Origin of the sequence: Litorisediminicola beolgyonensis, assembly GCF_042679605.1 — a bacterium.
GTDB lineage: Bacteria > Pseudomonadota > Alphaproteobacteria > Rhodobacterales > Rhodobacteraceae > Litorisediminicola > Litorisediminicola beolgyonensis.
On the sequence record NZ_JBHTMU010000007.1, the window covers coordinates 54,677 to 108,832 of the forward strand.

The following is a 54,156-nucleotide window of genomic DNA, read 5'->3' on the forward strand; positions in this document are numbered from 1 at the left end:
CCGGGCTCAAGGATGCCGGTCTGAAGGGCACGGGCGAATTTCAGATAGGCGCGGCTGACAGCCACTTCGGCCCGGCCCCGCTCGGTGAGGGTCTGCGCCGCGCGTAGCTCCGCCAGAAGCGCGTCGATCTCACCCTGCCAGGAGGGCAGCCCGTGGGCCGTCGTCTGGGCCATCGCGGCCAGAAGCGCGCTCCGACGCTCGAGGCTGGCGGCATCGGCGCCGGCCCAGAGCGGCTCGAACCCGCGGTCGCGGTAGAAGCTTGCGAGGCTCTCGTCGCCCATCGTCGCCTCTGCGACGGTCTGCTGAAGAAGGCTGATCTGCGCGTCGGCGCGCGGCGTCGCGGCAACGAGCGCCAGACCGAAGCAGGCAAGACAGGTGACGCGACGAAGCAGCGCGAACCGGGGCGGGGTCATGGTCATGGCATTACTTTCGAAAGCGTCGCACAGCAGCCTGTGCAGTGTACCCGATGCGGTGAGGGGCATGTAAACTCACAAAGCGGAGAAGCCCATCAAGGCCCTGCGACATGATGCACGGCCGCATCGCCTGCGCGAAAACCGATCTTTCGGCTGGTTTCCCCGCGATTTGAGCGAAATCCCGCTTATTTCCCGGCATCAAGGGAACCCTACCCCATCGTGACCTTTAAGGAGCCCGGTCGGTGTGCCATAAATTTTAAGACATCTGGGGAAAGATGGCAGGGCCGCACAACGCTGCGGACGAAATGGACAGTAACAGACAGGCACTCTCATGACCGACGTACGCTCAAGCAGCATTTCGCGGCGTGGCCTTTTGCAGGCATTCGCCGCGACGACACTGACCGCCGCTCCGACTTTCGCGAACGCGACCGGGTTCCTCCGGGGCGCAGGCGATATTCGCAGGCTGAAGATGTATTCGGGACGCACTGGTGAGCGGCTCGATATGATCTACTGGGTCGAGGGCGAGTACATCCCCGAGGCGCTTCAGGAGATCAACTTCTTCATGCGCGACTGGCGCAACGGGAAGAGCAGATCCATCGACGCCCGCACGGTCGACATCATGGCCGCGGCGCATAACATGCTCGATGTCAGCGAACCCTACATGCTGATTTCCGGCTACCGCAGCCCCGAGACCAACGCGATGCTTCGTTCGCGCTCGTCGGGTGTGGCCAAGAACTCGCGTCACCTGCGCGGCGAAGCGGCCGACCTGCGGCTCGCATCCCGTTCCGTCAGCCAGATCGCCCGCGCGGCCTCGGCCTGCAAGGCGGGTGGCGTCGGACGCTACTCGGGTTCGAACTTCGTGCATATGGATTGCGGACCGGTCCGCAGTTGGGGAAGCTGAGGCTTCCACCAGCGGATACCGCGAAAGAGGGGCGCCCGCGGGCGCCTTTTTTCGTGCCGTCATCATGTAGGTGAAACGCGAAAGTCGGACTCATGTTCCAACTATCGACACCGATACGGAAAATTTCTGGAATGCCTCGGGGATGGTGGCGCGGTTGACGGGGCTCGAACCCGCGACCCCCGGCGTGACAGGCCGGTACTCTAACCAACTGAGCTACAACCGCATGCCGTCCGGGACGCGCGAAATCAGGTGAGGCAGCGATGGCGCGGTTGACGGGGCTCGAACCCGCGACCCCCGGCGTGACAGGCCGGTACTCTAACCAACTGAGCTACAACCGCTCGCTGCCGCCCGGTCGCCCGAAGCGTGAGAGGCCTTCTAAGCAGGCCCCCCGGCCCCGTCAAGCGGAATTGGGCGCTGTTTTTCCGAAGACAGTCCTTCTGCCAGACAATCCCAGACCGCCCGCACGCGACGGCTTGTTTTCAGCTCCATCGGCGCCACCAGCCAGATCGGAAAGCTCATCGGCTCCAGGTTTGGCAGGATGCGCGCCATCTCGGGGTCGCGGTCGCCGACTGAGAGCGGCACCGCCCCGATGCCGACACCGGCCCGGGCCAGTTCCCAATGCACGAGGTGATTCCCGCTCACCACCTCGAAGTTCCTGAGCGTCAGGCCGAACCCCATCTGGTTCAGGTAGCTCAACTGCTGGTCGAGATCGCTCAGACCGATGAAGACCGCGCCGCTGAAATCCGACGGGCTCTGCGCCGGAGGGCGGGCGTCGAGCCAGTCGCGCCGCGCGTAGAAGCTGCCCAGATCGTCGCCGAGGCGGCGCGCGATCAGGTCGGGGTCGGTCGGCGCGGTATTGCGGACCGCGATATCGGCGTCGCGGCGGCGGAGGTCGGCCAGGCTGTTGCTGGCCAGGACCGTGATCTCGATCTTCGGGTAACGCTCCCGGCAGGTCCTGAGGATGCGCGGCAGAAGGTAGGCCGAGTAGATCTCGGAGGCGGTGATGGTGACGCGGCCCTCGACCGCGGTCGCCTGCCCGGAGGCGGCCAGTGACAACCGCGTGGCCGCCTCGCCCATCTCGCGCACATGCTCGGCCAGCTCGCGACCGGCTTCGGTCAGCTGCAGCCCGCGACCGACACGCTCGAACAGGGTCACGCCGAGCCGCGCCTCGAGCCCCGAGACCTGCCGCCCGAGCGTCGGCTGGGTGAGCCCGAGCGCCCGCGCGGCCGCCGAGAGCGAGCCCTCCTCGACCGTCGCGAGAAACGCGCGGACCTGGTTCCAGTCGAAATCCATGGCGGACCAATTCATGCATTTATGCATATCAAACCGACGGATTTCAGCAATTTCTAAATTTCTGCGAATGGCTCATATCGGGATCACACCAATCGGAGAGATCACATGCCCCGCACCTCTGACATCGCCTTCTGGGACCGGATCGCGCCGAGCTATGCCGCGAAGCCCATCGGAAACATGACCGCCTATGACGCCACGCTGGCGCGGGTGCGCGCTCACCTGACGCCTGCAGACCGGGTTCTGGAGCTTGGCGCGGGCACCGGCTCGACCGCCTTGCGGCTGGCACCTCTGGTCGCGTCCTACACCGCGACCGATGCGTCGGCCGGCATGGTCGAGATCGCCGAGACCAAGCGCCGTGACGCAGGCCAAGCCAACCTCACGATCCACCGCGCCGAGATCGACGCCGCGCATCACGGGGGCGCGCCCTATGACGTGGTGATGGCCTTCAACCTCCTGCACCTCGTGCCGGATCTGGATGTCGCCCTGGCGGAGATCGCCGAGATGCTCCCGTCCGGAGGCCGCTTCATCACGAAGACGCCCTGTCTTCGGGAAACCGTGATGATGCGGGTCATGACCCGGACCTTGGTCCCGGCCATGCGGATGCTCGGCAAGGCGCCGAACGTGCTGCGCTTCTCGATCGCCGAGTTCGACGCAGCGCTTGAGCGGGCGGGCCTCAGGGCGATCGAGACGGGTCTTTACCCCGCCTCGACCTCGAGCCGTTTCGTGGTCGCCGTGAAGCGGTGAGCCTCAGCGCTCCGGCAGCGGAATGAACTCCGCCGCATCGCCTGGCGGCAGCTGGAACCGGCAATGGGCCCAATCCTCGCGCCGCCAGGCCTCCTTGGCCTCCTCGATCCGCTCGCGAGAGGAGGCCACGAAGTTCCACCAGATGTAGCGCGGCCCTTCGAGCGTGGCGCCGCCCAGCAGCATCACGCGCGCGCCCGAGGGACCGGCCTTGAGCGACAGCCTGTCGCCGGGTCGGAACACCATCATCTGCCCGGCCTCGAACCGGTCCGAGCCGATTTCGACCGACCCTTCGACCACGTAGACGCCGCGATCCTCATGATTGTCGGGCATCGGGATCGCGGCGCCGGGCGCGAGCTGCGCATCGGCGTAGAACATCTCGGACGCGGTCTCGACCGGCGCGCGTTCGCCCCAGGCCTCGCCCAGGATCAGACGCACGCGCTTTCCTTCGGCTTCCAGTTCGGGAAGATCGGCGGCCGCCGCGTGTTGGAAGAGCGGCGCGCGATCTTCATGGTCCTTCGGCAGCGCGACCCAGGTCTGGATGCCGAAGAACGGCATGGCCTCGGCCTGCGTCGCGTCATCTGTCCGCTCGGAATGGGTGATGCCGTGACCCGCGACCATCCAGTTCACCGCACCCGGCTCGATCCAGGCATCAGTCCCGAGGCTGTCGCGGTGATGCATCCGCCCCCGGAAGAGATAGGAGATCGTCGCCAGGCCGATATGCGGGTGCGGGCGCACGTCGAGCCCCTTGGTCGGCAAGAGCTCTGCCGGCCCCATCTGATCGAAGAAGATGAAGGGGCCGACCATCTGCCGTTTCGGCGCGGGCAAGGCACGCCTCACCTCGAACCCGCCCAGGTCTCGCGCCCGGGGAACGATCAGCGTCTCGATGGCGTCGACCTCGTCGCCGGTGGGGCAATGCGGGTCGAGAGCGGGATTCCAACTCATGTCTGGACCTTTCCTGATGTGGCACGCGACGAATGTAACAGTTGCAAAAAAACGAATGCATAGGTAGCCGCGGGGATGATCTGTGCGTGTGCGCGCAGAACCAACCCACAGAACGGTGAGTTGACGCAAGGTCACCGAGACAGGTTCGGACTCTAGGAGGCAAGATCGCCGCGAATGACAGACCCGAAGGACATAGCGCGCTCGGAGAAGAGTGGGGAAGAGCGGCCTGACCAACAGGTCCGCCGCGCACCCTTTCTTCGGCTGCGGATGCGGGACATCACCGGCGCGCCTATCGACACGACGCTGACCGGGCTGGCGGTGGCGACACTGTCGCCTCCGGGGCAGGTCTACCTGTCGATGTGCTTTCTGGTCCTGATCGTCATCGACCCCGCGGGACTGGCGGGGTTTCTGACCCTCCCGCTCGAGCTGCTCCTCTATTTCGCCGTCGTTCTGGCCTATGTCGCGGTCTATCTCCTGCTGAGCCGCGTCGGCATCGCCATCGACCGCACGTTCCGGCTGCGGGCCCCGACGCTCCTCATCAGCGCCCTGAGCACGCTTTGTCTCGCGGTTCTTCTCGAGGCGATGGTCCGGCTCCTGACCCACGGAGCGGCGACGGTCATCTCGCCCGCGCTTCTCCTGAAATATGTCTGCCTTGTCGGCTTCTTCGACTCGGTCTTCTTCCTGTTCGTGTTCCACCAAATCCTGGCGCGCCGCCGGACGGGCCGCGCCGCCCGCGCCAGCGCCGTTTCGGCGGATGCGCAGGCCGCGCGCCATATCGTGATCGGCGCCGAGCGCCTGCCCATCGCCAAGATCCAGCATATCGAGGCGCGCGAGCATTTCGTCCATGTCACGCTCGAGAACCGCTCGATCACACAGCGCGCGCGGCTTCGCGACATCGTCGCCCAGACGACGCCCGAGGACGGCTTTCAACCTCACCGCTCGTGGTGGGTCGCCCGGCATGGCGCGCGGGACATCGCGCGCGACGGCAACAAGCTGGTGATCCGGCTCAAGGACGATACCAAGGTCCCGGTCGCCCGCACCCGGCTCGACGAGCTGCGCGGCTGGATCGAGGATCACGCCCCCGAGCTGCGTCAGGACGAAGCAGGCTGATCGACTTTCTTCCCGCGTCCCGTCCACTAGGTGCTGTCGCAGTAAGCGGAAAGGACTGCGCCGGATGCTGAGCGCCGCCACGATCGTCAAACGCTATCCCGGCGCCGAGGGGCCGGTCGACGTGCTGCGCGGCGTGTCGCTGACGCTCGCGCAGGGTGAAAGCGTGGCCCTCACAGGGGAATCGGGCTCCGGCAAAAGCACGCTTCTGCATGTGCTCGCCTGCCTCGACACCGCCGATAGCGGCCGGCTGACGCTGGGCGACACGCGCCTCGACACGCTCGACGAAGCCGGGCGCGCGCGCATCCGGCGCGAGCGGATCGGCATCGTCTTCCAGTCGCTGAACCTCGTGCCCTCGATGACCGTGGCGCAGAACCTGGCGCTTCAGGCCCGGTTTGCAGGACGGCTCGACCCGGCCTGGCTGGGCGAGCTGACCGAGCGGCTCGGTCTCGGGTCGCTGGTCACGCGCTACCCCGAGGAACTGTCCGGCGGCCAGCAGCAGCGCGTCGCCATCGGGCGCGCCATCGCCAATCGGCCGGAGGTGCTGCTGGCGGACGAGCCGACCGGCAATCTCGACGAGGCGACCGCCGACGGCGTCCTGACCCTCATGCAGGAGCTGGTCGCCGAAACGGGCGCCGCGCTCCTGATGGTGACCCACTCCCAACGTCATGCCGAGCGGATGGGCCGGCAGCTGCATCTCGAACGGGGCGTGCTGGCATGACACGGGCCGGGCTCGCGGTGCTCTGGTCGCATTGGCGGCGTCATCCGCTGCAACTGGCGACGCTGGTCTTGGGCCTGGCGCTGGCGACCGCGCTCTGGTCCGGCGTCCAGGCGATCAACGCCGAGGCCCGCGCGTCCTATTCCGATGCGGCGGGCGCTCTCGGGCAGGCGCCGCTCGACGAGCTGACCGCGCCGGACGGCATCCCTCTCGACACCTACGCCGCCTTGCGCCGTCAGGGATACCTCGTGACGCCCCGGGTCTCCGGCCCTTGGCCCGGAGCTCCGGAGATCACGCTGCGCGGGATCGATCCGCTGACCGCTCCGCCCGAGGCCGGAACGCAGGCCTATGTCGGGGACGGAGAGGTTCTGGCGCGGATGCTCTCGCAGCCCGGCTTGCTCCTCGCCGCTCCCGAGACCCGCGCGCGCCTGCCCGAGGACGCCCCGCCGAGCCTCGCGGCGCCGGGGCTCGCCAGCGGCGTCGTGCTCACCGATGTGGTGACCGCCCTGCGGCTTCTCGGGACCGACCGGCTCGATGCGCTGGCCGTCTATCCGGAGAAGCCGCGCGGGCTGCCGCCGCTGTCGGAGGCCCCCGACCTGACGCTCCGTCGGGCCGAGGATGGCTCCGATCTGGCGGAGCTGACCCGAAGCTTTCACCTCAACCTCACGGCCTTCGGGCTTCTGAGCTTTGCGGTGGGTCTCTTCATCGTGCAATCGGCCATCGGCCTCGCCTTCGAGCAACGGCGCGCCACGATCCGGACGCTTCGGGCCTTGGGCCTGAGCCTTGGCCGCACCATCGCGCTTCTGGCCTCCGAGTTGGCGGTGATCGCGCTCGGCGCCGGTCTCCTGGGCGTGGCGCTCGGATATGCGGTGGCTGCGGCGCTTCTGCCGGGCGTCGCTGGAACGCTGCGAGGTCTCTACGGGGCGCAAGTGTCGGGGCAGTTGAACTTCGATCCGGCCTGGGCGGCCTGGGCGCTCGTCATCGCGCTTGTCGGCGCTGCGGTCGCGGGCGCGCAGGCGCTCTGGCAAGTGGCGCGCATGCCGCTTCTGGCCCCGGCGCAACCGCGCGCCTGGGCGATGGCCTCGGCGCGGGTCCTGCGCTGGCAGGCCTTGGGCGCGGCGGCGCTTCTGACGCTCTCGGCGCTTCTGGTCATCCTGGGCGACGGCCTGATCGCTGCCTTCGCCTGCCTCGGAGCGCTCCTGATCGGGTCGGCGCTCGCCCTGCCGCCGTTCCTGACGCTGGTCCTCAAGGCGGTGTCTCGGCTGCGAATGGGCCCGGTCGGAGACTGGCTCATCGCCGACGGACGCCAACAGGTCCCGGCCCTGTCGCTGGCGCTGATGGCGCTGCTGCTGGCGCTCGCGGCGAATATCGGCGTGGGCACGATGGTCGGCTCCTTCCGCACCACCTTCACCGGCTGGCTCGACCAGAGGCTGGCGGCCGAGCTTTACGTCACCGCCCCCGATGCCGAAACCGCCGCCGAGGTGCGCGCCCTGGCCGAGGCGCGCGCTCGTGCCGTCCTGCCGATCTGGTCCGTCGAGACGACGCTGCGCGGACAACCCGGCGATGTCTACGGCATCGTCGATGACGCGACCTATCGCGACAACTGGCCGCTCCTCTCGGCGACCGGGGACGTGTGGGATCGGCTGGCCGCGGGCGACGCAGCGCTCGTGAACGAGCAACTGGCCCGCCGCGAGGATCTCGCGCTCGGTGACGAGATCGCCATTCTTGACGGCTGGCGTCTGCCGATTGCCGGGATTTACTCGGATTACGGCAATCCCGAAGCTCAGGCCTTCGTCGCGGCTGAGGCCCTGGCCGCGCGCGTCCCGCCGGAACCGAGGCTGCGCTTCGCGATCCGCATCGACCCCGAGGCCGCGCCCGCGCTGGCGCAGGAATTGCTGGAGAAGACCGCCCTGCCCCCGGCAGGTCTTCTCAATCAGGCCGAGGTCAAGCGCCGGTCGCTGCAGGTCTTCGACCGGACGTTCCTCGTGACCGGCAGCCTGAACGTGATGACGCTCGGCGTCGCTGGCTTCGCCATGCTGACCGCGCTCCTGACGCTCGCGGATCGGCGCTTGCCGCAGCTCGCCCCGGTCTGGGCCTTGGGCCTCACCCCCCGCCGCCTCGCGACGCTTGAGCTGACGCGGACGGCTCTCCTGGCCGCGCTGACCTGGGCGCTGGCGGTGCCGGTCGGACTTGCCCTCGCCTGGGTGCTGCTCGCCGTCGTCAATGTCGAGGCGTTCGGCTGGCGGCTGCCCATGCGGCTCTTCCCCGGCGAGTTGCTGCGGCTCTTCTTCTGGGCCGAGGTCGCTGCGCTCGTCGCCTGCGCCTGGCCGATCCTGCGCCTGACGCGACTGCCGGCGGAGCGGCTTTTGAGGGTCTTCGCCAATGATCGCTAGGACAGCCAGCCTGCTTCTCGTCATCGCCTCCGGCGCCGCCGCCCAGGGCTATGCCGGGCTCGGAACCGAGGCCGAGGGCTTCGCCGTCCCCGATCCCGATAAGCGCCTGACCTTCCCCGAGGATCACTTCCCCCATCCCGATTTCCGGATCGAATGGTGGTATATCACCGCGACGCTCGACGGGGCCGACGGGCAGGATTACGGGCTGCAATGGACGCTGTTCCGCACCGGCCTCGTGCCGCCCGGGCCCGATACGCCCGGGACCGCGTTCTGGCTAGGTCACGCCGCGGTCACCAGCGCCGAGACGCATCTTGCGACCGAACGGTTCGGCCGCGGCGATCTGGGCCAGGCGGGCGTGACCGAGCCGTTCGAGGCCTTTATCGACGATTGGGTCTTCACCTCGACCGCCGAGCCGGGCGCGGACCCGTTCTCGGCCGCGCGGCTCACCGCCCGGGGCACTGAGTTTTCCTACGACGTCGCGCTGACAGCGGAAGGTCCGCTCGTCCTTCAGGGAGACGCGGGCTACTCGGTAAAATCCGAGAGCGGCCAGTCGAGCTACTATTACTCGCAACCCTTCTACGCGGTGGACGGCACGCTCTCCCTGCCCTCGGGGACGGTCGAGGTCACTGGATCGGCGTGGCTCGACCGGGAATGGTCCTCGCAGCCCCTGGCCGAGGATCAGGACGGCTGGGACTGGTTTTCGCTTTCCTTCGACGATGGCGCAAAGCTGATGGCCTTCGGTTTGCGCGACAGCTCGGGCGGCCACTTCACCTCTGCCACCTGGATCGAGCCGGACGGCACGCCCACGCCCTATGGCAACGGCGCGGTGCGGGTGACCGCGCTTGAGACGGCCCAAGTTGCCAAACGCGAGATACCGGTGAGGTGGCGTGTCGAATTGCCAGAGCGCGGCCTCGATATCGAGACCGCGCCCTTGAACCGCGATGCGTGGATGGACCTGACCTTTTCCTACTGGGAAGGTCCGATCCGGGTGAGCGGCACGCACCCGGGACGCGGCTATCTGGAGATGACCGGCTACTGAGCGCGGCGGGGCGTCCCGCTGCGCAGCAGATCAGTTGGCGCCGGCGATGGCGCTGTCGACCGCGTTGATGAAGGCCAGTTGCCGCGAACGGACCTCGGCCTGGTCGATCCCCTCGCCAAGCTCGGCCAGGGCGTTGCAATAGATCGAGGTCAGCGCCGTCACCTTGCGGGAATAATCCGCTTCCGGCAGGTCGGGACCGAGCTTGTCGACCGCGTCGGGCAGCTGATCCGAGGTCAGGTCCTCTGTCGCCATCGCGGTCACCCGCTCGCGCAGGCTGTCCGAGATGATGTCCGCATCGCCTGTCGGGCAGGTCTCGGCGAGCGCGACGCGCGGGTCTTCCTGCACGTTGTTGCGACGCCCATCGACCAGGGCGGCGTTGGCGAGTCGCGCGCCGTCATTGTCCCAGGCGCGGCGGATGTAGTTGGTGACGTCCGCGATCTCTTCATCGTTCAGCACGTCCGCGAAGGCTGGCATGGCGCCGAAGCCGCGACGGGGCGCGATGCCGCCCAGAAGCACATTCACCACGTTGGTCGGCGATGCAGCCGTCACGCCGCCATTGTTGACCAGACGCGCGGCGATGTCCTGATTGCCCCGGCCATCCTCGCCGTGGCAGGTCGCGCAATTGCTCTCGTAGACCGCAAGGCCGCGGTCGAAGGCCTCGTCCGACAGCGCCTCCAGCTCGGGTGCCTCGCCCTCGGGATCATCCTCGGCCCGCTTCAGGATATAAGCAGCGATCGCTTCGACATCCTCGGGTTTGGCGTCGTAGAGCGATGTCGTGACCTGCGCCATCGCTCCGAAGGCCGCCAGCCCGTCGGGATGCGTGTCGGAGAGGAACGCGGTCAGGACCTCCTGGTCGAATTTCGCGAGCTTCGACCCGGCGCTGCCCGAGATGTTGGGCGCATACCAGCCATCGACGGACGCGCCCTGGTAGGGCCGGTTCTCGAGCGGGCCGCCGATGGAGTTCCGCGGCGTGTGGCAGCTGGCGCAATGGACCAGCCCCTCGGCAAGATACATGCCGCGGTTGACCTGGTCGTTGTAATCGGGGTTCGGCTCGAACCGCGCCGGTTCGAAATACATCGCCTTCCAGACCGAGAGCGCGCGCCGCAGGTTGTAGGGGAACGGCAGTTGCACCGTGTCCACCTCGTTCCGCACCGGGGTCACCGATTGGAAATAGGCCCAGAGCGCGTCGATATCCTCGTCCGTCAGCTTGGTGAAATGCATGTAGGGCATCGCCGGGTAGAGCGGCTCGCCCTCCTCGTTGACACCGCGCCGCAGGGCGCCTTCGAAATCGTCGCGGCTCCACGAGCCGATGCCGGTCTCTTCGTCCGGAGTGATGTTCGGTCCGATCAGAACCCCGAACGGGGTGTTGATCCGGACGCCGCCTGCAAACGCCTCGCCTCCCTCGACCTGATGGCAATGCGAACAGCCGCCGAGCTGCGCCAGGTAAGCGCCGCGTTCTGCCGCGCCCTGCGTGTCCATCGCCTGGGATTTGGTCGCGTCGCTATGCTGCTCGGCTGCGAGCGAGACGGGCGTGAGCGCGGTCGCCAGAAGGAGCGACAGGCTGAGGCGGGACAATAAGGGCATGGTGCATCCGATCAACTGGGTAAGGATCTTCCCGAAGGAACCCTGAAGACACATCTTTGTTCCGCGCCCGTGACTGCGCGGCGCGGTCCTTTCGGACATCGTGAAGATGCGGCGCTCGGGCGACTGGATGCCTCCCGCAGACAGCGACCGAGCGTGCGTCGGATAAGTTATTGGAAAGACGTGGTGGGTGATGACGGACTCGAACCGCCGACATCTTCGGTGTAAACGAAGCGCTCTACCAACTGAGCTAATCACCCATCGGCGCTTATCTGCCCGAGCCCGACGGCGAGCGCAAGAGCGCCCGGGTCAGGCGTCGTCGAGCCAGCGGCGCGGTCCCGGCCCGTCTTTCGACAGCGCGTCCGAGGGGTTGTAGAGCGGGCAGGCCTCGAGCGAGAGGCAGCCGCACCCGATGCATTGATCAAGCCGGTCGCGCATCCGCATCAGGAGCGCGAGACGCCGGTCGAGGCGCGCGCGCCATTCGGTCGACACGGCGGCCCAATCCGCCTTGCCCAAAGGGCGGTCGCACGGCAGGTCCTTCAGCATGTCGCGACATTCGGCCAGGGAAATGCCGAGCGACTGCGCGACGCGGATGACGGCCACCCGCCGCAATTCCCGCCGGTCATAACGCCGATGATTGGCCGCGGTGCGCCAGCTCTCGATCAGGCCTTCGCTCTCGTAAAAATGCAGCGTCGAGACCGGGACCCCGGCGCGCCGGGCCATCTCGCCGACGCTGAGGTCGTTCGGCACGGCTTTGGGATGTCGCGACATTTTACGCTTGACCTCAAGTTCACTTGAGGTCCGAGGCTACCTGTCTCGCAGCCGAATGCAAGGAGACACGCCATGCCCCGCCTCCCCCTCTTCCGAGACATCCGCCATCGCCGGCGCGTCGCGGCCCTCGCGGCCGATCGCAGGCTCCTGCGCGATATCGGGCTGACCGCCGATGCCGACGAGATTAACGCAGCCCAAAGGCGCGCTTTCACAGAAAAGGAACAGTGAGATGAGGCGATCCCGGGAAACGCTCGCAACGCGGGTCGAGGACGAGGTTCAGAGCCTCGCGCTGGCCGACAAACTCGCCTGCCTTGCCGCGCGGAAAGAGAAAGGGCGCGCCGACAACGGCACGCCCTTTCGGAAACCTGGTGGGTGATAAGAGATTCGAACTCCTGACATCTTCGATGTGAACGAAGCGCTCTACCACTGAGCTAATCACCCGGTGGGGCGTCTCTTAGCCGTCCTCGCCGACCTGTGCAAGAGCCCTGTCCGCGTCACTCGCGGCGGGTTCGCTCTGCCGGATCCGGGTCACCATGACCTGCGCCCCGGCGGCCTGTTTGACCTTCTGAACCTTGATCTTGCCGAAGGGTTCGAGGTTCAGTTCACGCCCTTCCGAGAGCGCTTCGCCCAGGACCGCAAGCGCCGCCTCGAGCACGGGTTTCACGTCGCGCTTCTTGAGGCCCGAGCGTTCGACGACCGCGTCGATCAGCTCTTTCTTCTTGAACTCCGGCAAGAGCGCGCGCGGCATCCGCGACGGATCGAGCGTCGCCTCGACCGCCTGGTCGATGGCATCGGAGCCCTCGGGCACCGCTTCCGGCAAGGCCGGTCCGGCATCGAGTTGGAACGATGTCGGCGCGCCGGGTTTGAGCGTCGCGGCTTTGCCCGCCGGTTTGGACTGGGTCGACCGGGATTTCGACGTGGATGTCTTGCGTGCTTTGTTTCCGCTCATGCCTGATGCCCCTTGGCTGGGTCCGGCGCAGGTTGGCCTGCGTCTCGGGAATTGCTCGATGGCGGAGAGGGTAGCAAAGAACCCCGATGTTTCAAAAAGCAAAATGGGATGGGTTTGACACGAAACCGCCCCGAACTTGCGTCCGGGGCGGCTGATTTCCGGCGTTTTGACCGATCAGTGCGCGGTTGCGCCGATCTCGGTCTCGGCCTGGGCCTTGGCTGCGGCGGCGGCCTCTTCGGCCTCCTCATCCCAGTCCACGGCGACGGGTTCGCGGGTCAGCGCGAGCTTCAGCACCTCGGAGACGTGCTTGACCGGGATGATTTCCAGCCCGTTCTTCACGTTGTCGGGCAGCTCGGCCAGGTCCTTCTCGTTCTCCTCGGGGATCAGAACCGTCTTGATCCCGCCCCGCAGAGCCGCGAGCAGCTTCTCCTTGAGCCCGCCGATGGCGCTCGCGTTGCCGCGCAGCGTCACCTCGCCGGTCATGGCGATGTCCTTGCGCACCGGGATACCGGTCAGCACGGACACGATGGCCGTGACCATCGCCAGACCCGCCGACGGACCATCCTTGGGCGTCGCGCCGTCGGGCACGTGCACGTGGATGTCCCACTTCTCGAAGCGCGGCGGCTTCACCCCGATCTGGGGAGAGATCGACCGCACATAGGACGACGCCGCGTCGATCGACTCCTTCATCACGTCGCCGAGCTTGCCGGTGGTCTTCATCCGGCCTTTGCCCGGCAGGCGCAGCGCCTCGATATGGAGAAGGTCGCCCCCGACCGAGGTATAGGCCAGACCGGTCACGACGCCGACCTGGTTGTCCTCTTCGGCCAGGCCGTAGCGATGCTTCCGCACACCCAGGAAATCGGGAAGGTTCTCGGGGGTGACCACGACCTTCTCGGCTTCCTTCTTCACGATCAGGGTCACCGCCTTGCGGGCCAGCTTGGCGATCTCGCGCTCGAGGTTCCGCACGCCCGCCTCGCGGGTGTAGTAGCGGACCACGTCGGTCAGAGCCTCGTCGGTGATCTCGAACTCGGTCTTCTTCAGGCCGTGGTTCTTGACCGCCTTGCCGATCAGGTGGCGCTTCGCGATCTCGGTCTTCTCGTCCTCGGTGTAGCCCGAGAGCGGGATGATCTCCATCCGGTCGAGAAGCGGCCCGGGCATGTTGTACGAGTTCGACGTGGTGATGAACATCACGTTCGAGAGGTCGTACTCCACCTCCAGGTAGTGATCGACGAAGGTCGAGTTCTGCTCGGGATCGAGCACTTCGAGCATCGCCGAGGCCGGGTCGCCACGGAAGTCCTGACCCATCTTGTCGATCTCGTCGAGCAGGATGAGCGGGTTCGTGGTCTTGGCCTTCTTCAGCGCCTGGATGATCTTGCCGGGCATCGAGCCGATATAGGTCCGACGGTGGCCGCGGATCTCGGATTCGTCGCGCACGCCGCCGAGCGAGATGCGGATGAACTCGCGTCCCGTGGCCTTGGCGACCGACTTGCCGAGCGAGGTCTTGCCCACGCCCGGAGGGCCGACGAGGCACATGATCGGCCCCTTCAGCTTCTTCGAGCGCTGCTGCACCGCGAGATACTCGACGATCCGCTCCTTCACCTTCTCGAGGCTGTAGTGGTCGTCATCGAGGATCTGCTGCGCGCGGCCCAAGTCCTTCTTGACGCGCGAGCGGGTGCCCCACGGGATCGACAGCATCCAGTCGAGATAGTTGCGCACGACGGTCGCCTCGGCGGACATCGGGCTCATGTTCTTGAGCTTCTTCACCTCGGCCTCGGCCTTTTCGCGGGCCTCCTTCGAGAGCTTGGTCTCGGAGATGCGCTGCTCCAGTTCGGCGACCTCGTTCTGGCCGTCCTCACCGTCGCCGAGTTCCTTCTGAATGGCCTTCATCTGCTCATTCAGATAGTACTCGCGCTGGGTCCGCTCCATCTGGCTCTTGACGCGGGTCTTGATCTTCTTCTCGACCTGCAGAACCGACATCTCGCCCTGCATGTGGCCGTAGACCTGCTCGAGCCGGTCAGACACGGCGAGGGTTTCCAGAAGCTCCTGCTTCTGGTTCACCTCGATCCCGAGATGCCCGGCCACGAGGTCGGCAAGCTTCGCCGGCTCGGTGGTCTCGCTGACGGCCGAGAGCGCCTCTTCGGGGATGTTCTTCTTGATCTTGGCATAGCGCTCGAACTCGTCGGCGACGGTGCGCACCAGCGCCTCGATCGCGGTCGCGTCGCCCGGCATCTCGGTGAGATACTCGGCCTGCGCCTCGAAGAAGCGGTCGTTTTCCAGATATTCTGTGATGCGCACGCGCGCCTGCCCCTCGACGAGAACCTTCACGGTGCCATCGGGCAGTTTCAGGAGTTGCAGCACATTGGCCAGGACGCCCGCGCGATAGATGCGGTCATCGGCCGGATCGTCCTCGGACGGGTCGATCTGGCTGGCGAGCAGGATCTGCTTGTCATGGGCCATCACCTCTTCCAGCGCGCGCACCGATTTCTCGCGGCCCACGAAGAGCGGCACGATCATGTGCGGAAACACCACGATGTCGCGGAGAGGCAGCACCGGATAGGATGTGTTGAGAGGCTCTTGCATTCGCTTTCCTTAAATCTGGCAGAACGGCCTGGTCCCGCGTCGCGGCAACGCTCGCCGTCCCCTTCTCGGATAGTAAAGCTGGTGTCGCGAGGGGGCTAATTCAAGCTGGCGACCGGCTTTGGGCGAGCATGGCGCGGGCGTCCGGCGGACGCAAGGGGAGGAGCGCCGCAAGCCGCGTCCGGACGGATCGCCGTCAGATCACGCGAAGGGGGCGGGCCCGATCCTCGGTCTGCGTCGAGACCGCGAGGATCTCCTCGACTGCGCCCCTGGCGCCGACGAGGCCCGTGACCGTGACATCCCAGCGCCGCGGATGTCCCTTGGCGGTCGGACAATCGGCGACGAAGTTGGCCATGCGCCCTGTGCACGCCGCCGAGACCGCCTGTTTCAGCGTCTCGCGGACCTCTTCCGGCCAGAGCGTCCACCAGACCTTGCCGAGCACGACGGACAGATCGTCGATCTCCATCGCGCAGAGGCCGTTATGGCTCATGTATTCGATCGTGCCGTCGGATTGCAGGAGCTTGATGCAGTCGCGCGACTGTTCCATACGCCGCACGAGCGCGGGTTCGGCGTCCAGACCGAGCGCATCGAGGCGCTCCTGATCGGGGGTCGCAGGCATGTGGCCTTGGTCGGAACGGTCGAGCATCGCGCACCTTCTGGACAGGTCGATGGCACGATCATCGCGCCATCGCGTCCTTTCCGGAAGCGAATTACCCGTAAAACTGAAGCTATCGAGATGGTCCCGCGTCGAACGCGCGTTCAGGTCACCAAGAGCTCGGAGGGCGCTTCCTCGGTCATCACCGAGATCGCCAGAAGCTCCTTGACCTGACCGTCGGAGGTCGGAACCCCGGCCACCATGACGTTCCAGCAGGCGGGCGTGCCCCGGGCCGTCGGGCACTCGGCCACGAAATTCACGGTCCGCCCGGTCGCGGCAAGGTCGACCGCATCCCGCAGCCGATCCCGCTCCTGGTCCGGCCAGAGGTCCCACCACTTGCGCCCGTAGAGCGGAGCGGGGTCGGCGATTTCCATCGCGCAGGTGCCGTTGCGGCTCATGAAGAGAAGGTCGCCGGAGGTCGAGAGGAGCTTTATGCAATCCGGAGAAAAGGACATCAGCATCGCGGTTTTGACATCGATATCAACGCCATGCTTGCGCGCTTCCTCAATGTCCAGCGTCACCTGCTTCATGGAATCCAGCATACGACCTCCCACCGTAAGGCACTTCCTAAACCACGCGCCGGATAATCCATCGCGCGCGCCACATTAGCTAACAAAAAATTAGTTTATAATCCCTAAAAATTACGTGTGGCGGGATCCCGCCACACGTTTGCGCGAGCGATACGGTCGCGAAGGTCAGGCTGCAGAGGCGTGACGGTCCATGATCGCCTGCTCCAGGAAGGGATAATCGGTATATCCCTCGGCCCCGCCGCCATAGAACGTGTCCTGATCGGCCTCGTTCAGCTCGACGTCGCGCTGGAGCCGTTTGACGAGGTCGGGATTCGCGATGAAGGGCACGCCGAAGGCCACCAGATCGGTGTCGCCGTTCGCGACGCGCTCGATCGCGAGGTCGCGGTCGTAGCCGTTATTGCCCATCCAGGCCGCATCGAGACGGTCGCGCAGCTCGCGCAGATCGAGGTCCTCGGGCCAGTCGCGCGGACCGCCGGTCTGGCCTTCGATCATGTGGACATAGGCGAGTCCATGCCCGGACAGGCGCTCGATCATGTAGCGCGCCAGCGCGGCAGGATCGCTGTCATGCGCGTCATTGGCGCCCGAGAAGGGCGACAGGCGGATACCGATGCGCCCCGCGGGCCAAACCGACTTGACCGCGTCGAGCACTTCGAAGGCGAGGCGGGCGCGGTTCTCGATGCTGCCGCCATAGGCATCCTCGCGGCGGTTCGGACCGTCCTTGAGGAACTGGTCGAGCAGGTAGCCATTGGCCGCGTGGATCTCGACGCCGTCGAAGCCCGCAGCCTTGGCGTTCTCGGCCGCCTTGCGGAAATCCTCGACGATGCGCGGAAGCTCGTCGGCCTCGAGCGCGCGCGGCTCGGAGACGTCCACCATCTTCTCGCCGTCGAAGGTTGGAGCCTCGGCCCGCACGGCCGAAGGCGCGACCGGCTGCTGGCCGTCGGGCTGCAGCGAGGTGTGGCTGATCCGGCCGACATGCCAGAGTTGCAGGACGATCTTGCCGCCGGCCTCGTGCACGGCATCGGTCACGCGCTTCCATGCCGCGACCTGTGCGTCGGAGTGAATGCCGGGGGTCCAGGCATAGCCCTTGCCCTCGGGCGAGATCTGCGTGGCCTCGGTGATGATCAGGCCCGCACCGGCGCGCTGGGTGTAGTAGCGCACATGCAGATCGCCCACGACATCGCCTTCGGCCTTGGCGCGGTTGCGGGTCAGCGGGGCCATCACGATGCGGTTCTTCAACTCGATTTCACCGGCCTTGAACGGGGTGAACAGCTTTTCGGTCTCCATGGTATCCACGGGAACTCTCCTTTGTCTTTGCGCCCGGATGGGCTTTGCAGAGACAACAATGCGCCGCCCCGCCGGGTTCCCGCCCGGATCCGGCAACTGGCCGCGCGTCATCTAACATTTACTTTACAGACCAAGGGCAGAGCAGTAGCCCCGCCCCAACGGACCCTATGGGAGAGACCTGACATGAAGATCGCCATTCTCGGGGGAGACGGATTTTGCGGCTGGCCCACCAGCGTCCATCTCTCGGCCCAAGGCCATGACATCCACATCATCGACAACCTGTCGCGGCGGTGGATCGATACCGAGCTCGGCGTTCAATCCCTGACCCCGATGGATTCGATCCAGGAGCGGTGCCGGATCTGGAAACAGGTCTCCGGCGAGACGATCCATTTCCACCTGCTCGACCTGTCGAAGGAGTTCGAGCGGCTGAAGCAATGGCTCGCGACCCACAAGCCCGACGCCATCGTGCATTTCGCCGAGCAGCGCGCCGCGCCCTATTCGATGAAATCGGACCGCCACAAGGTCTACACCGTCAACAACAACGTCAACGCGACGCATAACCTTCTGGCCGCCGTGGTCGAAAGCGGCATCGACGCGCATATCGTGCACCTGGGCACGATGGGCGTCTACGGCTACTCCTCGGTCGGCGCTCCGATCCCCGAAGGCTATCTCGATGTCGAGATCGACACGCCCTCGGGCAAGAAGGAGCAGGAGATCCTCTACCCGACGCGCCCGGGCTCGGTCTATCACATGACCAAGTCGCTCGATCAGATCCTCTTCCAGTTCTACGCGCAGAACGATGGCCTCCGGATCACCGATCTGCATCAGGGCATCGTCTGGGGCACGCATACCGATCAGACCGCGCGGCACGAGCAGCTGGTCAACCGGTTCGACTATGACGGCGATTACGGCACGGTGCTGAACCGCTTCCTCATCCAGGCCGCCATCGACTACCCGCTGACGGTGCATGGCTCGGGCGGACAGACCCGCGCCTTCATCCACATCCGCGACAGCGTGCGCTGCATCGAGCTGGCCCTGTCGGATGCGCCGAAAAGCGGTGACCGGGTCAAGATCTTCAACCAGATGACCGAGACCCACCGGGTGCGCGATCTGGCCGAGCTCGTCGCCAAGATCGCCGGCGCGCGGATCGCCTACCTGCCGAACCCGCGCAAGGAAGCCGCCGAGAACGACCTGATCGTCCAGAACGACAAGTTCCTGGCGCTGGGTCTCGAGCCGACGACGCTGGCCGAGGGGCTTCTGTCGGAAGTGGTGGACGTCGCGCGCAAATACGCCCACCGGATCGACCGGAGCCGCGTGCCCGCCGTCTCGGCCTGGACCAAGGACCTGGCCGCGCGGGTCGAGCAGGACCCCGAGGGAACGGCCATCCGGAGCGTTTCGTGACGCCCAAGGTCCGGATCGACCACGCGGTGATCCATGTCACGGACTGGGGCCGGTCTAACGCGTTCTGCGGCCGCGGTCCCGGCTTCGCCTATCGCTTCGGCGACGCGCAGCTCAACTGCCACGGTCCGGGCGTCGACGCGACGCCTCTGGCCCGTGTCCCGGTGCCGCCGGGCGGCAGCGATCTCTGCTTCGCCTGTGACGGCCCCATCGCAGAAGCCGAGGCGCATCTGGCGTCCGTAGGCGTCGCGATCGAGCTCGGCCCCGTCGCCCGCAACGGCGCGGGCGGGCAAGGCACGAGCGTCTATTTCCGCGACCCCGACGGCACGCTCCTCGAATTCATCTCCGACACGATCTGACCGATGCGGCGCGCCTACGTCACCCTTGTCACCAATGCCGATTTCGCGCGCGGCGCAGAAGCGCTCCTGAACTCGCTTGCGGCCACCGGCAGCACCGCCGAGCGGATCGTCATGCACACCGGCGGCGTGCCGCGCGAGGCGCTTCTGCCGCTGGCAGAGCGCGCCACGCTCCACGAGGTAGCGCTCCTGCCCACCTCGGACGAGTTCAACGCCGCCCATGCCCGGGACCGCATTCACGGCGTGGCACCCTTCACCAAGGGCGAAAAGCCGGCCTTCCACACGCCGCTCGACAATTTCGCCAAGCTGCGGCTCTGGCAATTGCCGCACGAGCGCGTCGTCTTTCTCGACGCCGACACGCTGGTCCTGCGCAACATCGACCGGCTCTTCGACTATCCCGAGTTTTCCGCCGCGCCGAATGTCTATGAGAGCCTCGGCGATTTCCATCGCATGAATTCGGGCGTCTTCACCGCGCGCCCTTCGCAGGCCACCTTCGACGCGATGATGGCGCGGCTCGACCGGCCGGACGCGTTCTGGCGGCGCACGGACCAGAGCTTCCTGCAGGACTTCTTCCCCGACTGGCACGGGCTGCCCGTCTTCGACAACATGCTCCAATATGTCTGGTTCAACCTGCCCGAGCTCTGGGACTGGCAGGCGATCCGGGTTCTGCATTTCCAGTATGAAAAGCCCTGGGCCGATCACGCCAAGGCCGATCGACTCGCACCGCTGATCGCGCTTTGGCAAAGCTACGCCCGAGGCGAGACACCCGACCTCTCCGCCCTGCCCGGACCTCCATGCGCGTCGCGCTGACCGGCGCGGGCGGGATTGTCGGCGGGTTCATCGCAAGGGCGCTTCTTCGCGCAAGCCATAAGGTGTTGCCGCTCGGGCGACCGGGCTGGACGCTTGGCGGGCCCGATCCGGACCTGACCGGGGTGGAGGCTCTGGTCCATTGCGCCTTCGATCACGCGCCCGGGCGCTACCGGGGCGGAGACCGAGGCGATCCGGTGAGGTTCCGCGCGCTCAATCTCGACGGCAGTTCCGCGCTCTTCGACGCCGCCGAGCGGCAGGGCGTGACGCGGATCGTCTTTCTGTCCTCGCGCGCCGTCTTCGACGGCTACCCTCCGGGAACGGTCCTGGCCGAGGATCTCGCGCCCTGCCCGACCGAGAGCTATGGCCGCATCAAAGCCGAGGCGGAGGCCCGTCTCGCCCGCCTGTCGCTGTCATCGGCGTCGCTCCGGGCCACCGGGGTCTACGGACCGGGGCACGCGAACAAGTGGCGCGGGCTGTTCACGGAGTACTTGGCCGGACGCCCTATCCAGCCGCGGCTGGCCAGCGAGGTGCACGGAGAGGACTTGGCAGCGGCGGTCCTTCTGCTTCTGGAGAATCCGCAGATCACCGGAGCGGTGCACTGCTCGGATATTCTCCTCGATCGCCATGATCTGCTGTCGGACGTCCGGATGCTGACGGACTGCCCTCACCCTCCGCCGTCGCGGGCCGCCCGAGCGCCGAACGTGCTGGACTGCTCGCGACTTCGCGCGCTCGGATGGCGGCCCGGCGGCGAGGCGCTTTTGCGGGCGTCGCTGCCTATTCTTCTGCGCGACCTCTGAGCTCGGCGCCGATTTCCGATCCGGAAATCGCGCGGATTTCGGTTCGAAATCCGGTGCCGTCACGAAAAAGGGGCCGGATCGCTCCGGCCCCTTCGTCAGTCTTGATGCGACCCGACGATCAGTAGCCGACCGGGCACGGGGCAGGCTGACCGTTGGGATACACGCAGCTGCGCGTCGGTGCCGGGCCGGAGTTGGAGGCGACAGCCCCGCCGATGGCCGCGCCAGCAAGCGTCGCTGCGGCCTTCTCGGTGCTGTTGCCGCCGAGGCGCTCGCCCGCGGCCAGGCCTGCGGCACCGCCAGCGAGCGCGCCGGTTGCGTAGCGCTGGTCGGAGGTCATGTTCGCGCAGGCGCTCAGGCCGAAGGCCGAGGTCAGCAGGAGGGCGGTTGCAATCTTCTTCATGGGATCGATGTCCTTCGTGTAGTGTCTCTATGACTCTTGTTGATCTAGAGCGGTCGCCCCCAAAAGGCGAAAACATCGCGCGGATATCCGATAGCACGGCCCTAAACCTGAGGTTTTCGGCAAAGTCTCGCCGAAATTCCGACCCGAAACGCCGCCCCCAAGCCCGTTCAGAGCGGCTCGATATCGCCCTCGGCCCGCGCGGCGTGGAAACCCGCTTCCCACTCCGCGAAGCGATCCTCGGCGATGGCCGCGCGCATCCCGGACATGAGCTTCTGGTAATAATGGAGGTTGTGCCAGGTCAGCAGCATGCCCGCGATCATCTCGCCCGCGCGCACGACATGGTGCAGGTAGGCGCGCGAATAGCCACGGCAGGCCGGACACCCGCATTGGGCGTCGAGCGGGCGGGTATCGTCGGCGTGGCGCGCGTTCTTGAGGTTCACCTGCCCGCCCCGCGTCCAGGCCTGTCCGGTCCGGCCCGAGCGGGTGGGCAGCACGCAATCCATCATGTCGACGCCGCGCTTTACCGCGCCGACGATATCGTCGGGCTTCCCGACCCCCATCAGGTACCGTGGGCGATCCTCGGGCAGCAGCTCCGGCGCGTAGTCGAGACAGCCGAACATCGCCTCCTGTCCCTCGCCCACCGCGAGGCCACCGATCGCGTAGCCCTCGAAGCCGATGGCGCGCAGCGCCTCGGCGCTCTCCTCGCGAAGATCGCGCTCGAGCCCGCCCTGCATGATCCCGAACAGCGCGTGGCCCGGACGGTCGCCGAAGGCATCGCGCGACCGCTCGGCCCAGCACATCGAGAGCCGCATGCTCTCGGCGATCCGGTCGCGATCCGCGGGCAAGGCCGGGCATTCGTCGAAGGCCATGACGATGTCCGATCCGAGCAGGCGCTGGATCTCCATTGACCGCTCGGGCGTCAATTCGTGCTTGGAGCCGTCGATATGGCTGCGGAAGGTCACGCCGCGCTCCGTCAGCTTGCGCAGATCGGCAAGGCTCATCACCTGGAAGCCGCCCGAATCCGTCAGGATCGGTCGCTCCCAGTTCATGAAGCGGTGGAGCCCGCCGAGCCGTGCGACCCGCTCCGCCCCCGGCCGGAGCATCAGGTGGTAGGTGTTGCCCAGGAGAATATCCGCCCCGGTCGCGCGGACGCTCTCGGGCAGCATCGCCTTGACGGTGGCGGCGGTGCCGACGGGCATGAAAGCGGGCGTGCGGATCTCGCCGCGCGGGGCCGAGATCACACCGGTGCGGGCACGGCCCGAGCGGGCGGAGAGGGTGAAGGAAAAGCGGCTCATGCCCTGTCTCCTGCCCCATCCCCCGCGTTCCGGCAAGGCGTGAAATCGGGCGTGGGCCGGTGAGGCCCTTCGGCGTTATACTGGCAGCGGACAGGCCTTGGGGAGGGACACGAGATGACCGGGACAGAGGAGACAGCCGCACGGTTCGAGGATCTGGGCGCGGCCTTGCGCGCAGGGCTCGCGGATTTTCGCGCCGCCCCGCAATACGGGGTCTTTTTCGCGGGCGTCTACGTCCTGGCGGGGCTGGTGCTGGTGCAGCTCGGCGCCGGGCTCTTGACCTGGACCCTGTCGCTGACCCTCGGCTTTCCGATGCTGGCCCCGTTCCTCGCGGTCGGGCTCTACGATGTCAGCCGCCGCCGCGCCTCCGGCCAGTCCTTGCGCGCCGGAGAGGTGCTGGGGATCGTCTGGCAGGAGCGCAGCCGCCAGATCCCCTGGGCAGGGGCACTGATCCTGATCTATGTGCTCTTCTGGAGCTTCTTCGCGCATATGCTCTTCGCGCTCTTCATGGGCCCCTCGGCGATGATGGGCCCGCCCGACGCGCTCTCGGCCTACCTGACGCGCGACGGGCTCACGATGATCGCGGTCGAGCTGGCCTTCGGCGCGGTCTTCGCGCTCCTTCTCTTCTCGATCACGGTGATCAGCCTGCCGATGCTGCTCGACCGCGAGGTCGACGTCGTCACCGCGATGCTGGCCAGCCTGCGGGTGGTCCGAGCCGCGCCGCTGGTGATGTTCGCCTGGGCGGCGCTGATCGGCATCGCCACGCTGGCCGCGCTTCTGCCGCTCTTTCTGGGGCTGTTCGTGGTTCTGCCGATCCTCGGGCATGCCAGCTGGCACCTTTATGCCCGCCTCCGCGACCGCGGCGCGCTCGAGAGACGCCGTCCCGCTCCGCCATCTGTTGCATTGTCCTGAAACTCTGCACAGATGGTGTCTGTGTTTTTTGGAGACTGGTATTGATGCCCCTCGATCAAATTCCCCCCGCCACAATTCTCTTCGGGCTGTTCGCCCTGCTCATCATCGTCACGGTGCTCAAGGCCGTGAAGATCGTGCCGCAATCGGAGCAGTTTGTCGTCGAGCGATTCGGACGGCTGCACGCGGTCCTCGCCCCCGGCATCAACCTGATCGTGCCGTTTCTCGACCGGGTCGCGCACAAGATCTCGATCCTCGAGCGCCAGCTGCCAACCATGACGCAGGATGCGATCACCCAGGACAACGTGCTGGTGCAGGTCGATACCTCGGTGTTCTACCGGATCATCGAGCCCGAGAAGACGGTCTACCGGATCCGCGACATCGACGCCGCGATCTCGACCACGGTCGCGGGCATCGTCCGCTCCGAGATCGGCAAGATGGAGCTCGACCAGGTGCAGTCGAACCGCTCTACCCTGACCCAGACCATCAAGGAGCAGATCTTCGCCGTCGTGGACGATTGGGGTATCGAGGTCACGAGGGCCGAGCTTCTGGACGTCAACCTGGATGCGGCGACCCGCGCCGCGATGCTCCAGCAGCTCAACGCCGAGCGCGCGCGCCGCGCGCAGGTGACCGAGGCCGAGGGCAAGAAACGCGCGGTGGAGCTGGCCGCCGATGCCGAGCTCTACGCCTCGGAGCAATCCGCCAAGGCGCGCCGCATCCTCGCGGATGCCGAGGCCTACGCCACCGGCGTCGTCGCGCAGGCCATCGCCGAGCACGGGATCGAAAGCGCGCAGTATCAGGTCGCGCTGAAACAGGTCGAGGCGCTGAACGCGCTCGGCGCGGGCGAAGGCAAGCAGACCATCGTCGTCCCAGCGCAGGCGCTCGAGGCCTTCGGCAACGCCTTCCAGATGCTCAAGGGGAGGAGCTGACATGGCGATCTGGACCCTCTGGTGGGCCTGGTGGGCGGCGGCGCTTCTGATCGCGCTGGTCGAGATCGTGCTGCCGGGTTTCCTCTTTCTCGGCTTCGCCATTGGCGCGGCGCTTGTGGGGGTGTTCCTGCTCTTCGGCCTCACGCTCGAGCTTGCGGCGCTCCTGACGCTCTTTGCGGTGCTGTCGCTGGTCAGCTGGGCCGTGCTGCGCTACCTGTTCCGCCGACCGAGCGGGCAGGCCCGAATCGTGCGCCACGACATCAACGACTAGGCCCCGTGCCGGGTCGGTCGCCCGGCGCCACCTGATCCGCCTCACCGACCGGGCCGCAAGAGCCCGCGGCCATCGAGACAGAAGGCGCGATCCCCATGCCAGACGACCAAACCGATTTTTCCGATCTCCTGCGCTTCGGCTGGGAGGAATGGGTGTCCCTGCCCGGGCTCGGCCTGCCCGCGCTCAAGGCCAAGGTCGATACCGGCGCGCGGACCTCGGCGCTCCATGCCTCGGAGATCGAGAGCTTCGGCCCCGCCTCGAAGCCCAAGGTGCGCTTCACGGTGCATCCCGTGCCGGGCCGCGAGGACCTGACCATCCCCTGCTCCGCGCCGATCGTCGACCGGCGGATGGTGACCTCGTCCAACGGCGAGAGCGAGAGCCGCTACGTCATCGCCGCCGAGCTGAAGGTGGGCGACCGTGCCTGGCCGATCGAGCTGACGCTGACGAACCGCGCCGGGATGGCGAGCCGCATGCTTCTGGGCCGCGAGGCGCTCGGCGAGGACATCACGATCGTCGCGGCCGAACGCTTCCTGCAGCCCGAGCTCAGCTACGACGTCTACAGCTCCACCCGGATGCGCGCCGCCGCGCCGAACCGGGCGCTGCGGATCGCGGTTCTCAGCCGCGAGAACAACTACTCGACCCGTCGGCTGGTCGAGGAAGGCGAGAAGCGCGGCCACACGGTCGAGGTGATCGACACCACGCGCTGCTACATGGCGATCAACGCGATGGCGCCAGAGGTCCATTACGACGGCGCCCGCCTGCCCCGCTACGACGCGGTGATCCCGCGCATCGGCGCCTCGATCACCAGCTACGGCACCGCGGTGATCCGCCAGTTCGAGACCATCGGCACCTTCTGCGTGAACGGCTCGGAGGGCATCACCGCGAGCCGCGACAAGCTCCATGCCCATCAGCTGATGGCGCGCCACAAGATCGGCATGCCGAACACCGCCTTCGCGGCCTCGCCCAAGGACACGGATTCGCTGATCAAGCTCGTGGGCACCGCGCCGCTGATCGTGAAGCTCCTGGAATCGACGCAAGGCAAGGGCGTGGTCCTCGCCGAGACCCGCAAGGCGGCGCAATCGGTGATCGACGCGTTCCGGGGTCTCCGGGCGAATTTCCTCGTGCAGGATTTCGTCAAGGAAGCCGCGGGCGAGGACATCCGCTGCCTCGTCGTCGGCGGCAAGGTCGTGGCGTCGATGAAGCGCACCGGTGCCGAGGGCGATTTCCGCTCGAACTTGCATCGCGGCGGCTCGGCCCAGGTGGTGCGCATCTCGAAGACCGAACGCGAGACCGCGCTGCGCGCCGCAAAGGCCTTCCGCCTGAACCTCGCGGGCGTGGATCTCTTGCGCTCGGAGGCCGGGCCGAAGGTGCTGGAGGTCAACTCCTCGCCCGGTCTCGAAGGCATCGAGGGCGCCACGCAGAAGAACATCGCAGGCCTCCTCTACGACCATATCGAGGAACGCGTGCGCCCGACACCGGTGCGGAAACGCAAGCTCCTGGGATGAGGGCGGCGCGCTGGCGGTGACGCCGGACCGGCGAGGGGCGCTGCCCCTCGCGCTCCCCGGGAATATTTATGGACAGATGAAGCTTAAAGCGCGGTTCGCCGTTTTCAGAACTGTGCCGCGTGGTTTGTGCGGGACCCGCGTCTGGCGGACCGACGGGAGATCACAGGAAGCGCAGGAGCGCGATGGCGGTGGCGGCGATCTGGAGGAGACCCAGCGCCACCGACGCGCCGTGGAGCCAGCCGAAGCGGCGGCGATCGCCCGCATCCGAGGCCGCGTTGATCTGCGGCATCAGCACCTGCCGCGCGGGGATCGTTGTGAGCGCGACAGCGGCCAGGAGCGCCGCGCTTGTGGGGTCGGCTGGCAGCCGCAGGAGCGCGGCCGTCGAGGCGACCGCGATCACCAGGAGGTAGTAGACCGGGAAGGCGCGCCGCAGCAGGCGGCCGGCCTCGTCCTTGGGCATGTGGCGAAAGAGGAATGCCGCAAAGCCGAAGGAATAGAGCAGCATGCCGCCGAAAAGTGCGGCGGTCAGCAAGAGCGCCAGCGCGGTCATGCCGGGGCCCGGGCTGCGCCCATGTATTGCACTGTCTGGAGCGGCAGCGGGCCGAAGGTCAGGTCTCCGCGCCGGTTTACGCCGCGCGGGCCCAAGCCTGTGCGGGCGGTAGGCGCGAGACCGGCGCGGGTCATCGCGGCGTCGAGCTCGGACGGGGTGATGAACATCGCCGGATCATGGGTGCCCTTGGGCAGGATGCCGATCACGTCCTCGGCCATGGTGATCGCGACGAAGCGCGCCAGCGGATTGCGGTTGATCGTGTCGTAGAGGAACAGCCCGCCCGGGCGCAGGACTCGCGCGACCTCGGCCAGCGTCGTGTCGAGATCGGCCACATGTTCGAGCACGTCGACGCAGACCACGATGTCGAAGCTCTGATCGTCAAAGGGCATCTCCTCGCCGACGCCGATATCGTAGCGGATCGCGAGGCCTTCGCTCTCGGCATGGGCGCGCGCGGCGGCAATCGCGCCCTGCGCCGGGTCGAGGCCGGTCACGCGGGCGCCCCGGCGGGCCAGCGCCTCGGCCATGAAGCCCCCCGCGCAGCCGAGATCGAGCACATCGCGCCCGTCCCAGTCGGTCTGGCGGTCGAACCATGTCAGGCGCCCGGGCACGAGGTTCTTCAGCGTCCTCACCCAGCGGATCTCGTCTGACCACCACTTGTCCGCCACCGTGTCGTAGATCGTCAGATCGTTGCGCTCTGCCATGTCAGAGATCCTTTCGGCCCGGACGCCCGGGCAGCATGTAGGGATGGGTCGCGAGGTAGCGCGCGAAGCGCTCTCCGTGCCGCGCGAGGTAGCGGCGCTCCTTGAAGCGGCGGGGCGCGATCACGCAATAGGCGGTCAGCCCGAGGGCCAGCACCAGTTGGTCGGGCGTCCAGACGGGCACCGTCCAGAGCACCGCGGAGAAGCCCACATAGATCGGCTGGCGGATCACCCGGAAGAGGCCCGTCACCGGCATGTCCGGGTAATGCGGCCGCCGGTCCTGGGCGAGCGACATCCAGCCCAGCGCGCCCGATTGCAGCTCGGCCCCGGCGTCGAGATTGCTTTTCATCAGGAAGAGCCAGGAGGCGAGATGCGCGGCGCCCACGGCCCAGAGCGCCCAGCCCTCGGCGCGCCACCAGACCACGCCCGAGGGCGTCCAGAGCGCGAAGAGCGCCAGGAGCTGGAGCGAGGCGAAGATCGTGTAGCTCGTCGAGGCGAGCGTGCGCCCCCACGGGCCGGGGATGGCGCGGGCGGGGAGCGACGCGCCGCGGCCGTTCAGGAGCGCCGAATGCAGGATCGGGAATTGCAGGAGCAGGGCCGCGTTCGCCAGCGCCGCCCAGGGCCAGGGCACCGTGCCGAGGCTCACCGTCATGCCGTTCCAGAGCGCCCAGCCCATCGCCAGGACCGCTGCGGCGAAGATCGCGTGGCAGAGGAGGCCGTAGGCAAGCGCGAAGGCGATCCGCGCGCACCCGGGCGGGGCGTCGGCAAGTCCGGCGACCAGCGAGAGCAATCTCGGGATCGGGCGCTCTTGTGGGGCGGTGTCGCTCATGCGCCGCGATCTATCGCGGGGCGCGACCCCGTCCAGCGATGAGTTGCCGCAGGTGCTGGCAGCGTCGGCGCCGTCGAAGGGCTCTCTGCCGGAGGCGGCGGCGCTCGAACAGGCGTCGTTCGGTGGCGTAGCTGCCGTTGGGTCGCGGCGCGCGGGGAGGCGGTAGACGACCTCTCGCTCTTTCTCGCCGTCTTTGATGGCGGCGGGCTTGGCGAGGCTGTGCGGCGGACCGACACATCGGCTCCGACCGTGTCCCGGCGGATGGCGGCGCTGGAGCGCCAGCTCGGCACGCGGCTCTTCGAGCGCGGACCGAAAGGCTACCGCGCGACCGCCGAAGGACGCGCCTTGGCGGCGGACCTGGCCGATCTGCGCCCGCTTGCGATGCGGCTGCAGGCGCTCGCCGAGGACCGCCCCCTGCCCCGCATCCGCATTGCCGCAGGGCCCTGGACTGCGCAGTTCCTCGCCCGGCGGCTGCCCGATCGGCTGGACGGCTGGCGGTTCGAGCTTCTGCCAGGAAACGAGAAGATCGACCTCGCTCGGCGCGCTGCCGATATCGGTGTGCGCAATGCCCGCCCCGATCAGCCCTGGCTCGCTGGACGCAAGACCGCCGATATCCGATACGCCTGCTTTGCCCGCGACCGGCAAGTCGCGGGCTATATCGCCACCACCCCGAACGGTCCGCCGCCTCCATCGCTCGCATGGCTTCAGGCCGAACACGCGCAGGAGATCATCGCCACGGCGCCCGATCCGCGGCTCGCGCTCGATCTCGCGTGGGGCGGTCTGGGCCGGATCGTCCTGCCGATCTTCGCGGCGCAGGACAGCGGGCTCGTCCAGATCGGCCCCGAGATCGACGCGCTCGCCCATGAGGAATGGCTGGTCGCCCACCAGGACGCCCGCCACGACCCGCCGCTGCGCCGGGCGCTCGACACGCTGGCCACGCTCCTGACCGACCCTGCGCTTCGGGCGTAAGGCGACCTTTACGGCCAGCACGCTATTTCCTATATGAATGCTCAGGAAATTCGACGAAGGACGTGACATGACCGAGTCCAGCCCGAAGCTTGAAGGTGCCCCCCTCATTGCGCCCTCCAGCACGGAGCACCCGCTGCACGAGCAGATCGTCGAGGCCTGCCGCGGCGTCTATGATCCCGAGATCCCCGTGAATATCTACGATCTCGGCCTGATCTACACGATCGAGATCGACGCCGAGAACGCGGTGAAAATCATCATGACCCTGACCGCGCCGGGCTGCCCGGTGGCGGGCGAGATGCCGGGCTGGATCGCCGATGCGGTGGAGCCCCTGCCTGGGGTCAAGCAGGTCGATGTCGAACTGACCTGGGAGCCGCCCTGGGGCATGGACATGATGTCCGACGAAGCGCGTCTCGAGCTGGGCTTCATGTAAGGCCCACCCAGCGCGCAGTCGCGCGTTTGGCGATTTCCATCGCCGCGATTCACGCTAGCTTCCGTGTCACGAAACCGAGACCGGGTCGTCGCATCGCTGTCATGCGGATGCGCGACGAACGGTCCATCGCACACACGGAGGTTCCCATGTCGATCCGCGCGCTGCTCACCGCCTGCCTCGCCGTCACCGCCCTGCCCGCCCTGGCCGAGACCCATTCGCAAATGCCCGTCGATTACGGGCCGCGCCCGGCCTTCCTGATCGACAAGATGGCCGACGGAGCCTTGAAGGACGAGCTCGCGGCCTGCCTCGGGCAGGACGGCGCGCGCTCGGCCTTCTCCATCGGTCACCGCGGCGCGCCGCTGATGTTCCCGGAGCATACCGTCGAATCGAACCGCGCCGCCGCCCGGATGGGCGCGGGCGTGCTCGAATGCGACGTGACCTTCACCGCCGACAAGGAACTGGTCTGCCGCCACGCGCAGAACGACCTTCACACCACCACCAACATCGTCGCGACCGATCTTGCGGGCAAATGCTCCCAAGCCTTCACGCCCGCCTCGGGCGAGACCAAGGCCAGCGCCGAGTGCCGCACCTCGGACCTCACGCTCGCCGAGTTCCAGACGCTGAAGCCGAAGATGGACGCCGCGAACGGCGATGCGACGACCGCCGAAGAGTATCTGGGCGGCACCGCGACCTGGCGGACCGATCTCTATACCGGCGACGCCACCCTGATGACCCATGCCGAGTCGATCGCGCTTTTCGACAGCCTCGGCGCCGATTTCACCCCCGAGCTCAAGTCGCCCTCGGTCGAGATGCCCTTCGACGGCTTCTCGCAGGAAGACTACGCCCAGAAGATGATCGACGAGTACAAGTCCGCCGGGATCGACCCCTCGCGCGTCTGGGCGCAGAGCTTCAATCTCGACGATATCCTCTACTGGATCGAGAACGAGCCCGAATTTGGAGCCCAGGCGGTCTATCTCGACGACCGCTACGAGGCCGAGGATGAGGACGAAGGCCTGATCGACCCGCAGGATCCCGCGACCTTCAAGCCCACCATGACCGAGCTCAAGGAGATGGGCGTGAACTACATCGCGCCGCCGCTCTGGATGCTCCTGACCACCGACGAGAGCGGCGCCATCGTGCCCTCGCCCTATGCCGAAGAGGCCAAGGCCGCGGATCTCGGGATCATCACCTGGACGCTTGAGCGCTCCGGACCGCTGGCCTCGGGCGGCGGCTGGTATTTCCAGTCCGTGTCCGACGCGATCAGCCGCGACGGCGACTATTTCACCGTGCTCGACGTTCTGGCGCAGGATGTGGGCGTGACGGGCGTCTTCTCGGACTGGCCCGCAACGGTCACCTACTATGCGAACTGCAAAGGCCTCTGAGCCCGCATGGCGTCCGGGGCCTCAGACGAGGCCCCGGCACGACGGTCTGGCGCTCGGACACAGCCCGTGCGAGCCTTCGGTGAGTTTGGGAGGCTCGCATGAGCGAACGTGAAAAAATGACATCGGGCGCGCTTTACTGGCCCGGCGATTCGCAGCTCAAATGCGACCGGATGCGCGCGCAGCGGCTGATGCGCGACTATAATGCGACCGTCTACGGCGACGACTGGCGCGGCGCGATCCTGCGCGATCTCCTGGGCGAGATGGGCGAGAGCGTCGCCATCCGGGCGCCCTTCTACGTCGATTACGGCTACAATATCCGCATCGGTCGCGGTGTCTTCCTGAACTACGGCTGCTATCTTCTCGATGCCGGTCCGATCACCATCGGCGACGGCTGCGACATCGGCCCCTATGTGCAGATCCTGACCGCCGACCACCCGCGCGACCCCGAGGCCCGGCGGCAGGAGCTTGAAAGCGCGCGGCCGATCACCGTGGGGCGCGATGTCTGGCTGGGCGCGGGCGCGATCCTGCTTCCGGGTGTCACCATCGGCGATGACGCCATCGTTGGAGCGGGCGCGGTGGTGACCCGCGACGTGGCCCCGGGCACCACGGTCGGCGGCAACCCGGCCCGTCCCCTTGTGTCGCGCCGCGGGGATCCCTAGATCTGGAAGCGACCACAGGAGACGACCCATGTTCGGCATTCCCGGCAAGGCGCCGGTCACCATGACCCAAGCCGCCATCGCCCAGATCAGCAAACTGATGTCCCGCGACAACCGTCACGGGCTGCGCATCGGCGTGAAGAAGGGCGGCTGCGCGGGCATGGAATACACCATGGACTATGTCGATGCCGCCGATCCCCATGACGAGGTGGTCGAGCAGGAGGGCGCGCGCGTCCTGATCGCGCCCATGGCGCAGATGTTCCTGTTCGGAACCGAGATCGACTACGAGACCTCGCTCCTGGAATCGGGCTTCCGCTTCAACAACCCCAACGTGGCCGACGCCTGCGGCTGCGGCGAGTCGATCAAGTTCAAGGATGTCTCCGAGCTCGAGGCCGAGCGCTCGTCGGACCGAGCCCGCTCCTAGCTGGTCTTGCTCATGTGCAGGTAGGTCTCCTCGAACCGCTTCGACAGATGATCCCCCGCGAGGATCGGCGCCGCCCCCTTGGGCGCCACATCCGCATCGAAATTCGGATTGAAGAAGAGCGGCACCGAGATCCGCTCCTGTGAGGAGCCGCGCACCCGGTGCAGCGTCGCCTTGACCTGCCCGGCGGTCCAGAGCTCCAGCATCTCGCCGAAATTGATCACGAATGTGCCCGGCTCGGCAGTGACCGGCACCCAGTCGCCGGTCGCGGCCAGCACCTCGAGCCCCGGAACGCCGTCGCTGCCCAGAAGCGTCAGGCACCCGTAATCGGTATGCGGAGCGATCCCGTAATCGTTCGCGCCCGCCCAGTCCGGCCGCTGCGGATAATAGTTGCCCCGTAAGAGCGCCATCGGCTTGTCGAACCGGGACGCGAAGTAGCCGGCATCCTCTCCGAGCGCCTGCGCCAACCCGGCAAGAAGGCCCTGCGCCACGCCCATCGCGTCGCGATAATAGGCCAGGATCGTCTCGGCGAAGCCCTCGGGCCTCTCCGGCCAGAGATTGGCGCATAGACCGCAAGCTCCGCCATCGGGTCGCCTGGCGGCAGTTCGAAGCCGCTGTCGAAGACCTCCTTGTAGTCGGGGTTGGCCTCGGTCGAGACCTGCTCGGATCGTGGCGCGCCCCAGCCGCGATTGGCCCGAGTGAGCGACATGTCCACCTTGCGTTTCTCCGTCTCGGGCAGCGCGAAGAACGCGGCATAGGCGGCGATGACGTCGCGCATCCGCTCCGGCGTGATCGGCGTGTTGCCGACCTTCAGAAAGCCCACCTCGCGCGCCGCGCGGCCCAGCGCCGCAAGGGTGTCCGCGTCTCCTGCCGCGATCTCGCGCACGTCAAACTCTGGGATCATCACCGCCTCCCGCTGTGCTTTCCTGCGTTCTACGCTCTCCTGCGCGGCGGGCAAGCGGGGTTGACCCGGGTCTCCTCCGGGCCATCATGCCGCAGGACAGCAAAGAGAGGATCGATCATGCGCCGCAAGCTTGCCGCCGGAAACTGGAAGATGAACGGGACCCGGGCCGCGCTTTCCGAACTCGACGCGCTGACTGTGTCCGCCGAGGGGCCGGAGGTCGCGATCTGCCCGCCCGCGACGCTTCTGGCCGAGGCCGTGTCGCGCCGCTCGGACATCGCCTATGGCGGTCAGGACTGTCACCCGCATGACGCGGGCGCCCATACCGGAGACGTCTCCGGTCCGATGATCGCCGATGCCGGGGCGCGCTACGTGATCCTGGGCCATTCCGAACGCCGCGCCGATCACCACGAAAGCGACGCCGATGTCGCCGCCAAGACGCAGGCCGCCTGGAAGGCCGGCCTGTCGGTGATCCTCTGCATCGGCGAGAGCCTGTCGGAGCGCGAAGCGGGCGAAACGCTCGGCGTGATCGGCGCGCAGCTCGATGGCTCAGTCCCCGAAGGCGCGACGGCCGAGACCCTGGTCATCGCCTACGAGCCGATCTGGGCTATCGGGACCGGCAAGGTGCCGACCACCGAGCAGATCGCCGAGGTTCACGCCTTTCTCCGCTCGAGCCTGACGGAGCGCTTCGGCGAGGAGACCGGCGGCGCCATCCGCCTGCTCTATGGCGGCAGCGTGAAGGCCTCGAACGCGACCGAGATCTTCGCGGTGGCCGACGTGGACGGCGCGCTGGTCGGCGGCGCCAGCCTCAAGGCCGCGGATTTCCAGCCGATCATCGACGCGCTCGCCGCCTCCTGAGGGCGGCAGCCGCAACCCTCACACGACCCGCCCAAAGAAAAAGCGACGCCCCGAACCGGAGCGTCGCCTTGTCGCTTGCGTGAAATAGGCGCGCGGTCGCGCTCCTTTGGATCACCGACCCTACTTGACCACCAGCTCGGGCCCCATGAGCAGCGTCGGCAGCCAGGTCGAGATGAACGGCACGTAGGTCACCAGGATCAGGAAGACGAAGAGCACTGCGAGGAATGGCAGCGACGCCTTCACCACCCGCATGATCGACATGCCCGCCACGCCCGAGGTCACGAAGAGGTTCAGACCCACAGGCGGCGTGATCATCCCGATCTCCATGTTCACCACCATGATGATGCCGAGATGGATCGGGTCGATGCCGAGCTCCAGCGCGATCGGGAACACCAGCGGTGCGACGATCACGATCAGGCCCGAGGGCTCCATGAACTGCCCGCCGATGAGCAGGATGACGTTCACGATCACGAGGAACAGGATCGGTCCGAACCCGGCCTCGAGCATCGCGCCCGCGACCTGCTGGGGGATCTGCTCGTCGGTCAGCACATGCTTCAGGATCAGCGCGTTGGCGATGATGAACATCAGCGTGATCGTCAGCTTGCCCGCCTCGAAAAGCGTGTCCTTGGTGTCCTTGTGGAAGAAGGCCGTGATCAGCGCGATGGGCTTGTGCAGGAGCGTGCGCTTGCGCTCGCCTTCGGCGACCTTCAGGGGCCCCATGTCGCAATAGACGAAGTTCGCGATCAGGAAGGCGTAGACGGCGGCCACGGCGGCGGCTTCGGTCGGCGTGAAGATGCCGCCATAGATGCCGCCCAGGATGATCACGATCAGGAACAGGCCCCACATCGCGTCCCGGCCCGATTCCCAGACCTCGCCCCAGCCGCGCCAGGGATCCTGCGGCATGTTGCGAATGCGTGCGATCACGTAGATCGTCACCATCAGCATCGTGCCCGCCAGAAGGCCCGGGATCACGCCCGCAAGGAACATCCGCCCGACGGAGACGTCGGTGGCCGAGGCATAGACCACCATCACGATGGAGGGCGGGATCAGGATGCCAAGCGTGCCCGCGTTGGCGATCACGCCCGCCGCGAAATCCTTGGTGTAGCCCACCTGCCGCATACCCGCGATCACGATCGAACCGATGGCCACGACGGTCGCGGGCGAAGAGCCCGAGAGCGCCGCGAACATCATGCAGGCGAAGACGCCCGCGATGGCCAGGCCGCCGTGGAAATGGCCCACGAGCGCGATGGAGAAGCGGATGATCCGCCGCGCCACGCCACCCGTCGACATGAAGGACGAGGCCAGGATGAAGAACGGGATCGCGAGCAGCGTGTAGTGGCCCGCCATCGCCTGGTAGAAGCTCTGGGCGATGGACGCGAGCGAGGTGTCCGACAGGACCAGAAGGAAGATCGTCGAGGCGAAGCCCAGCGAGACCGCGATCGGCACGCCCAGGAGCATCAGCCCGATGATCATGACGAAGAGAAGAACGACATCCATGATCTCAGTCTCCCTTGTTGAGGTGAGCGACGTCGTCGATGGCGTCCTCGGCTTCGTGGCTGACAATCAGGCCGTTCGCCTCGCCGCGCCAGATGCGCAGGGTGGCCTGGATGAAGCGGAAGAGCAGCAGCGCCGCGCCGACCGGGAGGATCACGTAAGGAATGAAACGCGGCAGTTTCTCGTAATCCTGCCCGTCATTCATGATCGGCTGGATCCAGCGCAGCCATTCGGGGAACGGGATGTCGATCACCTCGTACCAGCCGCGATAGGAAGTGCGCCCCATTTCCTCGAGCCCGGTCGGAAACCAGCGTCCCGTGGTCTGCGGGAGGTTGGCGAAGTTCGACCAGTAATCCCAGGCGCCCTTGGTGAGGAGAAACGCGTAGGCGATGCAGATCGCCCCGGCGATCAGCCCCAAGAGCCTGCGCGGCCCCGCGGGCAACACGTTCACCACCGCGTCGACGCCCAGATGGGCGGTCTTCTTGACGCAGTAGCTGATCCCGAACAGCACCAGCCACGCAAAGAGCAGCGATGTCGCCTCGAGCCCCCAGATCAGACCGGTGTTGAAGCCGTAGCGCAGCACCACGTTGATGAAGGTGATGATCGTCATCAAGCCCAGGATCACGGCGATCACCGATTCCTCGAACTCGTCGACGAAGCCGCCCCAACCTGAGCGCGGCGCGTCCTTCCCAGCCATTGTCCCCTCCTCCCGGGGCCTCTCGCCCCCGCCTAAAGAAAACGGCCCGCGCCACGTCGCGCGGGCCGCATGTCGTCACGATCCGAAGATCAGAAGTTGGCGTTGATGCCCTGGGCCGCGTCGATGTTCTCCTGGCCGACATCGTCGGTGAACTGCTCCCAGACGGGCATCATCGCGTCGACCCAGGCCTGACGCTGCGCGTCATCGAGCTCGCGGATCTCGCCGCCGGCATCGACGACGGCCTGACGGGCCTCCGCGTCGACCTCGGCCACGGCCGCGTTCCGCTCGTTGGTGACCTCGGTCACGATGGTGTTGAGCTGCTCGCGCACACCCTCATCGAGACCATCCCACCAATCGGTCGAGGTCACGACGAGATAGTCGAGAACGCCGTGGTTGGTCTCGGTGGTGCCGTCCTGAACCTCGAAGAACTTCTGGCCGTAGATGTTCGACCAGGTGTTCTCCTGCCCGTCGACGACGCCGGTCTGGAGCGCGCCGTAGACCTCGGAGAAGGCCATCGGCTGCGGGCTGGCGTCGAGCGCCTCGAACTGCGCCTTGAGCACTTCAGAGGGCTGCACCCGGAACTTGAGGCCCGCGGCATCGCCCGGTTCATTGAGCGGCTTGTTGGCGGAGAGCTGCTTCATGCCGTTGTGCCAGTAGCCCAGACCCAGAAGGCCGCGGCGCGCCATCGATTGCATCATCTCCTGGCCGGCATCGGAGGCCTGGAACGCGTCGACGGCTTCGATGTTCTTGAACATGAAGGGCAGGTCGAAGATGCGGAACACCTTGGTGAACTGCTCGAATTTCGACAGCGACGGCGCAGCCATCTGCACGTCGCCGTTCAGCATCGCCTCGAGCACCTGGTCGTCGTTGTAGAGCGTGGAGTTCGGATAGACCTCCATGCAGGCGGTGCCGTCCATCTCGGCGTTGACGCGCTCCATCAGGAGGTTCGCGGCGATGCCCTTGGGGTGACGGTCGGTGTTGGTCACGTGGCTGAACTTGATCACCATCTCGCCTTCGTCACAGGCGGCAACGGCGCCTGTTGCGGATACGGCAAGAAGTGCCGCGGCTGCGGCAGTGGACAGGAACGTCTTCATTGAGTCCTCCCAGACTACGATATGTATCGTCTCGCGGCAGTCGCCCCTCCCGGGCAAGCGCCGATACCCAATAGAGATACCGTGTCGCGGAGACCGGGCAAGTTTTTCCCCGAAAACCGGCTTTTCCTCTTAGTTTCAGAGCATTACCAGCTCAGAGTCGACCGCCCGGGGACAGGTTTGTGCGAAAACCCGCACAAAGCGCGTGCCTTTTCCGCCCCCTCCCGAGCCACGCGAATCGCGGTCCGCCTCACCCGGTGCGGAAGTGATCCGCGCGGATGCCGTGCCGTGCGAGCTTGTCGTAGAAGGTCTTCCTCGGCAGGCCCAGGGCCTGCGCCGCGACGCCCGCCTGCCCGCCCGCACGCGCCAGCGCCTCTTCGAGCAGCGCGGCCTCGACCCGCGCCATCCGGTCCGCGAGGGTCAGCCCCGGTTCCGACGCCGCCTCGGCGATCTGTTCCTGCCGACGCGCGGCGGCCGCGTCGCCGCTCTCGGTAATCCGGCGGCGGTTCTCGAGCACCATCGTCCGGGACTTCTGGGCCCGGTCGAGCACCGCCAGAAGATCGGAGGTCTCGCACGGCTTTTCGAGGAAGGCGAAGGCCCCGCGCCCCAGCGCCTTGACCGCCATCGGCACGTCGCCCTCGCCGGTCAGAAGGATCACCGGCAGGTCCGGATCGACCCCCTGCGCATAGTCCAGAAGGTGGAACCCGTCCCGCCCCGGCATCCGCATGTCCGACAGGATCACGCCGGTGAAATCCGACCGGATCCGGTCCTTGGCCTCGACGAAGGACCCCGCCGCGATGCAGGCCCGGTCCGCCAGTTCCAGCGTGTCCGCTAGCGCCTCGCGCACGGCGCGGTCATCCTCGACCAGAAGAACCTTCGCACTCATGCCGCCATCTCCGTCTCGGCCCGCTCCAGCGTCAGGGTAAAGCGCGCGCCGGTCCCGGTGTTCTCGCCCAGAAGCGCGCCGCCGAACCCTTGCACGAGACCGTAAGAGATCGACAGGCCAAGACCCATCCCCTCGCTCGCGCCCACCTCCTTGGTCGAGTAGAACGGATCGAAGATGCGGTCGGGCTCCTTGATGCCCGGGCCGGTATCCTCGACCAGAAGCCGCACCTGCGCGCCGTCTTCTACCACGCTCAGACGCAAGCGCCGCTCCTCGCTCTCGGCCATAGCATCGAGCGCGTTGGTCACGAGGTTCAGAACCACCTGCCCCAGCCGCACCTCGCCCGCGATCACCGGAACCGGCGCGGCGGGGCGGTCCCAATCGAGTATCACCCCTTCGCGCTCGGCACGCACATGCACCATGTCGAGCGCACCCTCCACCGCGACCGCCAGATCGACCTCGCCAAGGGGCTCGGCTTCCTGGCGGGCAAAGGCGCGCAGGTTGCGGATGATCCGGCCCATCCGACGCGAGAGATCGGCGATACGGCGGAAGTTTTCAGCGGCGCGGTCCGTGCGCCCGCGTTCGAGAAAGGCCGCGCCGTTCTCGGCATGTCCGCCGATCGCCATCAGCGGCTGGTTCAGCTCGTGACTGATCCCCGCAGACATCTGGCCCAGCGCCGAGAGCTTCTCGGCCCGGACGAGCTCGGCCTGCGCCTGCGCGAGCGCGGCGCTGCGTTCGGCCACCCGCGCCTCGAGCATGTCATTCGCCTTGGCGAGCGCCCGACGCCGCTCCGTCGCCAGAAACAGAAGCGCGCCGAGGAACAGCGCGACCGCCGCGACGACCGCGGCCTGAAGATGGGCGGCGTCGCGCGCCGCGCCGATACCGACGAGCGTCATGCTGGTCATGCCGACGACCGGCAGAGGGATCTCGATCATCAGCGCCTCGCGCGGCACGTAGGACGACCAGTCCTGGGACACGAGGGTGTATCCGCCGACCTCACGCGCCTCGACCTCGAACCGGCGGCCCGTCGGCGACAGCGCATCGCCGCTGCCTCCGCGCTCCCAGAACAGAAGCTCGCTCCGGTTGGTCGACACGATCCGGCCCGCCTCGTCGAAAAACAGGACGGCGGGCAGCGTGCCGCGCCAGTCGCGCTCCAGTTCGGCCAGATCGACCGCCGTGACCAGCGCGCCCAGGACCTGCCCCGAGGCAAAGCGCGGCGCCGCGAAGAGCGCGACGCGGCTCGGTCCGCGACTGTCGAGCACCGCCAGCGCGCGGCCCATCGCGCCCTGGAAGGCGCGCTCCACGAACTCGTCGTCCCGCGACACCGGAAAGGCGACACCCACCGATGCCCGGATGCGCCCGTCGCGGCCGATCACGACCGCGCCCAGAGAGCCCGTCTTGTCGATGGATTCCTGCAGAACCGTCTCGGCCCGCGGACGCGGCCCCCAGACGCCGGGATGCTCCGCCGTCAGAACCGTGACTTCGAGATAGTGCTGAAGCTCGGTCACGACCCGCTCGCCCGCCAGCTCGAGATCGGAGCGCGCGCCTTCGGCCAAGGGGCCCAGCGCGCGGACGAAGGCGGTGTGCCACACCGCCGCCGTGCCCGCCGCGACCACGGCGAGGTAGAGCCCCACGAGGGCGCTGCGCGATGTCCGCCCGTCCCACATGCGCCACTCGTAGCAAGCGGACGCCGCCCGGCGCCAGTCAGAAGCGTCCCGCGCTCTGGACAGCGGGCTCCGGGCACGGTTCAACGCTCGGCATGAAAGAGTTTCGTCAAAGCGTCACCGATCCCGCCTTCGTGCAGGACCCCTATCCGTTCTACGCCCGGCTCCGCGCCGCGGGCCCCATCGTGCGCTGGCCCGAGGCCGGCGGGCTTGTCGCCACCACGCGCGACGCGGTCGACACGCTCCTGCGCGACCGACGCTTCGGTCGGGCGAGAGCCGACGGATCGCCGCCGGACTACCCCGAGCACCTCTCCGGCTTTGCCGCGCTGGAGGCGCATTCGCTCCTGGAACTCGAGCCGCCCCGGCACACGCAGCTGCGCAAGCTCGTGCTGCGCGCCTTCACCTCGCGCCGGGTCGCCGCGCTCGCTCCCGAGATCGAGGCCCTGGCCGAGACGCTGATCGACGCGCTGCCCGAGGGACCGTTCGATCTTCTTCCGCATTTCGCCGAACGGCTTCCCGCGACGATCATCGCGCGGCTGATCGGAGCGCCTGACGCGGATGTGCCCGACCTTCTGGCCTGGAGCCACGCGATGGTCGCCGTCTACCGCGCCGCGCGCACGCGCGCCGAGGAAGACGCCGCCGAAGCCGCCGCGCGCGCCTTCGCCGCCTATCTCGACGACCTGATCGCGGAGCGGCGCGCCACGCCACGCGACGATCTCCTGTCGCATCTTCTGATCGCCGAGGCCGATGGGCAAAAGCTCAGCCGCGACGAGGTCGTCTCGACCGCGATCCTGTTGCTGAACGCGGGCCACGAGGCCACGGTGCATGCCCTTGGAAACGGGGTGAAGGCCCTTCTCGAGACCGGACGCATCGTGACCGCCGAGACCGCGGAGGCCACGGTCGAGGAGATCCTGCGCTACGACCCGCCGCTGCATCTCTTCACCCGGACCGCCTATGAGGACGTGAAGCTCTTCGGCCACGCCTTCGCGCCGGGTGACACGGTCGCGCTCCTTCTCGGATCGGCCTGCCGCGATCCCGATCTCGCGCCCGATCCCGACCGGTTCGACCCCGAGCGCGCGCCCGCGGCGCACCCGGCCTTCGGCGCGGGTCTGCATTTCTGCCTCGGCGCGCCGCTGGCGCGGCTGGAGATGCGCCTCGCCCTGCCGCTTCTCTTCTCGCGCCTCCCCGGTCTGCGCCTGACCGAGCCTCCGCGCTACGCAGCCACTTGGCATTTCCACGGGCTCGAGCGGCTGATGGTCGCCTCCGACACCCACCCGGCTTGACATCGCGCGCAAGGCGCGGCCCCATTCGGCGATGCGCCTTGCCCTGCTCTTCGCCTGTCTCGCCACCCCGCTTCTCGCCGGATCGGTCACCTACGATCCGTCGCGTTTCATCCTAGAACAGGGCGTGTTCTGCGAAGTGCCGACCACCGGCAGCTTGCCCGCCCCCGGCACCGCCGCGGGCCAGATCGAGCTCTTCGACGAGGTCCCGGAGTTCCAGTGGCACACCGCGCGCCTTCCGGCCGTGCCCGGTCTCAGCTTCGGCATCCGGTCCGAGGCGACCGACGGGCTCAACTATCCAGGCGTTGTCCTCACCCTCACCCACCCGCCCTTTTCCGAGAGCGGCGTGACGCGGCAAAGCTATGTCACGGCGCTTGGCGGGTTCGGTCTGTCGATCAACGCCTATACATTCGACCTCGAGGAAGAGCTCGTGACCGGCACCTGGGTCTTCACCGCGACCGCGGGCGACACCGAGCTCTACCGCGCGACCTTCGAGGTGGTGCCGCCCGCGCTCATGCCCGAGATCGCCGCGGCCTGCGGCGGGCTGCCGCTCTCCTGACGGCACGCGCGCCGACGAGCCGCGCTTCGTTACAGCATATGACAGTCCGTTGAAGCCTCTTCCGGCGCCCCACCGGCTTGCCCATCTCTTCTCCCATCAGAGAGGAGTGACCGATGCCCATCGACAGACGACAGTTCATCTTGCTCGCCGCCGCCGCGCCGATCATCGCCTGGGCCGGGGTGCCGGGCTTCGCCCAGGGCGCCGCGCCGATCTACGCCGAGAACGGCATCGCGATCGACGGCACCGATCCGATCGCCTATTTCACCGAAGGCCGCCCGGTGCCCGGCAGCGCGGATATCGCGCTCGAATGGCGCGGCGCGACCTGGCGGTTTGCGAGCGAGGCGAACCGCGACGCCTTCATCGCCAACCCGACCGCCTATGCACCGCAATTCGGCGGCTATTGCGCCTGGGCCGTCGCCGAGGGCTACACCGCCTCGACCGTGCCCGACGCCTGGCGGATCGTGGACGGAAAGCTCTACCTGAATTACTCGCGCGGCATCCAGAAGCGCTGGGAAGGCGACGTCCCCGGCAATATCGCGCGCGGCAACGCCAACTGGCCGGAGCTGTCCGGCCGCTCGTGAGGCGCGCTGTCCCTTCCCTCAGTCCTCGGGCGCGTCCCGGGCGAAGCTGACCATGCCCGCCATGGGCGGCAGCCAGCTCTCGCGGCGGTCGGTCCAGAGCTCATAGCTCGGCACGAACTGGTTGGGCGCGTCGAGCGCGCCGAGATGCAACTCGACTTCTCCCCCGCTGCGGCTGAAGACCGAGGAGCCGCAGACCGGGCAGAAATGACGCCCCTCGAAAGACCGGGTCTATCCCGTGATGTCGACGGCCGCTTCCGGGAAGATCGCGGCCGCGAAAAACGCCGCGCCGTGATGCTTGCGGCAGTCGAGGCAATGGCAGAGACCGACGCGCTCCGGCGCTCCTCGCGCCGTGACACGGACCGCTCCGCAAAGACATCCGCCCGTGACCTCGCCCATCGTCCCCTCCTTCGCCACAGCCGTCGGCTCGGCGCAGCTCCTCAGAAAAACGCCCGCCGCAGCAGGTTGAGCCCTGCGATCAGCAGCGTCCAGAGCGTCGCGCGCCGGAACATCGCCTGGTCGATGCGGTCCTGCAGCCGTCCGCCCAGCCACATGCCCATGACCGCCGAGGGAATCAGCGTGAGCGAGAACCAGGCGCTCTCCGCATTCAGCACGCCCGATCCGATATGCGCGACCGCAAGGGCCACCGCGCCCAGCCCATAGATCACGCCCTGGATCCGGGCCTGCTCGGCCTTCTCGGTATGGAGCGCGGTCAGGTAGGCCACGACCGGCGGCCCCCAGACCCCGGACAGCCCGCCGAAAAACCCGGCCACCGCGGCGATTGCGATCTCGATCCGCGTATCGGCACCCGGCAGCACCAGCGCGCGACCGGCGATCTGGCTCAGCGCGAACAAGACGATCGGCCCGCCGATCAGCGCCAGCATCAGCCAGACCGGCAGGACGGTCACGAGCTGCGCCGACAGAAGCAACGCCGCGCATCCGACGACCAGGAAGATCCGGAAGCGCCGGACCGACGACCAGGCCGCCCCCGGGCCTTGCCGCAAGGCCTGCATCCCGTTGGTCACGAGCGTCGGCAGGATCAACCCGGCCAACGCAAGATCTGGGGCCACGATCGATCCCAACCCCGAGATCATGATCATCGGCATCGCGAAACCGACGACTCCCTTGACCACACCCGCCACAAACGCGAGAGCTACACAGAGCGACAGCTCCACCGGCGTGACGAGCGCGAAGAGATCCATGCGATCTTCTAGCAAGTGCCTCGTTGAGGGCGAAGCCCCGAATGGGCGCGCAAGAATCGAACAAATGGCCGCAGTAGTGCGTATGTTTGTTGCGCTGCACCTGCGAAGACGCTATGCCGCCAGACGACAGATAGAGGATAGATGCCATGGCACATGACGGTCAGGACCTGACGCTTACCGGCAGCGCGCTGCTGCCCGACCTTCTTTCTCTGACCGGGGCCTCGGTGGCGCCGGCCCAAGCGGTTTTCGACGCGGCGAAAACCGCGCTGCGCGGCATGGTCGAGGTCGATGGCAAGGTGTCGGCCGACAAGCTCGAAGAGCACCAGACCGCCGCGCATGGCCTCGCCTGGCTCGCCACGTATGTCGAATCGCTGCGCCAGATGCACCGCTGGGCCGAGCGGCTCTCGGGCGAGGGCAGCTTCGGCGAGGTCGAGCAGCTCATCCTGCAGATCGCCTTCGGCGAATATCTCCACCACATCGCGGGCGGCATCCCGATGAACCAGGGCGAGATCTTCCGCCTCGCCGAGATGGGCCTCGGCTGGGACGCGCTCGCGCCGTTCCAGAGCGCCGAGGTGCAGACGCTCATGGCCTCGGGCAACAACACCGCGGCGCGCGCGCGGCTCGTGGAGCTGATGCAGGAGCGCTCCGCCGAGATCACGGTGGGCAAGACCGGTCTCGAGGACGAGCTCGAGATGATCCGCGAGCAGTTCCGCCGCTATGCCGTCGACAAGGTCGAGCCCTTCGCCCATGAATGGCACCTCAAGGACGAGTTGATCCCGATGGAGGTGATCGAGGAGCTCGCCGAGATGGGCGTCTTCGGCCTGACCATCCCCGAGGAATATGGCGGCTTCGGCCTGTCGAAAGCCTCGATGTGCGTGGTCTCCGAAGAGCTGTCGCGCGGCTATATCGGCGTCGGCTCGCTCGGCACCCGCTCCGAGATCGCCGCCGAGCTGATCCTCGCGGGCGGCACCGAAGAGCAGAAGCAGAAATGGCTTCCCGAACTGGCCTCGGGCGAGAAGCTGCCCACCGCGGTCTTCACCGAACCCAACACCGGCTCGGATCTCGGGTCTCTGCGCACCCGCGCCGTGAAGGACGAGAACGGCGACTGGAAGGTCACCGGCAACAAGACCTGGATCACCCACGCCGCGCGCACCCATGTGATGACGCTTTTGGCCCGGACCAACCCGTCGACGGACAATTACAAGGGCCTGTCGATGTTCCTGGCCGAGAAGACCCCCGGCACCGACGAGGCCCCCTTCCCGACCGAGGGCATGACCGGCGGCGAGATCGAGGTGCTCGGCTATCGCGGCATGAAGGAATACGAGCTCGGCTTCGACAATTTCCACGTCAAGGGCGAGAACCTTCTGGGCGGCGAAGAGGGCAAGGGCTTCAAGCAGCTCATGGAAACCTTTGAAAGCGCCCGCATCCAGACCGCGGCCCGCGCCATCGGCGTGGCGCAATCGGCGCTCGATGTCGGCATGCGCTATGCCGAGGACCGCAAGCAGTTCGGCAAATCGCTGATCGCCTTCCCGCGCGTCTCCTCGAAGCTCGCGATGATGGCGGTCGAGATCATGGTGGCGCGCCAGCTCACCTATTTCTCGGCCTGGGAAAAGGACCACGGCCGCCGCTGCGATCTCGAGGCCGGCATGGCCAAGCTCCTCGGCGCCCGCGTCGCCTGGGCCGCTGCCGACAACGCGCTGCAGATCCACGGCGGCAATGGCTTCGCGCTGGAATATTCGGTGAGCCGCATCCTCTGCGATGCCCGCATCCTCAACATCTTCGAGGGGGCCGCCGAGATCCAGGCACAGGTGATCGCGCGCCGCCTTCTCGGCTGACGCCAACGACGTCCGCCCGGCGCGACGCGCGCCGGGCTTGTATCTGGTCGCGCGGTCTCCACACCGGGACACCGGGACACCGGGACACCGGGACACCGGGACACCGCCCCTCTCGACGACGTAGCGCAACCGGACTAGGTTCCGCGCCATGTTTCTCGGCATCGATCTCGGCACCTCGGCTCTCAAGCTTTGCCTGGCAGACGGCGACCTCCGTGTCGCCGGCTCGGCCAGCGCGCCCCTCACGCTGTCGCATCCGCAACCCGGCTGGTCCGAGCAGCATCCCGACAGCTGGTCCCAAGCGTTGCGCACGGCGCTGGCGGCGCTGTCCGAAAACGCCGATCTGTCCAAGATCACGGCGATCGGTCTCTCCGGGCAGATGCATGGTGCGGTGCTTCTCGATGCGGGTCTCAGGCCCATCCGCCGCGCGATCCTCTGGAACGACAGCCGCGCCCATCAGGAGGCCGCCCGTCTCGACCGCGATCCCGATCTCGCGCGCATCGCGGGCGTGCGTCCCGCACCGGGCTTCACCGCGCCGAAGCTGAGCTGGCTCAAGACCCACGAGCCCGAGGCCTATACCCGGATCGCGCATATCCTCCTGCCCAAGGACTGGCTCGCGCTCGGTCTCCACGGCGCACGCGTCACCGATCCCTGCGACGCGGCCGGGACGTGGTGGCTCGATCAGGCCGCGCGCCAATGGTCCGACACGCTCTGCGCGACCACCGACACCGATCCGGCCTGGCTGCCCGAGATCGTCGAGGGCACCGAGATCGCCGGACGTGTGACCGCGTCCGCCGCCGCCGAGTTCGGCCTGCCCGAGGGCTGCCCGGTCGCGACGGGCGGCGGCGACGCGGCCGTCGGCGCGGTGGCCCTGGGCGCGACCAAACCCGGCGCGGGCTTCGTGTCGCTCGGCACCTCCGGTCAGCTCTTCCTGCCCACCGACAGCTACCGTCCGGCTCCCGAGGTCGGGCTTCACAGCTTTGCCCATTGCGTGCCGGAGACCTGGTTCCAGATGGCGGCGATGCTGAACGGCGCCCGCCCGATGGCCTGGTTCGCCGAAATCGTCGGCGAGAGCGTCCCGACCCTTCTGTCCGACGCCGCCGAGGCCGGCACCGACGCGCTGCCGCTCTTCCTGCCCTACCTGACCGGAGAGCGGACGCCGCATAACGACCCCGCGATCCGCGCCAGCTTCTACGGGCTGGCCGAGGGCGTCACCCGCGGCCAGCTCATGCGCACGGTGATCGAGGGGATCGCCTACAGCTTCGCCGACGCCGCAGACGCGGTGCGCGCGGCCACGCCCCTGCCGGAGACGCTTCTGGCCCTTGGCGGCGGGGCCCGCAGCGATCTCGTCCTGCAGACCATCGCCGATGCCACCGGCCTCACCCTCGCGCGCGGCGACGGCGCCGAGATCGGCCCGGCCTTCGGCGCCGCCAAGCTCGCCGCCGCCGCAACCGGCGCGCTGTCGCTTCCGGACCTCGCCGAGCAGCCCGAGATCACCGCGCGCTTCACGCCGAACCCTGCGACCGCGGCGCGTCACGCCGACCGTCTCGCGGCCAGTCGCGCCCTTTACGAGGCCTTGAAACAGGTTCGCGACCTGCCGCGCTGATCTTCGGCGGCTCTCGCAGATGAAAAAGGGGCGCCCCACCGGGAGCGCCCCTTTTCCTTCGTCAAGCAAGAGAGCTCAGTTCGACGGACAGGCCGCGCCGGTGTCGATCCAGGCCTGCACGACCTCGCCGAAGAGCTCCTGCGAGCCCGGAACCGGCGTGCGCCCCTCGCCCGGATGCCAGCCCCAGCCGACGAGACCGTCTTCGGCCATGTGCTCGTGCAGTGCCGCCATGTCCTTGCCGCCGTTGCGCTCGGGGTCCTTGAGCTGCGCGCAGATCTCCGCGCCCGACAACCCGACCCAGCCCATCGAGACCGGGGCCAGCTGCCAGGGCTCGTGCCCGGGGATCGAGCCGTCTCCGGTGGCGAAGGCCACGTTCTCGGTGCCATGGCAGGTGGTGCAGAACATACCCGGCGCGCCGAAATCGGCCTCGCCCCGGATCACCGGCGGGTTGTGCGGCTCCATCGCGTCGCCCTGCGTCGGGCCGCCATTGACCGGGTGGCAGTTCAGACAGCGCGGATGCTCGATCACCTTGAGCATCTCCTCGAAGAGCGCGACCGAGCGCTCCTCTTCGACCTCGATGCTCTCGAAGCTCTCGGGTCCGTTCAGCTCCGTCGCCATCTCGGCCCATGCGGGGCCTGCGGCGATGAGCGCCGCAATCACTCCAATACCACGCATCACACACCTGCTTTCTTGAAGGGAAGCTCGCGCGGCGCCGATCCGGTCAGCGCGCGCCAGGCATTGGCCACCGCCGGTCCGATCGGCGGCGTCCCGGGCTCTCCGATCCCGGTGGGATCGGCCTCGGAGGCGATGATCTCGACCTCGATCTCGGGCATGTCGGGGATCCGCATCAGCGGATAGGTGTCGAAGTTCTTCTGGGTGATGACCCCGCCCTCTCCCAGCTCCAGGCCGTTATAGAGGATGGTTCCGAGACCGAAGCCGATGCCGCCCTCGATCTGCGCGCGGATCACGTTCGGGTTGACCGCGATGCCGCAATCGACCGCGCACCAGACCTTGTGCACCTTGGGGATCCCACCGGCGTCCGAGACCTCGGCGATCTGCGCCACATAGGTCGAGAAGCTCTCGTGCAGCGCCACGCCATAGGCCCGGTCGCCCTTGACCTTCTCGCCGTCCCAGCCCGCCATCTCGGCGACCCGCTCCAGCACCGCGCGATCCCGGCCCGCATCGTCCTTCAAGAGGTCGAGACGCCCCTGCACCGGGTCCTTGCCCGCCGCCTCCAGAAGCTCGTCGAGGAACACCTCGGTCGCATAGGCGGTGTGGGTGTGACCCACCGAGCGCCACCAAAGCACGCTGACCGGAAGCTCCATCTTCACCCAATCGACCTTCATTGCCGGTAGGGCGTAGGGCATCTTGGTCGAGCCCTCATACGAGGTCGCGTCTTCAGGATTGCCCTGGTCGAGCATCGTGCCGTTGATGATCGACTGGTTCACCACGCGGTCTTCCCAGCCGACGATATTGCCCTCGGCATCGATGCCGCCGCGCATCTTGTGCACGGTCAGCGGGCGGTAGAAGCCGCCGGTCATGTCGTCCTCGCGGGTCCAGACGAGCTTCCACGCGCCGTCTCCGCCCGCGGCCTTGGCGATCTCGGCGATCTCCGAGCCGATCTGCGGGATGGTCTGCGCCCGGCGCCCGAAGGAGCCGCCCGCATACATCACGTTCATCGACACGTTCTCGGGCTTCAGGCCGAGCGTCTGCACGACCGCGCCCTTGTCCACGCCGGGAAACTGCGCGCCCATCCAGATCTCAGCGCTGTCGCCGCGCTTCTCGAGCACCGCGTCCATGGCCTCGAGCGTGGCATGGGCGAGGAAGGGAAAGACGAACTCCGCCTCGAGCACGGTCTCGGCACCGTCGATCGCCGACGCGCTGTCGCCCGCCTCTTCGACCACGAGCCCTTCGCTCTGGGCCGCCTCGCGGAAGCTCTCGACGATCTGGGCGGAGGTGCGGGTCTCGGCCTCCGAGGTGTCCCACTCGACCTTGAGCGCCTCGCGCCCCTTGAGCGCCGCCGCCGTCGAGGTTGCGTAGACCGCGACCCCTTGCGGGATCTGGCGCACCGCCGTCACGCCGGGCACGGCCTCGGCTTCGGTGGCGTCGAAGCTCGCGACCTTGGCGCCCATGATGTCGGGATGCCGGACCACGACCGTCTCCATCCCTTCACGGTAGACGTCGAGTGTGAAGGTCGCGGTGCCGGTCGATTTCGCCCGGCTGTCGACCTTTGGCATGTCGGTGCCGATCTTGGTCCACTCGCTGGGATTCTTCACCGCCGGTTCGACCGGAACATCCTGCTGGGCCGCCGCCTCGGCCAACTCGCCGAAGGTTGCGGACTTGCCCGACCCCTCATGCGAGACGACACCTTCGGAGACGGTCACCTCGTTGCCATCGACACCCCATTGCTCGGCCGCCGCGGCAACCAGCATCGCCCGCGCGGCGGCACCCGCCTGGCGCATCTGCATGAAGCTGTTGGCCATCGCGGTCGAGCCGCCTGTGGCCTGCAGCCCGAAGAAGAGGTTCTTGTAAAGCTCGTCATTGGCCGGGGCGCTCTCGACGCGCATCTGGTCCCAGGAGGCATCGAGCTCCTCGGCCACGAGCGTCGCGAGACCGGTGTAAGGGCCCTGGCCGAACTCGATATGCTTGCAGAGGAAGGTCACGGTGTTGTCGGGCGCGATCCGGACGAAGGCGTTCGGCGCGAAGGGGCCGCCCTCGCTCGACGCGCCGTCTTCGGTCATCACGGCCGCGGCGCCGGACTGGGCGCGCGCGCCCATGGGCAGCGACAACCCGATCACCAGACCTGCGGAAGAGGCAAGGAACTGCCTGCGGTTCTGAACGGTCATGTCCTCATCCCTCCAGCGTGTCGGCGGCGTTATGGATCGCATTGCGGATGCGCACATAGGTGGCGCAGCGGCAGATGTTTCCGGCCATCGCGTTGTCGATATCCTCGTCCGAGGGCTTCGGGACCATGCGCAGCAGCGCCGTGGCGCTCATGACCTGGCCCGACTGGCACCACCCGCATTGCGGCACGTCGATATCGACCCAGGCGGCCTGAACGGCTTCGGCCTCGGGGCCGGAGACGCCCTCGATGGTCTCGATATCCGAGCCCTCGACCTGCCCCACCGGCGTCACGCAGGAGCGGCGCGGCATGCCGTCGACCATCACCGTGCAGGCGCCGCATTGCGCGATGCCGCAGCCGAATTTCGTGCCGGTCAGCCGCAGCTCGTCCCGGAGGGCCCAGAGGAGCGGGGTATCCGCTTCGACATCGACGGTGACCTCCTCTCCGTTGACGGTGAATTTAGCCATGAGTGGAGCCTCCATGTTCTGGAACTTGTGCGGCAACGAGGCGGGCGGAAGGCCGGTTCCCGTTGGGGCGCGTGGGTCGTGGTTCCCAAAGGCTAGACCGGGCCTTCCCCCGGTCAACCGGAGGCAGGCGCGAAAGTTCAACGGGACGTGAACGTCACAATCGGCGGATCGTCGCGAAAACCCTTGCATGGCTGTGGCGGCGAACCGCCCATGTCGCTACTCTCCGCTCTCATAACGTGGGGTAAGAGGAGGCTCCGAGCAGTGATCGGTAACAGAGTGTGCGCACTGGCGGCCGCCCTGACATGTGGCGTGCTGGCGGCCCAATCGGCTTGGGCCTTCGATGGTGTCTCCTACGCGGTGCGCGGCCCGAACGGCGACGAGAGCGAACGGCTCGAGGGGCTCGTGCGCTCCGCCTCGCAATTGCAGGTCGCCGAGGACGAAGACCGCACCGATCCGCAGGAGCTCATCGCCGCGGCGCTGGCGGATTACTCCAACATCCTGAACGCTCTCTACGCCGAGGGGTATTACGGCCCCGTCATCTCGATCCAGGCCGACGGGCGCGAGATCTCCGACATCCAGCTTCTGAACGTGCCGCAGGATTTCGGGCGCGTCTGGGTCCGGGTCCAGACCGGCCCGCAATTCACCTTCTCGCGGACCGACATCACCCCGCGCGCCCGCGGCACCGAGTTGCCCGACGAATTCGCCCCGGGCGAAATCGCCCGCGCCTCGATTGTCGGCGACGCTGTCGACGCCTCCATCGACGCCTGGCGCGAGCGCGGCCATGCCAAGGCCGCCGTCGCCTCCGAGGACGTCCGCGCCCAGCATGAGCGCGAGACCCTGTCGGTCGATATCGGCCTCGCCCCCGGCCCGGTCGTCACCTTCGGCGATCTCATCCTGACCTCCGAAAGCGCGGTCCGCGCCTCGGCGATCCGGCGCATCGCGGGCTTCCCCGCGGGCCAGCGCTTCGATCCGGTCGACGCGGCCCGCGTCGCCGACCGGCTGCGCCGTACCGGCGCGTTCTCGTCCGTCACGCTGACCGAGGGCGACCTGCGCCAGCCCGGCAATGTCATGGACATGACGCTCCAGACCGCCGACCAGAAACCGCGCCGCATCGGCTTCGGCGCCGAGGTCTCGACGCTCGACGGCGCGGCGGTCTCGGCCTTCTGGCTGCATCGCAACTTCTTCGGCGGCGCCGAGCGGCTGCGCTTCGACGCGGAAGTGTCGAATATCGGCTCGTCGGAAAGCGGCATGGACTACCTGGTGTCTGGACGCCTCGAGATCCCCGCGATCTACGGCGCCGACACCGATGGCTATGTGCAGGGCCGCATCCTGCGCGAGGACGAGCCCACCTACCTCTCCGAACGGGTCGAACTGGGTGTCGGCGCGACGCGGATCATCTCGGAGACGCTCGAAGCGGAGGTCGGCGTGACCTTCATCCGGTCGCGCACCGTGGACGATCTGGGCGAGCGCGATTTCACCCTCCTCGCCTTTCCCGCGCAGCTGACCTTCGACACCCGCGACAACGAGCTGAACCCCAAGCAGGGCGTCTACGTCACCGCCTCGACGACGCCGTTCCTCGGCCTCGCCGACAGCGCCTCGGGTGCCCGTCTGAACGGTGACGCGCGGCTCTACTGGGGCTTCGGCGACAACGATCCGAACGTGCTCGCCGCGCGGCTGCAGCTTGGCGCGGTCGTGGGCTCCGAGCTCGACGAAACGCCGCCGGACTTCCTCTTCTATTCGGGCGGCGGCGGCACCGTGCGCGGACAACCCTACCAGTCGCTCTTCGTCACGCTCGACGACGGCACCGAGATCGGCGGGCGCGGCTTCCTGGGCCTCTCAACCGAGTTCCGCCGCGAGGTCACCCGATCGATCGGCGCGGTCGCCTTCTACGACGCGGGCTATATCTCGCCCGACCCGGGCTTCGGCGGCACCGACAATGCCGAGGGCGAGTGGCATTCCGGCGCGGGCATCGGGCTTCGCTACAACACCGGCATCGGCCCCATCCGCTTCGACGTCGCCACGCCGACCAGTGGCGAGACAGGCGACGGTATCCAGTTCTACATCGGCATCGGGCAGGCATTTTGATGATCACCAGACCTCGCGTTCTGGCCGCCACAGCGGCTCTGACCCTACTGCCCGTCGGCCTGATCGCGCAAAGCGAAAGCGAAGAAGAGCGGGATCGCGGCTACCTGCAGGGTCTGCTCGAAGACAATCTCTCGGGCGCGGGCCGCCAGGTCCGGATCGAGGGCTTCGCGGGCGCGCTGTCCTCCGAGGCGACGATCGAGAGCATGACCATCGCCGATGGCGAGGGCGTCTGGCTGACCATCCGCGGCATCACGCTCGACTGGAACCGCTCGGCGCTTCTCACCGGCCGCGTCTCGGTCAACGAGTTCTCCGCCGAGGAGGTCCTCCTCCCGCGCCTGCCCGCCCCCGGCGAGAGCGAGGAGATCGCGGTCCCGGATGCCGAGGCACAGCCCTTCTCGCTCCCCGAGCTTCCGGTCTCGATCCAGATCGGCGAGCTCGCGGTCGGCCGCGTCGAACTGGGCGCGCCGATCCTGGGCGAAGCCGCGGCCTTCGCCATCGAAGGCTCCGCCAGCCTCGCTGATGGCGAGGGAGACGCCAATATCGCGGCGAACCGGATCGACGGCGAAGACGGCACCTTCCAGATCGACGGCAGCTTCCAGAACGAGACGCGCGAGCTGGCCCTGAACATCCTTCTCGACGAAGGCCCGGGCGGCATCGCCGCCACGCTGATCGGCCTGCCTGGCGAGCCGGCGCTGGAGCTTGCCGTCGAGGGCACCGGCCCGATCTCGGATTACACCGCCGACATCCGCCTGGCCACCGACGGCCAGGACCGCCTGACCGGCCAGGTCGAGGTCGCCGAGACCGCGGAGGAAGGCGCCGAAGGAACGAGCTTCACCGCGGCGCTCGCGGGCGACATCCGGCCGCTTCTGATGCCCGAGGCGCGCGGCTTCTTCGGCGAGAACCTGTCGCTCGATCTCGCCGGTCTGACGCTCTCCACCGGCGAGGTTTTCGTCGACACGCTCGAGCTGCAATCCGAGGCGATCCAGCTTTCGGGCAACCTGGCACTCGGGCCCGACAAATGGCCCGTCCGCTTCGCCCTTGACGGGCAGATGCAGGGCGAGAACGGCGCGGCGGTCCAGCTTCCGATCCCCGGCGCGCCCACCCTCGTCGACAACGCCATCATCGATATCGGCTACGATTCCGACGTGGACGATGCCTGGAGCGCAGTGATCGACGTGACCGGTCTCGACCGTCCCGACCTCGTCGCACGCTCGCTGCGCATCGACGGCGACGGCACGCTCCAGCGCGGCACCGGCAGCGGCGTGGGCGCGGTCTCGGGCGGCTTCGACATCGCCGCGCAGGGCCTGCGCTTCACCGATCCCGGGCTCGCCGACGCGGCGGGCGATGGCGCCAACGGACGCATCACCTTCTCCTATACCGAGGATCAACCACTTGAAATCTCGGAGCTTTCACTCGACGCCGCGGGTGTGACGCTCAACGGCGCGCTGAGCGTCGAGGGGCTGACCGGAGAGCTCGGCATCGACGTCTCGGGCGACGTGGCGCTCGCCGCGCGCGATATCTCGCGCTTCTCCGGCCTCGCCGGGCGCGAACTGGCGGGCAGCGTCGATGTCACCGCCTCGGGCAGCTTTCAGCCGCTCTCCTCGGGCTTCGACGGGCG

At 67.5% G+C, this 54,156-nt stretch carries 53 protein-coding genes, 4 tRNA genes and 3 pseudogenes (2 of these 60 only partly in view); 29 read left to right on the forward strand and 31 right to left on the reverse strand.

What is annotated here, in order from left to right; genetic code table 11:
- Positions 1–419: the beginning of a L,D-transpeptidase family protein gene (locus ACFQ4E_RS05730; RefSeq protein ID WP_386801981.1), read on the reverse strand. The gene continues 1,201 nt to the left of window position 1, outside the view; only the first 419 of its 1,620 coding nucleotides appear in the window; the start codon lies at positions 417–419; the stop codon falls past the left edge of the window.
- Positions 420–744: 325 nt separating this feature from the next.
- On the opposite strand from ACFQ4E_RS05730, the gene ACFQ4E_RS05735 reads away from it, so the two are divergent.
- Positions 745–1,314: a YcbK family protein gene (locus ACFQ4E_RS05735; RefSeq protein WP_386801982.1), complete on the forward strand. Its 570-nt coding sequence runs from the start codon at positions 745–747 to the stop codon at positions 1,312–1,314.
- A gap of 146 nt (positions 1,315–1,460) precedes the next feature.
- Here the strand turns inward: ACFQ4E_RS05735 and ACFQ4E_RS05740 are convergent.
- From ACFQ4E_RS05740 to ACFQ4E_RS05750, 3 genes are all read right to left on the reverse strand, one after another.
- Positions 1,461–1,537 (reverse strand) — tRNA-Asp (locus ACFQ4E_RS05740).
- 38 nt (positions 1,538–1,575) lie between these two features.
- A tRNA-Asp gene (locus ACFQ4E_RS05745) sits at positions 1,576–1,652 on the reverse strand.
- A 37-nt stretch (positions 1,653–1,689) separates the two neighbouring features.
- Positions 1,690–2,622: a LysR family transcriptional regulator gene (locus ACFQ4E_RS05750; protein WP_386801983.1), complete on the reverse strand. Its 933-nt coding sequence runs from the start codon at positions 2,620–2,622 to the stop codon at positions 1,690–1,692.
- Positions 2,623–2,712: 90 nt separating this feature from the next.
- Between ACFQ4E_RS05750 and ACFQ4E_RS05755 the strand changes: the two genes are divergently transcribed.
- Complete coding sequence (locus ACFQ4E_RS05755) at positions 2,713–3,351, forward strand: class I SAM-dependent methyltransferase (RefSeq protein ID WP_386801984.1); 639 nt, start codon at positions 2,713–2,715, stop codon at positions 3,349–3,351.
- Between the two features lie 3 nt (positions 3,352–3,354).
- On the opposite strand, the gene ACFQ4E_RS05760 is transcribed toward ACFQ4E_RS05755, so the two are convergent.
- Positions 3,355–4,293: a pirin family protein gene (locus tag ACFQ4E_RS05760; protein WP_386801985.1), complete on the reverse strand. Its 939-nt coding sequence runs from the start codon at positions 4,291–4,293 to the stop codon at positions 3,355–3,357.
- A gap of 174 nt (positions 4,294–4,467) precedes the next feature.
- Here ACFQ4E_RS05760 and ACFQ4E_RS05765 point away from each other — a divergent pair, with 174 nt between their 5' ends.
- The 4 genes from ACFQ4E_RS05765 to ACFQ4E_RS05780 all read left to right on the forward strand — a co-directional run bounded on the left by ACFQ4E_RS05765 (position 4,468) and on the right by ACFQ4E_RS05780 (position 9,550).
- Positions 4,468–5,403 carry a LytTR family DNA-binding domain-containing protein gene (locus ACFQ4E_RS05765; RefSeq protein ID WP_386801986.1) on the forward strand — a complete coding sequence of 312 codons (936 nt, stop codon included), beginning with the start codon at positions 4,468–4,470 and terminating at the stop codon, positions 5,401–5,403.
- 64 nt (positions 5,404–5,467) lie between these two features.
- Complete coding sequence (locus tag ACFQ4E_RS05770) at positions 5,468–6,121, forward strand: ABC transporter ATP-binding protein (protein WP_386801987.1); 654 nt, start codon at positions 5,468–5,470, stop codon at positions 6,119–6,121.
- Positions 6,118–8,511 carry an FtsX-like permease family protein gene (locus ACFQ4E_RS05775; RefSeq protein WP_386801988.1) on the forward strand — a complete coding sequence of 798 codons (2,394 nt, stop codon included), beginning with the start codon at positions 6,118–6,120 and terminating at the stop codon, positions 8,509–8,511. Before ACFQ4E_RS05770 ends, ACFQ4E_RS05775 begins: the two co-directional genes overlap by 4 nt.
- The gene (locus ACFQ4E_RS05780; RefSeq protein ID WP_386801989.1) at positions 8,501–9,550 is read left to right on the forward strand and encodes a lipocalin-like domain-containing protein; all 1,050 of its coding nucleotides are present in this window, start codon (positions 8,501–8,503) and stop codon (positions 9,548–9,550) included. Before ACFQ4E_RS05775 ends, ACFQ4E_RS05780 begins: the two co-directional genes overlap by 11 nt.
- A 30-nt stretch (positions 9,551–9,580) precedes the next feature.
- Here the strand turns inward: ACFQ4E_RS05780 and ACFQ4E_RS05785 are convergent, their stop codons facing one another.
- From ACFQ4E_RS05785 to soxR, 3 genes are all read right to left on the reverse strand, one after another.
- Positions 9,581–11,134 carry a cytochrome c gene (locus ACFQ4E_RS05785; protein WP_386801990.1) on the reverse strand — a complete coding sequence of 518 codons (1,554 nt, stop codon included), beginning with the start codon at positions 11,132–11,134 and terminating at the stop codon, positions 9,581–9,583.
- A 181-nt stretch (positions 11,135–11,315) separates the two neighbouring features.
- Positions 11,316–11,391 (reverse strand) — tRNA-Val (locus ACFQ4E_RS05790).
- A 49-nt stretch (positions 11,392–11,440) separates the two neighbouring features.
- Entirely contained in the window at positions 11,441–11,902 is a 462-nt protein-coding gene (soxR, locus tag ACFQ4E_RS05795) for a redox-sensitive transcriptional activator SoxR (protein ID WP_386801991.1), read from the reverse strand.
- A gap of 72 nt (positions 11,903–11,974) precedes the next feature.
- On the opposite strand from soxR, the gene ACFQ4E_RS05800 reads away from it, so the two are divergent.
- Positions 11,975–12,130, forward strand: coding sequence for a hypothetical protein (locus tag ACFQ4E_RS05800; protein WP_386801992.1), 156 nt, complete (start codon positions 11,975–11,977; stop codon positions 12,128–12,130).
- A gap of 1 nt (position 12,131) precedes the next feature.
- Positions 12,132–12,278: a hypothetical protein gene (locus tag ACFQ4E_RS05805; protein WP_386801993.1), complete on the forward strand. Its 147-nt coding sequence runs from the start codon at positions 12,132–12,134 to the stop codon at positions 12,276–12,278.
- Here the strand turns inward: ACFQ4E_RS05805 and ACFQ4E_RS05810 are convergent.
- The 6 genes from ACFQ4E_RS05810 to ACFQ4E_RS05835 all read right to left on the reverse strand — a co-directional run bounded on the left by ACFQ4E_RS05810 (position 12,269) and on the right by ACFQ4E_RS05835 (position 17,897).
- Positions 12,269–12,343: transfer RNA gene (locus ACFQ4E_RS05810), tRNA-Val, on the reverse strand. The two genes, ACFQ4E_RS05805 and ACFQ4E_RS05810, sit on opposite strands and share 10 nt — an antisense overlap.
- A gap of 13 nt (positions 12,344–12,356) precedes the next feature.
- Entirely contained in the window at positions 12,357–12,851 is a 495-nt protein-coding gene (locus ACFQ4E_RS05815) for an HU family DNA-binding protein (protein WP_386801994.1), read from the reverse strand.
- Between the two features lie 174 nt (positions 12,852–13,025).
- A complete protein-coding gene (lon, locus tag ACFQ4E_RS05820) occupies positions 13,026–15,431 on the reverse strand; it encodes an endopeptidase La (RefSeq protein WP_386801995.1) in 2,406 nt (801 codons plus the stop codon).
- Between the two features lie 193 nt (positions 15,432–15,624).
- Positions 15,625–16,074, reverse strand: coding sequence for a PAS domain-containing protein (locus ACFQ4E_RS05825; protein WP_386801996.1), 450 nt, complete (start codon positions 16,072–16,074; stop codon positions 15,625–15,627).
- A 113-nt stretch (positions 16,075–16,187) separates the two neighbouring features.
- The gene (locus tag ACFQ4E_RS05830) at positions 16,188–16,625 is read right to left on the reverse strand and encodes a PAS domain-containing protein (protein ID WP_386801997.1); all 438 of its coding nucleotides are present in this window, start codon (positions 16,623–16,625) and stop codon (positions 16,188–16,190) included.
- 153 nt (positions 16,626–16,778) lie between these two features.
- A complete protein-coding gene (locus tag ACFQ4E_RS05835; RefSeq protein WP_386802070.1) occupies positions 16,779–17,897 on the reverse strand; it encodes an alkene reductase in 1,119 nt (372 codons plus the stop codon).
- Between the two features lie 183 nt (positions 17,898–18,080).
- Here ACFQ4E_RS05835 and ACFQ4E_RS05840 point away from each other — a divergent pair, with 183 nt between their 5' ends.
- Genes ACFQ4E_RS05840 through ACFQ4E_RS05855 form a run of 4 tightly spaced genes read left to right on the forward strand, consistent with a single transcriptional unit; the run spans position 18,081 to position 21,258 of the window.
- The gene (locus ACFQ4E_RS05840) at positions 18,081–19,298 is read left to right on the forward strand and encodes an NAD-dependent epimerase/dehydratase family protein (RefSeq protein WP_386801998.1); all 1,218 of its coding nucleotides are present in this window, start codon (positions 18,081–18,083) and stop codon (positions 19,296–19,298) included.
- Positions 19,295–19,654 carry a VOC family virulence protein gene (locus tag ACFQ4E_RS05845; RefSeq protein WP_386801999.1) on the forward strand — a complete coding sequence of 120 codons (360 nt, stop codon included), beginning with the start codon at positions 19,295–19,297 and terminating at the stop codon, positions 19,652–19,654. The genes ACFQ4E_RS05840 and ACFQ4E_RS05845 overlap by 4 nt, the downstream gene beginning before the upstream one ends.
- A gap of 3 nt (positions 19,655–19,657) precedes the next feature.
- Positions 19,658–20,461: a putative nucleotide-diphospho-sugar transferase gene (locus ACFQ4E_RS05850; protein ID WP_386802000.1), complete on the forward strand. Its 804-nt coding sequence runs from the start codon at positions 19,658–19,660 to the stop codon at positions 20,459–20,461.
- Entirely contained in the window at positions 20,446–21,258 is an 813-nt protein-coding gene (locus ACFQ4E_RS05855; RefSeq protein WP_386802001.1) for an NAD-dependent epimerase/dehydratase family protein, read from the forward strand. The genes ACFQ4E_RS05850 and ACFQ4E_RS05855 overlap by 16 nt, the downstream gene beginning before the upstream one ends.
- A 118-nt stretch (positions 21,259–21,376) precedes the next feature.
- Here ACFQ4E_RS05855 and ACFQ4E_RS05860 read toward each other — a convergent pair whose 3' ends face one another.
- Positions 21,377–21,658 (reverse strand): glycine zipper 2TM domain-containing protein, encoded by a 282-nt coding sequence (locus ACFQ4E_RS05860; protein ID WP_386802002.1) that lies wholly within the window; start codon positions 21,656–21,658, stop codon positions 21,377–21,379.
- 167 nt (positions 21,659–21,825) lie between these two features.
- Complete coding sequence (gene tgt / locus ACFQ4E_RS05865; RefSeq protein WP_386802003.1) at positions 21,826–22,953, reverse strand: tRNA guanosine(34) transglycosylase Tgt; 1,128 nt, start codon at positions 22,951–22,953, stop codon at positions 21,826–21,828.
- A 114-nt stretch (positions 22,954–23,067) separates the two neighbouring features.
- Between tgt and ACFQ4E_RS05870 the strand changes: the two genes are divergently transcribed.
- The 4 genes from ACFQ4E_RS05870 (at position 23,068) to rimK (ending at position 26,564) form a co-directional block, all read left to right on the forward strand.
- Positions 23,068–23,862: a DUF2189 domain-containing protein gene (locus tag ACFQ4E_RS05870; RefSeq protein WP_386802004.1), complete on the forward strand. Its 795-nt coding sequence runs from the start codon at positions 23,068–23,070 to the stop codon at positions 23,860–23,862.
- Between the two features lie 44 nt (positions 23,863–23,906).
- On the forward strand, positions 23,907–24,788 hold the full coding sequence (locus ACFQ4E_RS05875) for an SPFH domain-containing protein (protein WP_386802005.1): 882 nt from the start codon (positions 23,907–23,909) through the stop codon (positions 24,786–24,788).
- A gap of 1 nt (position 24,789) precedes the next feature.
- Positions 24,790–25,059 carry a hypothetical protein gene (locus tag ACFQ4E_RS05880; protein ID WP_386802006.1) on the forward strand — a complete coding sequence of 90 codons (270 nt, stop codon included), beginning with the start codon at positions 24,790–24,792 and terminating at the stop codon, positions 25,057–25,059.
- 95 nt (positions 25,060–25,154) lie between these two features.
- The gene (gene rimK / locus ACFQ4E_RS05885) at positions 25,155–26,564 is read left to right on the forward strand and encodes a 30S ribosomal protein S6--L-glutamate ligase (protein WP_386802007.1); all 1,410 of its coding nucleotides are present in this window, start codon (positions 25,155–25,157) and stop codon (positions 26,562–26,564) included.
- A 160-nt stretch (positions 26,565–26,724) separates the two neighbouring features.
- Here rimK and ACFQ4E_RS05890 read toward each other — a convergent pair whose 3' ends face one another.
- Genes ACFQ4E_RS05890 through ACFQ4E_RS05900 form a run of 3 tightly spaced genes read right to left on the reverse strand, consistent with a single transcriptional unit; the run spans position 26,725 to position 28,641 of the window.
- Positions 26,725–27,114 carry a DUF4149 domain-containing protein gene (locus tag ACFQ4E_RS05890; protein WP_386802008.1) on the reverse strand — a complete coding sequence of 130 codons (390 nt, stop codon included), beginning with the start codon at positions 27,112–27,114 and terminating at the stop codon, positions 26,725–26,727.
- Positions 27,111–27,815, reverse strand: coding sequence for a bifunctional 2-polyprenyl-6-hydroxyphenol methylase/3-demethylubiquinol 3-O-methyltransferase UbiG (gene ubiG, locus ACFQ4E_RS05895; RefSeq protein WP_386802009.1), 705 nt, complete (start codon positions 27,813–27,815; stop codon positions 27,111–27,113). The genes ACFQ4E_RS05890 and ubiG overlap by 4 nt, the downstream gene beginning before the upstream one ends.
- A gap of 1 nt (position 27,816) precedes the next feature.
- Positions 27,817–28,641 carry an isoprenylcysteine carboxylmethyltransferase family protein gene (locus tag ACFQ4E_RS05900; protein WP_386802010.1) on the reverse strand — a complete coding sequence of 275 codons (825 nt, stop codon included), beginning with the start codon at positions 28,639–28,641 and terminating at the stop codon, positions 27,817–27,819.
- Positions 28,642–28,818: 177 nt separating this feature from the next.
- Here ACFQ4E_RS05900 and ACFQ4E_RS05905 point away from each other — a divergent pair.
- The 5 genes and pseudogenes from ACFQ4E_RS05905 to ACFQ4E_RS05925 all read left to right on the forward strand — a co-directional run.
- Positions 28,819–29,610: pseudogene (locus ACFQ4E_RS05905) on the forward strand (LysR family transcriptional regulator); the annotation flags it as partial.
- A 67-nt stretch (positions 29,611–29,677) separates the two neighbouring features.
- Positions 29,678–30,040, forward strand: a complete 363-nt coding sequence (locus ACFQ4E_RS05910) for an SUF system Fe-S cluster assembly protein (RefSeq protein ID WP_386802011.1) — start codon at positions 29,678–29,680, stop codon at positions 30,038–30,040.
- Between the two features lie 146 nt (positions 30,041–30,186).
- Positions 30,187–31,422 (forward strand): glycerophosphodiester phosphodiesterase family protein, encoded by a 1,236-nt coding sequence (locus tag ACFQ4E_RS05915; RefSeq protein ID WP_386802012.1) that lies wholly within the window; start codon positions 30,187–30,189, stop codon positions 31,420–31,422.
- Between the two features lie 98 nt (positions 31,423–31,520).
- Positions 31,521–32,081, forward strand: coding sequence for a sugar O-acetyltransferase (locus ACFQ4E_RS05920; protein WP_386802013.1), 561 nt, complete (start codon positions 31,521–31,523; stop codon positions 32,079–32,081).
- A 28-nt stretch (positions 32,082–32,109) separates the two neighbouring features.
- On the forward strand, positions 32,110–32,502 hold the full coding sequence (locus ACFQ4E_RS05925; RefSeq protein WP_386802014.1) for a HesB/IscA family protein: 393 nt from the start codon (positions 32,110–32,112) through the stop codon (positions 32,500–32,502).
- Here ACFQ4E_RS05925 and ACFQ4E_RS05930 read toward each other — a convergent pair.
- Together ACFQ4E_RS05930 and ACFQ4E_RS05935 are read right to left on the reverse strand one after the other, a co-directional pair.
- On the reverse strand, positions 32,499–32,990 hold the full coding sequence (locus tag ACFQ4E_RS05930) for a 2OG-Fe(II) oxygenase family protein (protein ID WP_386802015.1): 492 nt from the start codon (positions 32,988–32,990) through the stop codon (positions 32,499–32,501). The genes ACFQ4E_RS05925 and ACFQ4E_RS05930 overlap by 4 nt on opposite strands.
- Before the next feature lie 149 nt (positions 32,991–33,139).
- Positions 33,140–33,403: pseudogene (locus tag ACFQ4E_RS05935) on the reverse strand (2-oxoglutarate and iron-dependent oxygenase domain-containing protein); the annotation flags it as partial.
- 117 nt (positions 33,404–33,520) lie between these two features.
- Between ACFQ4E_RS05935 and tpiA the strand changes: the two are divergent.
- Positions 33,521–34,258: a triose-phosphate isomerase gene (gene tpiA, locus ACFQ4E_RS05940; RefSeq protein WP_386802016.1), complete on the forward strand. Its 738-nt coding sequence runs from the start codon at positions 33,521–33,523 to the stop codon at positions 34,256–34,258.
- A 120-nt stretch (positions 34,259–34,378) separates the two neighbouring features.
- On the opposite strand, the gene ACFQ4E_RS05945 is transcribed toward tpiA, so the two are convergent.
- From ACFQ4E_RS05945 to ACFQ4E_RS05965, 5 genes are all read right to left on the reverse strand, one after another.
- Positions 34,379–35,755, reverse strand: coding sequence for a TRAP transporter large permease (locus ACFQ4E_RS05945; RefSeq protein WP_386802017.1), 1,377 nt, complete (start codon positions 35,753–35,755; stop codon positions 34,379–34,381).
- A gap of 4 nt (positions 35,756–35,759) precedes the next feature.
- Positions 35,760–36,449 (reverse strand): TRAP transporter small permease, encoded by a 690-nt coding sequence (locus ACFQ4E_RS05950; RefSeq protein WP_386802018.1) that lies wholly within the window; start codon positions 36,447–36,449, stop codon positions 35,760–35,762.
- A gap of 89 nt (positions 36,450–36,538) precedes the next feature.
- On the reverse strand, positions 36,539–37,543 hold the full coding sequence (locus ACFQ4E_RS05955) for a DctP family TRAP transporter solute-binding subunit (RefSeq protein WP_386802019.1): 1,005 nt from the start codon (positions 37,541–37,543) through the stop codon (positions 36,539–36,541).
- A 247-nt stretch (positions 37,544–37,790) separates the two neighbouring features.
- On the reverse strand, positions 37,791–38,426 hold the full coding sequence (locus ACFQ4E_RS05960) for a response regulator (protein ID WP_386802020.1): 636 nt from the start codon (positions 38,424–38,426) through the stop codon (positions 37,791–37,793).
- Positions 38,423–40,090, reverse strand: coding sequence for a sensor histidine kinase (locus ACFQ4E_RS05965; RefSeq protein ID WP_386802021.1), 1,668 nt, complete (start codon positions 40,088–40,090; stop codon positions 38,423–38,425). The genes ACFQ4E_RS05960 and ACFQ4E_RS05965 overlap by 4 nt, the downstream gene beginning before the upstream one ends.
- A 92-nt stretch (positions 40,091–40,182) precedes the next feature.
- On the opposite strand from ACFQ4E_RS05965, the gene ACFQ4E_RS05970 reads away from it, so the two are divergent.
- The 3 genes from ACFQ4E_RS05970 to ACFQ4E_RS05980 all read left to right on the forward strand — a co-directional run bounded on the left by ACFQ4E_RS05970 (position 40,183) and on the right by ACFQ4E_RS05980 (position 42,507).
- A complete protein-coding gene (locus ACFQ4E_RS05970; RefSeq protein ID WP_386802022.1) occupies positions 40,183–41,370 on the forward strand; it encodes a cytochrome P450 in 1,188 nt (395 codons plus the stop codon).
- A gap of 31 nt (positions 41,371–41,401) precedes the next feature.
- Positions 41,402–41,926 carry a DUF3859 domain-containing protein gene (locus ACFQ4E_RS05975; protein WP_386802023.1) on the forward strand — a complete coding sequence of 175 codons (525 nt, stop codon included), beginning with the start codon at positions 41,402–41,404 and terminating at the stop codon, positions 41,924–41,926.
- 113 nt (positions 41,927–42,039) lie between these two features.
- Complete coding sequence (locus tag ACFQ4E_RS05980) at positions 42,040–42,507, forward strand: YHS domain-containing (seleno)protein (RefSeq protein ID WP_386802024.1); 468 nt, start codon at positions 42,040–42,042, stop codon at positions 42,505–42,507.
- An 18-nt stretch (positions 42,508–42,525) separates the two neighbouring features.
- Here the strand turns inward: ACFQ4E_RS05980 and ACFQ4E_RS05985 are convergent.
- Positions 42,526–42,903: pseudogene (locus ACFQ4E_RS05985) on the reverse strand (GFA family protein).
- 41 nt (positions 42,904–42,944) lie between these two features.
- Entirely contained in the window at positions 42,945–43,706 is a 762-nt protein-coding gene (locus ACFQ4E_RS05990) for a TSUP family transporter (RefSeq protein WP_386802025.1), read from the reverse strand.
- Positions 43,707–43,852: 146 nt separating this feature from the next.
- Between ACFQ4E_RS05990 and ACFQ4E_RS05995 the strand changes: the two genes are divergently transcribed.
- Together ACFQ4E_RS05995 and xylB are read left to right on the forward strand one after the other, a co-directional pair.
- Positions 43,853–45,541, forward strand: coding sequence for an acyl-CoA dehydrogenase family protein (locus tag ACFQ4E_RS05995; protein WP_386802026.1), 1,689 nt, complete (start codon positions 43,853–43,855; stop codon positions 45,539–45,541).
- A 148-nt stretch (positions 45,542–45,689) separates the two neighbouring features.
- Complete coding sequence (gene xylB, locus ACFQ4E_RS06000) at positions 45,690–47,144, forward strand: xylulokinase (protein WP_386802027.1); 1,455 nt, start codon at positions 45,690–45,692, stop codon at positions 47,142–47,144.
- 75 nt (positions 47,145–47,219) lie between these two features.
- Here xylB and ACFQ4E_RS06005 read toward each other — a convergent pair whose 3' ends face one another.
- The 3 genes from ACFQ4E_RS06005 to ACFQ4E_RS06015 are packed head-to-tail and all read right to left on the reverse strand — an operon-like array spanning position 47,220 to position 50,453.
- Positions 47,220–47,819, reverse strand: coding sequence for an Isoquinoline 1-oxidoreductase subunit (locus ACFQ4E_RS06005; protein WP_386802028.1), 600 nt, complete (start codon positions 47,817–47,819; stop codon positions 47,220–47,222).
- Positions 47,819–49,990, reverse strand: a complete 2,172-nt coding sequence (locus ACFQ4E_RS06010) for a xanthine dehydrogenase family protein molybdopterin-binding subunit (protein ID WP_386802029.1) — start codon at positions 49,988–49,990, stop codon at positions 47,819–47,821. The genes ACFQ4E_RS06005 and ACFQ4E_RS06010 overlap by 1 nt, the downstream gene beginning before the upstream one ends.
- A gap of 4 nt (positions 49,991–49,994) precedes the next feature.
- Entirely contained in the window at positions 49,995–50,453 is a 459-nt protein-coding gene (locus ACFQ4E_RS06015; RefSeq protein ID WP_386802030.1) for a (2Fe-2S)-binding protein, read from the reverse strand.
- Between the two features lie 309 nt (positions 50,454–50,762).
- Between ACFQ4E_RS06015 and ACFQ4E_RS06020 the strand changes: the two genes are divergently transcribed.
- Together ACFQ4E_RS06020 and ACFQ4E_RS06025 are read left to right on the forward strand one after the other, a co-directional pair.
- Entirely contained in the window at positions 50,763–52,538 is a 1,776-nt protein-coding gene (locus ACFQ4E_RS06020) for an autotransporter assembly complex protein TamA (RefSeq protein ID WP_386802031.1), read from the forward strand.
- Positions 52,538–54,156 carry the beginning of a translocation/assembly module TamB domain-containing protein gene (locus ACFQ4E_RS06025; RefSeq protein WP_386802032.1) on the forward strand. The gene runs 3,772 nt beyond the window's last position, so the window shows 1,619 of its 5,391 coding nt (coding positions 1–1,619); it begins with the start codon at positions 52,538–52,540; its stop codon lies beyond the right edge, outside the window. Before ACFQ4E_RS06020 ends, ACFQ4E_RS06025 begins: the two co-directional genes overlap by 1 nt.

Bases quoted from the DNA above. Each gene is read 5' to 3' on its own strand.
- ACFQ4E_RS05765 (WP_386801986.1), top strand. From the start codon at position 4,468: ATGACAGACCCGAAGGACATAGCGCGCTCGGAGAAGAGTGGGGAAGAG.
- ACFQ4E_RS05955 (WP_386802019.1), bottom strand. From the start codon at position 37,543: ATGAAGACGTTCCTGTCCACTGCCGCAGCCGCGGCACTTCTTGCCGTA.
- lon (WP_386801995.1), bottom strand. From the start codon at position 15,431: ATGCAAGAGCCTCTCAACACATCCTATCCGGTGCTGCCTCTCCGCGAC.
- ACFQ4E_RS05950 (WP_386802018.1), bottom strand. From the start codon at position 36,449: ATGGCTGGGAAGGACGCGCCGCGCTCAGGTTGGGGCGGCTTCGTCGAC.
- ACFQ4E_RS05965 (WP_386802021.1), bottom strand. From the start codon at position 40,090: ATGTGGGACGGGCGGACATCGCGCAGCGCCCTCGTGGGGCTCTACCTC.
- ACFQ4E_RS05920 (WP_386802013.1), top strand. From the start codon at position 31,521: ATGAGCGAACGTGAAAAAATGACATCGGGCGCGCTTTACTGGCCCGGC.
- ACFQ4E_RS05970 (WP_386802022.1), top strand. From the start codon at position 40,183: ATGAAAGAGTTTCGTCAAAGCGTCACCGATCCCGCCTTCGTGCAGGAC.
- ACFQ4E_RS05755 (WP_386801984.1), top strand. From the start codon at position 2,713: ATGCCCCGCACCTCTGACATCGCCTTCTGGGACCGGATCGCGCCGAGC.
- ACFQ4E_RS05775 (WP_386801988.1), top strand. From the start codon at position 6,118: ATGACACGGGCCGGGCTCGCGGTGCTCTGGTCGCATTGGCGGCGTCAT.
- ACFQ4E_RS06015 (WP_386802030.1), bottom strand. From the start codon at position 50,453: ATGGCTAAATTCACCGTCAACGGAGAGGAGGTCACCGTCGATGTCGAA.
- ACFQ4E_RS05830 (WP_386801997.1), bottom strand. From the start codon at position 16,625: ATGCTGGATTCCATGAAGCAGGTGACGCTGGACATTGAGGAAGCGCGC.
- ACFQ4E_RS05850 (WP_386802000.1), top strand. From the start codon at position 19,658: ATGCGGCGCGCCTACGTCACCCTTGTCACCAATGCCGATTTCGCGCGC.
- ACFQ4E_RS05910 (WP_386802011.1), top strand. From the start codon at position 29,678: ATGACCGAGTCCAGCCCGAAGCTTGAAGGTGCCCCCCTCATTGCGCCC.
- ACFQ4E_RS05995 (WP_386802026.1), top strand. From the start codon at position 43,853: ATGGCACATGACGGTCAGGACCTGACGCTTACCGGCAGCGCGCTGCTG.
- ACFQ4E_RS05875 (WP_386802005.1), top strand. From the start codon at position 23,907: ATGCCCCTCGATCAAATTCCCCCCGCCACAATTCTCTTCGGGCTGTTC.
- ACFQ4E_RS05980 (WP_386802024.1), top strand. From the start codon at position 42,040: ATGCCCATCGACAGACGACAGTTCATCTTGCTCGCCGCCGCCGCGCCG.
- tpiA (WP_386802016.1), top strand. From the start codon at position 33,521: ATGCGCCGCAAGCTTGCCGCCGGAAACTGGAAGATGAACGGGACCCGG.
- ACFQ4E_RS05890 (WP_386802008.1), bottom strand. From the start codon at position 27,114: ATGACCGCGCTGGCGCTCTTGCTGACCGCCGCACTTTTCGGCGGCATG.
- ACFQ4E_RS06005 (WP_386802028.1), bottom strand. From the start codon at position 47,819: ATGCGTGGTATTGGAGTGATTGCGGCGCTCATCGCCGCAGGCCCCGCA.
- ACFQ4E_RS05860 (WP_386802002.1), bottom strand. From the start codon at position 21,658: ATGAAGAAGATTGCAACCGCCCTCCTGCTGACCTCGGCCTTCGGCCTG.
- tgt (WP_386802003.1), bottom strand. From the start codon at position 22,953: ATGAGCCGCTTTTCCTTCACCCTCTCCGCCCGCTCGGGCCGTGCCCGC.
- ACFQ4E_RS06010 (WP_386802029.1), bottom strand. From the start codon at position 49,990: ATGACCGTTCAGAACCGCAGGCAGTTCCTTGCCTCTTCCGCAGGTCTG.
- ACFQ4E_RS05815 (WP_386801994.1), bottom strand. From the start codon at position 12,851: ATGAGCGGAAACAAAGCACGCAAGACATCCACGTCGAAATCCCGGTCG.
- ACFQ4E_RS05825 (WP_386801996.1), bottom strand. From the start codon at position 16,074: ATGCTCGACCGTTCCGACCAAGGCCACATGCCTGCGACCCCCGATCAG.
- ACFQ4E_RS05760 (WP_386801985.1), bottom strand. From the start codon at position 4,293: ATGAGTTGGAATCCCGCTCTCGACCCGCATTGCCCCACCGGCGACGAG.
- ACFQ4E_RS05785 (WP_386801990.1), bottom strand. From the start codon at position 11,134: ATGCCCTTATTGTCCCGCCTCAGCCTGTCGCTCCTTCTGGCGACCGCG.
- soxR (WP_386801991.1), bottom strand. From the start codon at position 11,902: ATGTCGCGACATCCCAAAGCCGTGCCGAACGACCTCAGCGTCGGCGAG.
- rimK (WP_386802007.1), top strand. From the start codon at position 25,155: ATGCCAGACGACCAAACCGATTTTTCCGATCTCCTGCGCTTCGGCTGG.
- ACFQ4E_RS05880 (WP_386802006.1), top strand. From the start codon at position 24,790: ATGGCGATCTGGACCCTCTGGTGGGCCTGGTGGGCGGCGGCGCTTCTG.
- ACFQ4E_RS05855 (WP_386802001.1), top strand. From the start codon at position 20,446: ATGCGCGTCGCGCTGACCGGCGCGGGCGGGATTGTCGGCGGGTTCATC.
- ubiG (WP_386802009.1), bottom strand. From the start codon at position 27,815: ATGGCAGAGCGCAACGATCTGACGATCTACGACACGGTGGCGGACAAG.
- ACFQ4E_RS05770 (WP_386801987.1), top strand. From the start codon at position 5,468: ATGCTGAGCGCCGCCACGATCGTCAAACGCTATCCCGGCGCCGAGGGG.
- ACFQ4E_RS05945 (WP_386802017.1), bottom strand. From the start codon at position 35,755: ATGGATGTCGTTCTTCTCTTCGTCATGATCATCGGGCTGATGCTCCTG.
- ACFQ4E_RS05840 (WP_386801998.1), top strand. From the start codon at position 18,081: ATGAAGATCGCCATTCTCGGGGGAGACGGATTTTGCGGCTGGCCCACC.
- ACFQ4E_RS05900 (WP_386802010.1), bottom strand. From the start codon at position 28,641: ATGAGCGACACCGCCCCACAAGAGCGCCCGATCCCGAGATTGCTCTCG.
- ACFQ4E_RS05780 (WP_386801989.1), top strand. From the start codon at position 8,501: ATGATCGCTAGGACAGCCAGCCTGCTTCTCGTCATCGCCTCCGGCGCC.
- xylB (WP_386802027.1), top strand. From the start codon at position 45,690: ATGTTTCTCGGCATCGATCTCGGCACCTCGGCTCTCAAGCTTTGCCTG.
- ACFQ4E_RS05975 (WP_386802023.1), top strand. From the start codon at position 41,402: ATGCGCCTTGCCCTGCTCTTCGCCTGTCTCGCCACCCCGCTTCTCGCC.
- ACFQ4E_RS05835 (WP_386802070.1), bottom strand. From the start codon at position 17,897: ATGGAGACCGAAAAGCTGTTCACCCCGTTCAAGGCCGGTGAAATCGAG.
- ACFQ4E_RS05805 (WP_386801993.1), top strand. From the start codon at position 12,132: ATGAGGCGATCCCGGGAAACGCTCGCAACGCGGGTCGAGGACGAGGTT.
- ACFQ4E_RS05800 (WP_386801992.1), top strand. From the start codon at position 11,975: ATGCCCCGCCTCCCCCTCTTCCGAGACATCCGCCATCGCCGGCGCGTC.
- ACFQ4E_RS05735 (WP_386801982.1), top strand. From the start codon at position 745: ATGACCGACGTACGCTCAAGCAGCATTTCGCGGCGTGGCCTTTTGCAG.
- ACFQ4E_RS05925 (WP_386802014.1), top strand. From the start codon at position 32,110: ATGTTCGGCATTCCCGGCAAGGCGCCGGTCACCATGACCCAAGCCGCC.
- ACFQ4E_RS05915 (WP_386802012.1), top strand. From the start codon at position 30,187: ATGTCGATCCGCGCGCTGCTCACCGCCTGCCTCGCCGTCACCGCCCTG.
- ACFQ4E_RS05750 (WP_386801983.1), bottom strand. From the start codon at position 2,622: ATGAATTGGTCCGCCATGGATTTCGACTGGAACCAGGTCCGCGCGTTT.
- ACFQ4E_RS05870 (WP_386802004.1), top strand. From the start codon at position 23,068: ATGACCGGGACAGAGGAGACAGCCGCACGGTTCGAGGATCTGGGCGCG.
- ACFQ4E_RS05990 (WP_386802025.1), bottom strand. From the start codon at position 43,706: ATGGATCTCTTCGCGCTCGTCACGCCGGTGGAGCTGTCGCTCTGTGTA.
- ACFQ4E_RS05960 (WP_386802020.1), bottom strand. From the start codon at position 38,426: ATGAGTGCGAAGGTTCTTCTGGTCGAGGATGACCGCGCCGTGCGCGAG.